Annotated in this window: 62 protein-coding genes and 1 riboswitch (1 of these 63 only partly in view); of the genes, 21 read left to right on the top strand and 41 right to left on the bottom strand. The window is 39.1% G+C overall.

The features are described from left to right. Positions 1–125 precede the first annotated feature (125 nt). The 5 genes from V7201_RS15670 to V7201_RS15690 all read right to left on the bottom strand — a co-directional run bounded on the left by V7201_RS15670 (position 126) and on the right by V7201_RS15690 (position 5,187). Entirely contained in the window at positions 126–476 is a 351-nt protein-coding gene (locus V7201_RS15670; RefSeq protein WP_335377689.1) for a VOC family protein, read from the bottom strand. A 13-nt stretch (positions 477–489) separates the two neighbouring features. After that, positions 490–1,533, bottom strand: a complete 1,044-nt coding sequence (locus tag V7201_RS15675) for an S-adenosylmethionine:tRNA ribosyltransferase-isomerase (protein ID WP_335377690.1) — start codon at positions 1,531–1,533, stop codon at positions 490–492. Continuing rightward, a complete protein-coding gene (locus V7201_RS15680; RefSeq protein ID WP_335377691.1) occupies positions 1,530–2,258 on the bottom strand; it encodes an SDR family NAD(P)-dependent oxidoreductase in 729 nt (242 codons plus the stop codon). The genes V7201_RS15675 and V7201_RS15680 overlap by 4 nt, the downstream gene beginning before the upstream one ends. Before the next feature lie 178 nt (positions 2,259–2,436). Next, the gene (locus V7201_RS15685) at positions 2,437–4,119 is read right to left on the bottom strand and encodes a glycoside hydrolase family 13 protein (protein WP_335377692.1); all 1,683 of its coding nucleotides are present in this window, start codon (positions 4,117–4,119) and stop codon (positions 2,437–2,439) included. 57 nt (positions 4,120–4,176) lie between these two features. Beyond that, a complete protein-coding gene (locus V7201_RS15690) occupies positions 4,177–5,187 on the bottom strand; it encodes a LacI family DNA-binding transcriptional regulator (RefSeq protein WP_335377693.1) in 1,011 nt (336 codons plus the stop codon). A 339-nt stretch (positions 5,188–5,526) separates the two neighbouring features. Here V7201_RS15690 and V7201_RS15695 point away from each other — a divergent pair, with 339 nt between their 5' ends. Beyond that, a complete protein-coding gene (locus V7201_RS15695; protein ID WP_335377694.1) occupies positions 5,527–6,063 on the top strand; it encodes a histidine phosphatase family protein in 537 nt (178 codons plus the stop codon). Between the two features lie 28 nt (positions 6,064–6,091). On the opposite strand, the gene V7201_RS15700 is transcribed toward V7201_RS15695, so the two are convergent. Then, positions 6,092–6,649 (bottom strand): GNAT family N-acetyltransferase, encoded by a 558-nt coding sequence (locus tag V7201_RS15700; protein WP_335377695.1) that lies wholly within the window; start codon positions 6,647–6,649, stop codon positions 6,092–6,094. Between the two features lie 158 nt (positions 6,650–6,807). Here V7201_RS15700 and V7201_RS15705 point away from each other — a divergent pair, with 158 nt between their 5' ends. Beyond that, positions 6,808–6,927 (top strand): DUF4023 domain-containing protein, encoded by a 120-nt coding sequence (locus V7201_RS15705; protein WP_335377696.1) that lies wholly within the window; start codon positions 6,808–6,810, stop codon positions 6,925–6,927. A 464-nt stretch (positions 6,928–7,391) separates the two neighbouring features. Here the strand turns inward: V7201_RS15705 and V7201_RS15710 are convergent, their stop codons facing one another. After that, positions 7,392–9,131, bottom strand: a complete 1,740-nt coding sequence (locus V7201_RS15710) for a DEAD/DEAH box helicase (protein WP_335377697.1) — start codon at positions 9,129–9,131, stop codon at positions 7,392–7,394. Between the two features lie 297 nt (positions 9,132–9,428). On the opposite strand from V7201_RS15710, the gene V7201_RS15715 reads away from it, so the two are divergent. Continuing rightward, the gene (locus tag V7201_RS15715) at positions 9,429–9,803 is read left to right on the top strand and encodes a nucleotide excision repair endonuclease (RefSeq protein WP_335377698.1); all 375 of its coding nucleotides are present in this window, start codon (positions 9,429–9,431) and stop codon (positions 9,801–9,803) included. Positions 9,804–9,915: 112 nt separating this feature from the next. Here the strand turns inward: V7201_RS15715 and V7201_RS15720 are convergent, their stop codons facing one another. From V7201_RS15720 to V7201_RS15735, 4 genes are all read right to left on the bottom strand, one after another. Further along, complete coding sequence (locus V7201_RS15720; RefSeq protein ID WP_335377699.1) at positions 9,916–10,515, bottom strand: response regulator transcription factor; 600 nt, start codon at positions 10,513–10,515, stop codon at positions 9,916–9,918. Next, positions 10,512–11,651, bottom strand: coding sequence for a sensor histidine kinase (locus V7201_RS15725; protein WP_335377700.1), 1,140 nt, complete (start codon positions 11,649–11,651; stop codon positions 10,512–10,514). Before V7201_RS15725 ends, V7201_RS15720 begins: the two co-directional genes overlap by 4 nt. A gap of 218 nt (positions 11,652–11,869) precedes the next feature. Then, complete coding sequence (locus V7201_RS15730) at positions 11,870–12,904, bottom strand: fatty acid desaturase (protein WP_335377701.1); 1,035 nt, start codon at positions 12,902–12,904, stop codon at positions 11,870–11,872. 215 nt (positions 12,905–13,119) lie between these two features. Then, positions 13,120–13,413, bottom strand: a complete 294-nt coding sequence (locus V7201_RS15735) for a hypothetical protein (protein ID WP_335377702.1) — start codon at positions 13,411–13,413, stop codon at positions 13,120–13,122. Positions 13,414–13,556: 143 nt separating this feature from the next. Here V7201_RS15735 and V7201_RS15740 point away from each other — a divergent pair, with 143 nt between their 5' ends. From V7201_RS15740 to V7201_RS15760, 5 genes are all read left to right on the top strand, one after another. Further along, on the top strand, positions 13,557–14,390 hold the full coding sequence (locus tag V7201_RS15740; protein WP_335377703.1) for an SDR family oxidoreductase: 834 nt from the start codon (positions 13,557–13,559) through the stop codon (positions 14,388–14,390). A gap of 258 nt (positions 14,391–14,648) precedes the next feature. Continuing rightward, a complete protein-coding gene (locus V7201_RS15745; RefSeq protein ID WP_335377704.1) occupies positions 14,649–15,575 on the top strand; it encodes an ABC transporter permease subunit in 927 nt (308 codons plus the stop codon). Next, positions 15,572–16,555 carry an ABC transporter permease subunit gene (locus V7201_RS15750; protein ID WP_335377705.1) on the top strand — a complete coding sequence of 328 codons (984 nt, stop codon included), beginning with the start codon at positions 15,572–15,574 and terminating at the stop codon, positions 16,553–16,555. The genes V7201_RS15745 and V7201_RS15750 overlap by 4 nt, the downstream gene beginning before the upstream one ends. A gap of 306 nt (positions 16,556–16,861) precedes the next feature. Beyond that, complete coding sequence (locus V7201_RS15755) at positions 16,862–18,241, top strand: selenium-binding protein SBP56-related protein (RefSeq protein WP_335377706.1); 1,380 nt, start codon at positions 16,862–16,864, stop codon at positions 18,239–18,241. 17 nt (positions 18,242–18,258) lie between these two features. Next, on the top strand, positions 18,259–18,891 hold the full coding sequence (locus V7201_RS15760; RefSeq protein WP_335377707.1) for a hypothetical protein: 633 nt from the start codon (positions 18,259–18,261) through the stop codon (positions 18,889–18,891). Between the two features lie 56 nt (positions 18,892–18,947). On the opposite strand, the gene V7201_RS15765 is transcribed toward V7201_RS15760, so the two are convergent. The 4 genes from V7201_RS15765 to queC are packed head-to-tail and all read right to left on the bottom strand — an operon-like array spanning position 18,948 to position 21,357. Then, complete coding sequence (locus V7201_RS15765) at positions 18,948–19,487, bottom strand: VUT family protein (RefSeq protein ID WP_335377708.1); 540 nt, start codon at positions 19,485–19,487, stop codon at positions 18,948–18,950. Positions 19,488–19,506: 19 nt separating this feature from the next. Further along, positions 19,507–20,232, bottom strand: coding sequence for a 7-carboxy-7-deazaguanine synthase QueE (gene queE / locus V7201_RS15770; protein WP_335377709.1), 726 nt, complete (start codon positions 20,230–20,232; stop codon positions 19,507–19,509). Further along, complete coding sequence (gene queD / locus V7201_RS15775; RefSeq protein ID WP_335377710.1) at positions 20,225–20,701, bottom strand: 6-carboxytetrahydropterin synthase QueD; 477 nt, start codon at positions 20,699–20,701, stop codon at positions 20,225–20,227. The genes queE and queD overlap by 8 nt, the downstream gene beginning before the upstream one ends. Before the next feature lie 2 nt (positions 20,702–20,703). Next, positions 20,704–21,357, bottom strand: a complete 654-nt coding sequence (gene queC / locus V7201_RS15780) for a 7-cyano-7-deazaguanine synthase QueC (protein ID WP_335377711.1) — start codon at positions 21,355–21,357, stop codon at positions 20,704–20,706. 55 nt (positions 21,358–21,412) lie between these two features. Further along, a riboswitch (PreQ1 riboswitch) is annotated at positions 21,413–21,455 on the bottom strand. Positions 21,456–21,734: 279 nt separating this feature from the next. On the opposite strand from queC, the gene V7201_RS15785 reads away from it, so the two are divergent. Together V7201_RS15785 and V7201_RS15790 are read left to right on the top strand one after the other, a co-directional pair. Next, the gene (locus V7201_RS15785) at positions 21,735–22,154 is read left to right on the top strand and encodes a hypothetical protein (protein ID WP_335377712.1); all 420 of its coding nucleotides are present in this window, start codon (positions 21,735–21,737) and stop codon (positions 22,152–22,154) included. Between the two features lie 13 nt (positions 22,155–22,167). Beyond that, on the top strand, positions 22,168–22,629 hold the full coding sequence (locus V7201_RS15790) for a hypothetical protein (protein WP_335377713.1): 462 nt from the start codon (positions 22,168–22,170) through the stop codon (positions 22,627–22,629). A gap of 47 nt (positions 22,630–22,676) precedes the next feature. Here the strand turns inward: V7201_RS15790 and V7201_RS15795 are convergent, their stop codons facing one another. After that, on the bottom strand, positions 22,677–23,390 hold the full coding sequence (locus V7201_RS15795; RefSeq protein WP_335377714.1) for a nucleotidyltransferase domain-containing protein: 714 nt from the start codon (positions 23,388–23,390) through the stop codon (positions 22,677–22,679). A gap of 36 nt (positions 23,391–23,426) precedes the next feature. After that, positions 23,427–24,194 (bottom strand): SDR family oxidoreductase, encoded by a 768-nt coding sequence (locus V7201_RS15800; protein ID WP_335377715.1) that lies wholly within the window; start codon positions 24,192–24,194, stop codon positions 23,427–23,429. 254 nt (positions 24,195–24,448) lie between these two features. On the opposite strand from V7201_RS15800, the gene V7201_RS15805 reads away from it, so the two are divergent. After that, entirely contained in the window at positions 24,449–24,958 is a 510-nt protein-coding gene (locus V7201_RS15805; protein WP_335377716.1) for a hypothetical protein, read from the top strand. Between the two features lie 76 nt (positions 24,959–25,034). Here the strand turns inward: V7201_RS15805 and V7201_RS15810 are convergent, their stop codons facing one another. Beyond that, complete coding sequence (locus V7201_RS15810; protein ID WP_335377717.1) at positions 25,035–25,529, bottom strand: PaaI family thioesterase; 495 nt, start codon at positions 25,527–25,529, stop codon at positions 25,035–25,037. Between the two features lie 135 nt (positions 25,530–25,664). Between V7201_RS15810 and V7201_RS15815 the strand changes: the two genes are divergently transcribed. Then, entirely contained in the window at positions 25,665–26,585 is a 921-nt protein-coding gene (locus V7201_RS15815) for an aldo/keto reductase (protein ID WP_335377718.1), read from the top strand. Between the two features lie 48 nt (positions 26,586–26,633). Here V7201_RS15815 and V7201_RS15820 read toward each other — a convergent pair whose 3' ends face one another. Then, entirely contained in the window at positions 26,634–27,236 is a 603-nt protein-coding gene (locus V7201_RS15820; protein WP_335377719.1) for a methyltransferase, read from the bottom strand. A 365-nt stretch (positions 27,237–27,601) separates the two neighbouring features. Here V7201_RS15820 and V7201_RS15825 point away from each other — a divergent pair, with 365 nt between their 5' ends. The 3 genes from V7201_RS15825 to V7201_RS15835 all read left to right on the top strand — a co-directional run bounded on the left by V7201_RS15825 (position 27,602) and on the right by V7201_RS15835 (position 30,139). Next, on the top strand, positions 27,602–28,942 hold the full coding sequence (locus V7201_RS15825; protein WP_335377720.1) for an FAD-dependent monooxygenase: 1,341 nt from the start codon (positions 27,602–27,604) through the stop codon (positions 28,940–28,942). A gap of 233 nt (positions 28,943–29,175) precedes the next feature. Next, positions 29,176–29,538 (top strand): cyclic-phosphate processing receiver domain-containing protein, encoded by a 363-nt coding sequence (locus V7201_RS15830; RefSeq protein ID WP_335377721.1) that lies wholly within the window; start codon positions 29,176–29,178, stop codon positions 29,536–29,538. Between the two features lie 130 nt (positions 29,539–29,668). After that, on the top strand, positions 29,669–30,139 hold the full coding sequence (locus V7201_RS15835; RefSeq protein ID WP_335377722.1) for a hotdog fold thioesterase: 471 nt from the start codon (positions 29,669–29,671) through the stop codon (positions 30,137–30,139). A gap of 17 nt (positions 30,140–30,156) precedes the next feature. On the opposite strand, the gene V7201_RS15840 is transcribed toward V7201_RS15835, so the two are convergent. After that, positions 30,157–30,924 carry an alpha/beta hydrolase gene (locus V7201_RS15840; protein WP_335377723.1) on the bottom strand — a complete coding sequence of 256 codons (768 nt, stop codon included), beginning with the start codon at positions 30,922–30,924 and terminating at the stop codon, positions 30,157–30,159. A 41-nt stretch (positions 30,925–30,965) separates the two neighbouring features. Beyond that, positions 30,966–31,655: an aspartate/glutamate racemase family protein gene (locus V7201_RS15845; protein WP_335377724.1), complete on the bottom strand. Its 690-nt coding sequence runs from the start codon at positions 31,653–31,655 to the stop codon at positions 30,966–30,968. Between the two features lie 308 nt (positions 31,656–31,963). Here V7201_RS15845 and V7201_RS15850 point away from each other — a divergent pair, with 308 nt between their 5' ends. Further along, the gene (locus V7201_RS15850) at positions 31,964–33,358 is read left to right on the top strand and encodes an HD domain-containing phosphohydrolase (RefSeq protein ID WP_335377725.1); all 1,395 of its coding nucleotides are present in this window, start codon (positions 31,964–31,966) and stop codon (positions 33,356–33,358) included. Between the two features lie 128 nt (positions 33,359–33,486). Here V7201_RS15850 and V7201_RS15855 read toward each other — a convergent pair whose 3' ends face one another. Then, positions 33,487–34,260: an alpha/beta hydrolase gene (locus tag V7201_RS15855; RefSeq protein ID WP_335377726.1), complete on the bottom strand. Its 774-nt coding sequence runs from the start codon at positions 34,258–34,260 to the stop codon at positions 33,487–33,489. A 30-nt stretch (positions 34,261–34,290) separates the two neighbouring features. After that, entirely contained in the window at positions 34,291–34,833 is a 543-nt protein-coding gene (gene lepB, locus V7201_RS15860; protein ID WP_335377727.1) for a signal peptidase I, read from the bottom strand. A 173-nt stretch (positions 34,834–35,006) separates the two neighbouring features. Between lepB and V7201_RS15865 the strand changes: the two genes are divergently transcribed. Continuing rightward, entirely contained in the window at positions 35,007–35,405 is a 399-nt protein-coding gene (locus tag V7201_RS15865; protein WP_335377728.1) for a nucleoside 2-deoxyribosyltransferase, read from the top strand. Here V7201_RS15865 and V7201_RS15870 read toward each other — a convergent pair. From V7201_RS15870 to V7201_RS15890, 5 genes are all read right to left on the bottom strand, one after another. After that, entirely contained in the window at positions 35,402–35,674 is a 273-nt protein-coding gene (locus V7201_RS15870) for a hypothetical protein (RefSeq protein ID WP_335377729.1), read from the bottom strand. The two genes, V7201_RS15865 and V7201_RS15870, sit on opposite strands and share 4 nt — an antisense overlap. A 28-nt stretch (positions 35,675–35,702) precedes the next feature. Next, on the bottom strand, positions 35,703–36,071 hold the full coding sequence (locus tag V7201_RS15875; RefSeq protein WP_335377730.1) for a YbaN family protein: 369 nt from the start codon (positions 36,069–36,071) through the stop codon (positions 35,703–35,705). Positions 36,072–36,120: 49 nt separating this feature from the next. Continuing rightward, the gene (locus V7201_RS15880; protein WP_335377731.1) at positions 36,121–36,534 is read right to left on the bottom strand and encodes a flavoprotein; all 414 of its coding nucleotides are present in this window, start codon (positions 36,532–36,534) and stop codon (positions 36,121–36,123) included. Between the two features lie 633 nt (positions 36,535–37,167). Then, positions 37,168–37,851: a Na-translocating system protein MpsC family protein gene (locus tag V7201_RS15885; protein WP_335377732.1), complete on the bottom strand. Its 684-nt coding sequence runs from the start codon at positions 37,849–37,851 to the stop codon at positions 37,168–37,170. Positions 37,852–38,539: 688 nt separating this feature from the next. Further along, complete coding sequence (locus V7201_RS15890) at positions 38,540–39,289, bottom strand: MBL fold metallo-hydrolase (protein WP_335377733.1); 750 nt, start codon at positions 39,287–39,289, stop codon at positions 38,540–38,542. Positions 39,290–39,431: 142 nt separating this feature from the next. On the opposite strand from V7201_RS15890, the gene V7201_RS15895 reads away from it, so the two are divergent. Further along, the gene (locus V7201_RS15895) at positions 39,432–39,590 is read left to right on the top strand and encodes a Spo0E family sporulation regulatory protein-aspartic acid phosphatase (protein ID WP_438825061.1); all 159 of its coding nucleotides are present in this window, start codon (positions 39,432–39,434) and stop codon (positions 39,588–39,590) included. Positions 39,591–40,315: 725 nt separating this feature from the next. Here the strand turns inward: V7201_RS15895 and V7201_RS15900 are convergent. From V7201_RS15900 to V7201_RS15910, 3 genes are all read right to left on the bottom strand, one after another. Next, positions 40,316–40,942, bottom strand: a complete 627-nt coding sequence (locus V7201_RS15900; RefSeq protein WP_335377734.1) for a metal-dependent hydrolase — start codon at positions 40,940–40,942, stop codon at positions 40,316–40,318. A gap of 193 nt (positions 40,943–41,135) precedes the next feature. Further along, the gene (locus V7201_RS15905) at positions 41,136–41,459 is read right to left on the bottom strand and encodes an MGMT family protein (RefSeq protein ID WP_335377735.1); all 324 of its coding nucleotides are present in this window, start codon (positions 41,457–41,459) and stop codon (positions 41,136–41,138) included. A 54-nt stretch (positions 41,460–41,513) separates the two neighbouring features. Then, on the bottom strand, positions 41,514–42,143 hold the full coding sequence (locus V7201_RS15910) for a CBO0543 family protein (protein ID WP_335377736.1): 630 nt from the start codon (positions 42,141–42,143) through the stop codon (positions 41,514–41,516). A 464-nt stretch (positions 42,144–42,607) separates the two neighbouring features. On the opposite strand from V7201_RS15910, the gene V7201_RS15915 reads away from it, so the two are divergent. Continuing rightward, a complete protein-coding gene (locus V7201_RS15915; protein WP_335377737.1) occupies positions 42,608–43,069 on the top strand; it encodes a hypothetical protein in 462 nt (153 codons plus the stop codon). 129 nt (positions 43,070–43,198) lie between these two features. On the opposite strand, the gene ppc is transcribed toward V7201_RS15915, so the two are convergent. The 7 genes from ppc to V7201_RS15950 form a co-directional block, all read right to left on the bottom strand. Further along, positions 43,199–45,961, bottom strand: a complete 2,763-nt coding sequence (gene ppc / locus V7201_RS15920) for a phosphoenolpyruvate carboxylase (protein ID WP_335377738.1) — start codon at positions 45,959–45,961, stop codon at positions 43,199–43,201. Between the two features lie 313 nt (positions 45,962–46,274). Further along, positions 46,275–47,105 carry a GNAT family N-acetyltransferase gene (locus tag V7201_RS15925; RefSeq protein ID WP_335377739.1) on the bottom strand — a complete coding sequence of 277 codons (831 nt, stop codon included), beginning with the start codon at positions 47,103–47,105 and terminating at the stop codon, positions 46,275–46,277. Between the two features lie 62 nt (positions 47,106–47,167). Continuing rightward, complete coding sequence (locus V7201_RS15930) at positions 47,168–48,139, bottom strand: DMT family transporter (RefSeq protein WP_335377740.1); 972 nt, start codon at positions 48,137–48,139, stop codon at positions 47,168–47,170. 21 nt (positions 48,140–48,160) lie between these two features. Further along, entirely contained in the window at positions 48,161–49,135 is a 975-nt protein-coding gene (locus V7201_RS15935; RefSeq protein WP_335377741.1) for a glycerophosphodiester phosphodiesterase family protein, read from the bottom strand. A gap of 98 nt (positions 49,136–49,233) precedes the next feature. Further along, positions 49,234–49,665: an RDD family protein gene (locus tag V7201_RS15940; RefSeq protein WP_335377742.1), complete on the bottom strand. Its 432-nt coding sequence runs from the start codon at positions 49,663–49,665 to the stop codon at positions 49,234–49,236. A gap of 26 nt (positions 49,666–49,691) precedes the next feature. Continuing rightward, entirely contained in the window at positions 49,692–51,074 is a 1,383-nt protein-coding gene (locus V7201_RS15945) for a M48 family metallopeptidase (RefSeq protein ID WP_335377743.1), read from the bottom strand. A 223-nt stretch (positions 51,075–51,297) separates the two neighbouring features. Continuing rightward, entirely contained in the window at positions 51,298–52,380 is a 1,083-nt protein-coding gene (locus V7201_RS15950) for an FUSC family protein (RefSeq protein WP_335377744.1), read from the bottom strand. 191 nt (positions 52,381–52,571) lie between these two features. Between V7201_RS15950 and V7201_RS15955 the strand changes: the two genes are divergently transcribed. Then, entirely contained in the window at positions 52,572–54,254 is a 1,683-nt protein-coding gene (locus tag V7201_RS15955; protein WP_335377745.1) for a glycosyl hydrolase family 28-related protein, read from the top strand. Positions 54,255–54,551: 297 nt separating this feature from the next. Here V7201_RS15955 and V7201_RS15960 read toward each other — a convergent pair whose 3' ends face one another. From V7201_RS15960 to V7201_RS15970, 3 genes are all read right to left on the bottom strand, one after another. Beyond that, positions 54,552–55,301, bottom strand: a complete 750-nt coding sequence (locus V7201_RS15960; protein ID WP_335377886.1) for a Cof-type HAD-IIB family hydrolase — start codon at positions 55,299–55,301, stop codon at positions 54,552–54,554. 44 nt (positions 55,302–55,345) lie between these two features. Then, a complete protein-coding gene (locus V7201_RS15965; RefSeq protein ID WP_335377746.1) occupies positions 55,346–56,170 on the bottom strand; it encodes an STAS domain-containing protein in 825 nt (274 codons plus the stop codon). A 272-nt stretch (positions 56,171–56,442) separates the two neighbouring features. Beyond that, positions 56,443–57,156: a hypothetical protein gene (locus tag V7201_RS15970; protein WP_335377747.1), complete on the bottom strand. Its 714-nt coding sequence runs from the start codon at positions 57,154–57,156 to the stop codon at positions 56,443–56,445. Positions 57,157–57,553: 397 nt separating this feature from the next. Between V7201_RS15970 and V7201_RS15975 the strand changes: the two genes are divergently transcribed. Continuing rightward, positions 57,554–57,671 carry the 5' portion of a hypothetical protein gene (locus V7201_RS15975; RefSeq protein ID WP_335377748.1) on the top strand. It continues 71 nt past the right edge of the window, so 118 of the gene's 189 nt are visible here — the first part of the coding sequence; the start codon lies at positions 57,554–57,556; the stop codon falls past the right edge of the window.

Consider the following 57,671-nt stretch of genomic DNA (forward strand, 5'->3'; position numbering starts at 1 on the left):
CTGCGGGGTCTCACCTGACCAGCTAAGCCCGCAGGAGTCTTCGCGCCTTCCACTACAATCAACAGGTTTTAAAAACAACATTGGGTTTTAACAGAGCCATTTTTTTAGATTCACGGTTTTTCTCGTCAGGTCTGTATGAATTCAATGATTTCATTGTCAGTTCCTTGATAAAACACTGTCTTCCAGCCATTTTCCATGGAATATGGACCTTCACTTGGCAACAGTGAAGACTCTGCTAACTTGCGAATCTGCTCCTCGATATCATCCACTTCAAAACAAAGATGGACGTGCTCCCCTATTAGGCTATTTTGATTATTTGCAATAAGCTCAATCATAAAGCCATTAAGATTTAAAAATATGATTTCCTCTTCTTGAAAAGAAGTTCTCAAATATTCCTTAAATCCAAGTAGATTCTCATAGAAAGTTTTCGCAGCTTCGAGGTTCTTCACTTCCAGTGCGAAATGGTGGATTCTCATATTTTTACTCCTTTCATATAATTAAGTTGATATCCCCGAACTCATGCCATAAATAATTCTTTTCGATTGCAATTGTATAGGCTGAAAATAGTTTTTTCTCCTTCACAAAAGCGGTAAGCATATCTAAGTGGCTTGCCTTAGGCTCATGGAAGCCAGTGATGATCCCATCTACCAGCTGCAGTTCATACTCGGCATTCACATACAGATTTGTCCATCCTGATAAAATTGAAGTCCTTTTAGCCGTTTCTAATGCGCGCACCACTGTAGTACCCACGGCAATAACTTTTCCACCTGAAGACTTTGCCTCCATTATTGCCTTCATATCTTCCTGAGCTATTACAAATTCTTCATAATGGTCTTCAGGTGAATGTTCATAATGATCATCAAGCAAATAGCTAAGACCTGTATGAAGCTGCAAATAAGCTATCTTGATACCTTTACGCTGCAGCTTAAACAAAAGCTCCCAGCTGAAAGCTCTTCCGGCTGAGGGCATTTCTACGGAGCCTGGCTGACTGGCAAACACCGTCTGATAGTAGTCCAGCTTCCAAGGCTTTTCAATATACTCATATCTGACTGGCTCGCCTATTGAATAAAAGGCTTCTATCAGGTCTCTTCCCTGAATCGAAAACTGTACTATTTTCAATGGGGATTTAAAAACTTCGCCAATCACTTTTGCCTCCAGGTTTCCCCCGAAGCAAAATTGGTCACCCGCTTTGACATCTTCAGCAACGATCAGGACTTCCCAGGCAGAATCATTCTTTTTCCTTGCAAGCCTTATTTCCGTATCTTTCTTAAGTAACCTTCCCTTTCTATGCCAATCTGCTTTTAAAATGGCAGGAATTGTTCTGCTGTTATTGAGCACAAGAATGTCGCCGGGATTAAGGTATTGGTCAAGTTCGAAAAACTTGTCATGCTTAACACTGCCTGTAGTCTTGTCAAGGACCATCATGTTTACGTGATCTCTGCGTATTCCTCTTCGCTCCGGGGGATGTGATGCATTGAGTTCAGACGGAAGATAAAAGTCATAGGCTATTGATTCTGCTTTGCTCTGCATCATTGTCCCTCCTTTACGAATTCCTGTGCCTGGAACCGCTGGCCGTTTATATCTTTGGAGGCATCTGAAGCAAGGAATAAAAATACGTCAACTACATCATAAGGATCCGCTAGCTCATAATCGCATTCAGGTACAGCAAGTTCATGCATTTCAGTATTCATTTCACCTGGGTCGACCATATTCATTCTGACATTCGTTTCACTTAATTCATCGGCCCATGTTTCAGTCAGTCCCTCAACAGCAAATTTAGAGATTCCATATGCTCCCCATCCAGCATAGCCAATATTGCCGGCTTCAGATGTCACATTGATCACCGATCCTGCATTTTGCTTTAGCATGGCTGGCAGGACACGCCGCGCTACAAGAAATGGACTGATGCTGTTTACTCTGATTACCTCAGCAAAATCGTCTTCAGGATAGTCGAGCAAAAGCGGCATTGGACTCGGACCAAGAATGGAAGCGTTATTAATCAAAACATCTATGCGGCCATATGAATCTTCTGTCAAGGCAACGAATTTTTCTACATCACGGGGGTTAGAAACATCAGCGACAACCGCCAGCACTTCGGCGCCAAAAGCTTCAGCTTCCTGTTTTACCTCGTCAAGCTCTTTTTTTCTGCGTGCGCATACCGAGAGCTTAGCGCCTTCTTTTGCAAAAGTTAAGGTCAAAGCCTTGCCCAGCCCCTGTGTTACTCCAGTAATCATTACAACTTTATTTTTTATCATCATCAAGTCCTCCTAAGTTTTCTTCTGATTTCATCATAAAATTTTGAAGAAAATCCTACCTCGTAAAGAAGCTTGATATTTTCTACGACTTTAGTCTAAGATTTCGAGTTTTTTTATAAGTTTTTTTTCTTCGATATTAGCCTATAAAAAAAGAAGGCTGCGTCACACAGCCTTCCTCAACTTAATTATGAATCTGATAAACAATTGCTTCGTACGGTTTTAAAGCTATTGTAGTCTGTAAGGAATCCTGTCTTGAATAGTTGGTGATCAGGATTTCATTTTTCTTGCCTTGAAGCTCTGCCGGTACTTCAAAAATTTGGTTTTCTTTAGAAAAATTCAAGGCAACAAGCAATGTTTTTGATTCATATGTTCTTGTGTATGCATACACGTTTTCATCCTCAGGCAACAGAATTTCATAGCTTCCATGCACAATGATTGGATGCTCTTTGCGCAGCTGAATCAGTTTGCGGTAGTAATGGTAGATTGAATGCTCATCCCCAACCGCTAGCTTTGCATTAATTTCTTTATAATTTGGATTAACCTTCAACCACGGAGTACCAGTCGTAAATCCGCCATGGTCTGTTTCATCCCATTGGAAAGGTGTCCGTGCATTGTCACGGCCCTTAACATAGATGGACTCCATTACCTTGGCTGGATCTTCTCCATTTTGGTTCACTTTTTCATTGTACATATTCAATGTTTCAATATCCTGGTATTCTCCAATCGAGTTAAAGCGTACATTTGTCATGCCGATTTCTTCGCCTTGATAAATATATGGCGTTCCCTTCAGCATATGAAGGAAGGTAGCCAGCATCTTGGCAGATTCAATGCGGAATTCTTGATCATTGCCAAAACGGGAGACCATCCTTGGCTGGTCATGATTGTTAAGATAAAGACTGTTCCAGCCTTCTCCTTCAAGACCATTTTGCCATTTAGTAAAGCTTTTCTTAAGGTCAGTCAGCTTCAATGGCCTTAAATCCCACTTGCCTTCTGGCCCAGAATCTAAATCTACATGCTCGAATTGAAAAATCATATTTGTTTCATTTCGTTCCTCGTTTGTATAAAGTTTTGCGAGTTCAACTGAAGCGCCAGGCATTTCGCCAACAGTCATGGCATCATAGTGAGACAAAACTTCACGATTCATTTCCTGAAGATAATCATGAATCTTTGGTCCGTTCATAAAGAATTTGCTTCCTGATGCATAAGGCTTTCCCTCTGGATTAGGCGCATCAGGAAGACCGTCGACCTTAGAAATGAAATTGATGACATCCATCCGGAATCCATCGATCCCCTTATCCAGCCAGAATTTCATCATATCGTATACTTCCTGGCGGAGCTTAGGATTCTCCCAGTTCAAATCAGGCTGTTTTTTGCTGAAAAGATGCAGATAGTATTCTTCAGTTGATTCGTCATATTGCCATGCAGATCCACTGAATACGGATTCCCAATTATTAGGTTCCTTGCCATCCTTTCCAGGTCTCCAAATATAGTAATCACGATATGGATTATCCTTTGATTTACGTGATTCAACGAACCAGTTGTGTTCATCTGAACTATGGTTAACGACAAGGTCCATGATCAGTTTCAGTCCGCGCTCATGCATCTCTTTTAAAAGTAATTCCCAGTCAGCCATCGTTCCGAAATCGTCCATAATCTCGCGGTAATCACTAATATCGTACCCATTGTCATCATTAGGAGAATTATAGACAGGTGAAAGCCAAATGACATCAATGCCAAGTTCCTTTAAATAATCTAATTTTGAAATGATACCAGGAATATCACCAATTCCATCACCATTAGAATCCATGAAGCTGCGGGGATATATTTGATAAATGACTGATTCTTTCCACCATTGTTTTTTCAAAGGAAATCACTCCAGATATATGTTTTTTTGAGTAAACGTTTACGTAACATGTAAAAATTATAAGTGTTTTACAGTATCTCTCTCAACTATCGTGTGCGGCATAATCCTGCTTTCGCCTTTTTGACCAGACTGCATCATTGAAAATAGCATATTGGCAGCCACGCTTCCCATTTCTTCTAATGGCTGTGCAACTGTAGTCAGCGGTGGAATAGACATTTCTGCAATTGGCAGGTTATCATATCCGACAATGGACAAATCCTGCGGAATCTTGATCCCGAGTTTATAAGCAGCTGAGATTGCTCCCATGGCTATAGCATCACTTGCGGCAAAAACAGCAGTTAAATCAGTGAATTGCTTCAATAGAATCGGCAAATTAGTCATTCCGTCATCAAAAGAAAAGCCTTTTGCATAAATGATATTTTCTTCGCTAAAGGGAATCCCCATGCTTAACATTGCCTGTTTATAGCCTTCGATACGCGGCTGACCAGCAATAACATCATCTTTATTGCCGCTGATCATTCCGATTTTTGTATGCCCTTTCTTTATTAGATAATTAGTGGCAGTAAAAGCAGCATGTTTGTCATCCACTTTAACAAACGGAATTGGATAGAGATAAGATTCTGTTGCAATCAGGACGACTGGTATCTTCATGGATTCTAGTTTATCAAAATAATTCTGAGTAATGGTTTCACTGACAAAAAGGATTCCATCCACCCTTTTCTCTGCTAAAAGTTCCAAATACTTCTCTGTCCGCTGACCGTGTGAGGCAGTATTACAGACAATGACACTTGATCCAAAAGCATGGACCGCCTCTTCGACACCTCTGAGGATTTTAGATGAGAACTGACTTGATACTTCAGGGAAAAGGATTGCGACCGTGTTGGATTTATTATTGATTAATCCACGGGCGAAGGCATTTGGTTGGTATCCAAGTTCTTTGATTGCCATAAGCACTTTTTCTTCCGTTGCCTTTGAATAACCTCCCTGACCATTAAGCACTCTGGAGACCGTAGCTATCGAGACATTTACTTTTTTTGCAACATCTTTAATTGTATAGTTAATCGCCATCACACCTTTTTTACGTAAACGTTTACGTTGTTGCTTTAATAGTAATACGAAATCCATACAGTATCAAGTTTTTTATCACTTTGAGCTCCTTCTGACATAGGACTGGGCGATTGGTTTTGAAAGTAGTGCTCTTGGATTCAAGTGACTTAAATCTATAGCCCCCTGCTAGCGCAGCACACTGAGTCTTTTCCTTAACTGTACATTTGTTAGTATTTTCGAGAGGTCAATAGCACTTCAGAAAACAAATTGTTAGATCAAAATAAAAGGAAAGAAACGTCGGAGGAAGAATTATGTATTTAGAGATAAACAGAATATTGATTTCAGGTTAGGGTGTATGAAATGAAAATTGGGTTACTAAGACACTACAAGGTTACACTCGGGTATCCGAATAAGATGGTTTCATCCAGTGAGATGCTTGAGTGGCAAAAGGAATATGATGAATCAGAAATCGAGGAAACGGAAATAGATCTGTGCAATGTCACCTGGAAGAGATGTTATTCAAGTGATTTGCCAAGAGCCACCAGGACAGCCCAGGGAGCTTTTGATGGGAAAATTGTTTATTTGGAGGATTTGCGGGAGATGTCAATTTACCCGATAGCAGGTTCTGATATAAGGCTGCCGCTATGGTTTCATATTTTTCTCATAAGAATTGCCTGGTTTCTCGGTCATAAGTCTCAAAAAGAAGGTAAAAAGCAGGTGGTTCGGCGAATTAATCGGGTGCTGGATCAGGTGCTAGAACATGAAGAGGACGTTTTGATTGTCGGTCATGGGGGCATCATGATGTTTATGAGGAAGGAATTGTTGAAAAGAGGCTTTTCCGGCCCGAAATTCAACAGGCCGGAAAACGCCAAAATCTATATTTTTGAGAAACAATAACTTTGTAGCGCCTGCCTTTTATACTGGGTCAGGCGTCTCCGTTTATAATTGAATACATTTTCACATCATAATGAGTTTCTTTTATGAAAATGAACTTTCTTAAAATTCCTTCGAAAGTCATGCCCGCCTTTTCCATAACCCTTTCTGAACCAGCATTTTCGACTAGACATTTAGCCTGTATCCTGACCAAATCCATTTTATTAAAACCAAAGTGAATGAGTTCTTTTGCTGCTTCCGTGGCGATTCCTTTTCCCCAATAGTCTTTTGATAGCGCATAACCGATTTCTGCAGAATTGTGATTTGGCTGCCAATTTACAAAATCAACAGTGCCAATCAGCCTTCCATCTTCTTTGTATTCAATCCCCCATGGAGAAAGTTTTCCATTCTCGTAAAGATCCAGAATAAATCTAATATAATCTTTGGTGTCACTTAGTGTATGATGAGCCTCCCAAAACACGTATTTTGAAACCTCAGGGTTAGAGGCATATGAGTGGAGATCGGCTGCATCATCCATCGTGATTTTTCTTAGTATCAGTCGCTCGGTTTCAAGTGTAGGAAGGTTGCTTAAAACATCTTCTAGTTGCATTGTATTCACTCCTAGTATTAATCATTGGTTTATTATAACGTAATTCTCCTTCCCCTATATCTCATATATAAAAACTTCACTTTGAATAATTGCTTGAATGATTTCCAATGTTATTGGAAAAAGTAACGACGAGCCATTTTAAAACAGGAGGTACAGCTATGGAAAATACTCATGAGTACGTTCAAAAACTGCATGAAAATCAAAAGAAAAATGAACAGAACAAAAAAAGACAGGGTAAGGATAATCCAAGCGACAAGCTTCCGAATAAACAGCATTAAACAGAAAATAGACCGTGTTAACACGGTCTATTTCTTTGTTGAGAATGCTTTCATTAATAATTATGATTAAAAAATTTTTTGATAGTCATGAGAGTCTCTTGTTATGACCATTCGCAGCGAGATTTTTGAGCTGAGTGGTCGTGAAAGCCTCTGTTACGTCCATTCGGAGCGAGATTTTTTTTGAATGGTCATAATAGCCCATGTTATGACCGTTTGTAGCTAGATTATTGGGTTGAATGGTCATGAGGGACTCTGTTATGACCAATCGTGCACAGATTTGTGAGCTGAGTGGTCATGAGAGCCTCTGTTACGACCATTCGTAGCGAGATTTTTCGGTTGAATGGTTATGAGGGGCCCTGTTATGACCACTCGTCCACAGATTTTTAAGCTGAATGGTCATGATAGCCCTGCTAACAACAACGTTATAAGTTTTTCTAAAGTCTTAATAGACGGTCTTGTAAACTTTATCTACTTCTGCGGTTTTGTGATCCGGATTTTTTGTTTAGCCCTTTATTCCTTCTTTCGCCCTGTAGCGAAGGTTGTTTACCCTCTCTACCTGAGCCAGAGCGTGCTTGTGCTGAAGGTCTTTCCCCACTTTTTCTTTCGAAACGTGGTGTTGAGTCACGATTTTCATTGCGACCGCTTCGTTGGCCTCTTCCAAACTCCTCATTTCGCCTTGAGCTTTCTTTTCTGTCACCGGCTAATCTGCTTGAACCCGAATTTGTGGCCCTTTGTGGTCTTTCCCGCTCCCGGTTTCGATCAGCTCGATTTGGATCTCTTCTTTCATTTGTTTTCCGTGGGCGTTCGTCTCTGTTTCTGCGGGATGGATCTTCCCCCGTTCTGCTCCGGTTTGCTCTTGAATCACCGCGGCTGAATCTGTCTGTCGTGATTTTTTCTCCTCTATGATCTCTCTCAACACTCCGCGAACGGCCAGTTCTATCTTGCGGGCTGCTGTTAGAATGTCTTGCCCGTGTGTTTTTCCCTTTATAATCTTCGTTTCTGCGATCACGATTACTGGAAGTTCGTTTTTCAATCCTATTTCCAGATTTTCTGTTTTCTGGAGCGTCTTCCCCTGCTTCCGCATTCCGCGCATTACCAAAGTTTTTCTTTTCAATTTGAAGCTTCAAATCAGATTCAATCATATCTAACAGTGGCTTATCTTTTGGTGAAAAGAAAGTTACAGCAATGCCTTCACTTCCAGCTCTCCCGGTACGCCCGATTCGATGGATGTAACTTTCCGTATCAAGAGGCATGTCATAGTTAAAGACATGTGTGACACCTTCGACATCGAGACCTCTGGCCGCTACATCCGTTGCTATCAAGTATTGTATTTTCGCTTCACGGAATTTTTTCATGACTTGCTCTCTTTTTGCCTGAGAAAGATCTCCATGAAGTTCATCGCAATTAAAATGGTTCGCTTTTAACGCGTCATTCAGCTTGCTGACTCTTCTCTTTGTCCGGCAAAAAATAACCCCTAAGAAAGGCTGATACATTCGTAATGATTCAATTAAATCGTTTTGTTTCGCTCTGTCGAACGTACTGATTGCAATTTGTTTAATATTTGCCAATGGTGCTTGGGTTTTTTCTATCTGGATGTTCTCTGGCTTGTACATATGATGTTTTGCGAGCTTCCGGATTTCATCAGGCATTGTTGCAGAGAACAACAAAGTTTGCCTTGTTTTTGGTGTTTGTTTGATTATTTCTTCGACTTCATCCAAAAAACCAATGTGAAGCATTTGATCCGCTTCATCTAAAACGAGAAAAGCCGCTTTTGAAAAATCGACAGTTTCCCTGCGAATATGGTCCAGCAGTCTTCCAGGAGTGCCAATAACAATATGGATATTTTTCTTCAGCTTCTTTAATTGAGATTCAACATCCTGTCCGCCATATACAGCAAGGATGTTAACACCTTCGATATGTTCAACTAATTTTTGTATTTCATTCGTGATTTGTAAGGCTAGCTCTCTTGTCGGAGTGACAATAAGAGCCTGAATGTTTGGATTGGCTTTATCCAATTGCTCGAGGATCGGCAGAACGAATGCGAACGTTTTCCCCGTTCCAGTCTGTGATTGGGCAATAATATCCTTACCATCCATTAATAAAGGAATCGCTTTTTCCTGGATTGGTGTCGGTTCTGTAATCCCATGTATTTTTAACGTTTCCGCAATTTTTTCCGAAATGCCTAATGATAAAAAGTTTTTCAAATAAAATCCCTGCTTTCTTTAATCGGTGGAAAGTATATTCTTCATATTCCCAACCATCCTTCTAATTATTGCTTTTAGATTGAAAAAATAGCAAGAGACGATTCCAACGAATTTAATCTATGTATCAAATTACGATAACCTATCACCGCACCACCGCACTGGGGGTCTGACCCCCAGTGCGGTGGTGTGATAAAGCGGAAGGGTCAGGCGCCTTTTTATTGGGTAAGATAATAATATGTGGATTTTCAAATTGGCGTGTGGTACGATTTACTAATTGATGAATAGGAAGTGATTTAATTGATTAAAATCGAATTGCCATCACCTGATGTTGTGATTACTAGAAGCAAGCAGCTAGGTGAAAAGGTTGAAGCAGTTATCAGCAGTGAATATGGTTTTACGGATTACCACCGCATTCCAAGGGATAAAGGCGGAATCATCATGTTTTTCAATGCTGATGATGAGTTGATGTATGTGGGGAAAGCACGAAAACTTAGACCGCGTGTTAAAAAGCATTTTGAAGATACAGTTTCCCCTGTCAAAAACCATCGCCATGAGGTACACAAAATCGCTGTATGTACTGTTGAAGATCCAATGGATAGGGAAATCTATGAAACATATGCTATTAATACCTTAAAAGCGAAATATAACATTGATAAAGTCTTCTTTAAATAAATCTCCTAATAAGGAATTTAGCTGAACGAGATAATACCTGTAAAAATGAAAAGTGCCTGGCCACATGTCTTTTTAGAACATGACGGTTCAGGCACTTTTTTGCGCTGTCCGATTATTTAAACCACCCTTTTTCCTTCGAGTGGGTGATCGCTTCAATCCTGTTTGTAACCTCGAGTTTATCCAGTATGGTTGAGATATAATTGCGGACCGTACCTGCGGTGATGCTTAGCTGGCCGGCGATTTCTTTTGTATTCTTCCCATCGGCGACAAGCTCGAGCACTTCCATTTCCCTTTCGGTCAGCGGATTTTCCTCACTGTAAACATCGTCCATCAATTCAGGAGCATAAACACGTCTTCCGCCCATGACGCTGCGGATGGAGCTTGCCAGCTCTTCGCTTGGACTGTCCTTCAATAAATAGCCGCTTACGCCTGCTTTCAATGCCCGCTGAAAATAACCGGAACGTGCAAATGTGGTTAGTATGATTACCTTGCAGCCTAACCCTTTTAATTCCTCTGCAGCCTCTAGACCGGTCTTACCGGGCATCTCAATGTCCATAATACAAACATCAGGCTGCAGACTCCTGGCGAGAGAGACAGCTTCTTCCCCGTTGCTTGCCTTTCCCACCACTTCCATATCATCTTCAAGACTAAGAAGTGAGCCTAAGGCCCCCAATAGCATGCGCTGATCCTCCGCAATTACAATCCGAATCATATCAGGTCCTCCCTGTCAGGTTGCTTTAATACTTTAGGTATTTTAATAAAGAGCGTTGTACCGTCATCTGAAAAAATATCAAGTGTACCATTCACAAATTCGAGTCGCTCCCTCATTCCCAGCAGACCGCTTCCTTTGTTAAAATCCTCGTCCGTTATCTTGCCATTTCCGTTATCACGGACTTCTGCAATCAGTTCTTTTTCAGTCTGATTTATCATGATTGAGCATACTGTTGCTTTGCTGTGCTTAACCACATTGGTTACCGCTTCCTTTAAGCACATGCTAAGAATATTTTCTGAAAGCAGCGAGACATTGCTCACGTTAAAGTCCTCTTCATTGCCAATGAACTTGATTTCGGCTGCTTTAAGGATCTGCTTCACATGGATCAGTTCTTCGCGAACGCGGATTCCTCTCATCTCAGCTACCATTTTCCTTACCTCATTGAGGGCAGTTCTAGCAGTTTGCTGCACATCCATCAATTCATCTCTGGCTTGTTCAGGATCCTTATAGATTAATTTACGGGCTAAATCAGATTTTAGTCCAATCAAAGAAAGCTTTTGTCCTAAGGTGTCATGCAGGTCCCTGGCGATCCTCTGCCTCTCTTCTATTTTCACCAGGTCAGAAATTCGCTTGTTGGCATCTTCAAGCTTCTCTTCCAGCTGGCCTCTCTCTTTTTTGTTAAAAATACTGAATGGCAGGAGAATGACACTGATCCAGACGATCACGATGATAGGCAGCTGTTTGATAAAAAAATCTTCCTTTAAGACAATTTCTAAGTTTATAACGATGGATGTTCCCACCAAGTGAATGAAATACAGGACAAGGAACGGAATTCGATCTTTTAAATTGCCTATAAAGTAAGCAATGAAAAAGGCGAAATATACATAGCTGAATAAGCTGGCTGAGGCAATTGAAATTCCTATTAAAATACATGTCCATAAATAGACTGTCCAGCCTCTTGATACGAATGCCAGCCAGTAAACTAGAAAGAACATCAATGTCAGGATAATACCAACAACTTTTCCCACAGTAGATGGTAATTGCCAGATGAAATAAAAAGGCAATATTCCGAGAATTGTCCAAATATAAGGAGAGATCCCTGTGCTTTTTAGTGAATTAAAAAACCTTTTAAACATGATAAAAACCTCTGCTTCATAATAATCCCGTTCATTAATGATCTTTTAATCTTATCATATCGACTTCAGATTAGAGCAATTCCACAGATAAAATATGGATAAAAATATCATAATTTCCAAGTTAACATAAAATTACTCCCCACACCCCAGTCTGCATTTGTGGCAAAGCTGTTTTAAGCTTTACAAAATAAACAGTACTGAGATAAGGGGAGTTGCTTTTATAGTTCCGGCTTTGTATGAGCCGTTATTTTGTTTGAAGTTGTTAAAGCCTTCATTTCTTTAAATCCAATGAACTGCTTTTGTTTTTCATCCCATAAGCGGAAGCGCAGGGATGTTAAGCTTGTAGAAAGAGTGATCGTTGGGACATTTTGCAATGGTTTAGTATTATTATGAACTTCTTCAAGCTTATAGTTCGGTACACGCGGGCTTAAGTGATGAACATGGTGGTAACCGATATTACCTGTAATCCACTGAAGTACCTTTGGCAGCTTGTAGAAAGAGCTTCCTTCAACAGCAGCCTTCACATATTCCCATTCTTTGTCTCCTTCAAAATAAGAATCCTCAAAGGTATGCTGTACATAGAACAACCAGATGCCAAACATTCCTGCTATGAAGAAGATCGGTCCTTCTACCATTAAAAATGATTCCCAGCCAATTGCCCAAATCAGCAAGCCTGAGATTCCAAAAATCAAAACGTTAGTAAGATAGGTATTTAATTTTTCTTTAAGTCTTGCTCCCTTTCGGTTAAAACGGTTAGTGATCAATACAATATAAATTGGTCCCAAAACAAACATTACAAAAGGATTGCGGTACATTCTGTAAGCAAGCTTTTGCCATAATGGTGCAGCCAAATATTCATCAACCGTCATAACCCAAATATCGCCGGTGCCGCGCTTATCAAGATTGCTGCTCGTTGCATGGTGGACTGAATGTTCATGTCCCCACTGGCTGTAAGGGAATAATGTCAAAACCCCGGTTAACGTTCCAACAATTTTGTTTGCTGTACGGTTTTTAAAGAATGAATGGTGTGTACAGTCATGGAAAATTATGAAGATCCTGATCATGAAGCCTGCTGCAACAACGGAAATAGCCAGTGTCAGCAAATAAGATATTGAAAGGCTTTGATAGGCCAAAAACCACATTGCCAAAAATGGTACTACCGTATTCAGTATTTGAATGATACTAGCTTTTGTGTTTGAACTTTCATAAGGGGCGACCTGTTTTCTTAGTTCTTTTGCATTGTGAGTTGCCATCTTGTTTAAAATCCCCTTTCGGATTTGTTAATTAACCAAATTATAAACAAGGGAAACACTTTTGTGCAGTATCAGGTGTCATATGTGACACATGATAAATGTCATGTTTCGATGAAAATAATCTTTAAAACCTTAATAAATAGCGGTTTTTTTACTTAGTACCAGGTAATATTATTTGCTGTTTATTTTTAAGGATTCGCATTTTTTTAAAACAATTATTTATTTCTAATGAAATATTCCTTCTGCCATGGTTCAAACGGCTCGTCACAATGAGTCTCTTCTATCTCTGTCTTCATGTCACCTTCCCCACTATTAAATACAGCTATGTCAAAAAGCCTTGGAGGATATGGCATATTTTGAATATGTACATGCAATTTAGCGCGTACTTCGTTGTAATCAAGCATCTCACTAAGAGTTAGCCACCTTGTGACTGTTTCACTGTTAATGATGATCAAGGGGTAAACAGCCTCGATTAAACATAAGAGATTAAATGCTTCATCTTTTCTCATTATTTTTACTCCTGAAGTTTTTTAGAAAAATCCACATCAGAACAGTCTTTCCTTTTAACAGATAAAAATACATGTATGAATAGTGCAATCAACTATTTCACTGTAAAATAAATTAAAAAGGCTAAAGTAGCGAGGAGCACAAAATGAAAAATGCAATAGTAACTGGTTCATCAAGCGGCTTTGGTAAGCTGATAGCCATTGAGTTAGCGAAATCTGGGTTTTATGTTTATGCGACAATGAGGGATCAATTCAAAGCGGAAAGTCTGCTCCAACTGGCAGACAATGGAAATGTCAAGGAGCGAATACAAGTGGTAACGCTCGATGTAACTTCAGAGGCTTCTATTGCGGAATTTGGTGAATATGTGCAGGAGTTACAATCGGTGGATGTATTAGTGAACAATGCTGGTTTCGCTCAGGGCGGTTTTTGTGAGGAACTCTCAATCGAAGCTTACCGCCAGCAGTTCGAGACAAACCTCTTTGGGGCAGTTGCTGTCACCAAAGAAGTCCTCCCTTCTATGCGTGCCCAAGGATCAGGGAAAATCATTAACATGAGCAGTATAAGCGGCACTTTTGGGTTTCCTGGACTGTCCGCGTATGTGTCCTCAAAGTATGCATTGGAAGGATTCAGTGAAAGTTTAAGGCTTGAGCTCAAACCTTTTGGTATCGATGTCGTACTCGTAGAGCCTGGATCCTATAAAACGAATATCTGGTCAAGCGTTGAAACTATTCAATTACAGGATCAATCACCGTATGAAAACTATAAGGCTGCGATCATGAATGAATTAAAGAGTGGAGAACCTAAATATGGAGATCCCCAGGAGGTTGCCAACCTGGTTGTACGAATTGCTTGTGATGTGGACGGTAGAAGTGAATTGAGATACCCTATCGGCAAAGGTGTTGCCAAAACCATATTCTTAAAAAAACTGCTGCCCTGGAAAACGATTGAGAAAATTGTCATGAAAAAACTTTATAAATAGAGCTGGACAGGTGAGACCCCGCAGGAGCGAAGCGACGAGGAGGCTCAGCGCCAGCCCCGCGGAAAGCGAAGCGCCTGGAACGGAAATCAACAGACATATTATACTTCCCATTCAAGATAAAACTGTAGACAAGCTCGCTTTAATCGAGTTTGTCTACAATCTGACTCCATATACCAGAATGGAGTTTTTTTTATCACTAAAAAAGGTTTTTTTTACCATAATGTAGAACTTAAATAAGTCTGAAAGGAGATCATCCATATGAAAAAAGGGATCCTGATGTTATTTGCAGTGGTACGCAAAGCAGCGTATTACCTGCTCTTATTTGCAACATTTATAGTGGGAATAGGATTTTTTCTATCTTTCGTCTCACTATTCGATTTAGGGAAAAGGCAAGGCGAACATTTAGGCTTGTCCTTAACGCAATTTTATAAGCAATTTAAAGAAGTCCTTAGCCAATTAAATGATTTCAAGTTACAAAGCATATCAGATTATATGACAAATTCACAAGTGCTGGATGGTTATTTTTATTCCTATACGATTCTTGGTATTTCCCTTGTGATTATTATAGTTGTGGGCAGTATTATAGCTTTTACTATTATGTTGTCACCTTTTAAATTAAGGAGAAAGCTGAGGATATTTCTCGATTTATTCGAGGGACTCCCTGACCTTATGTTTATTTTTGCAATTAATATGCTGAATATCTTTCTCTATCAAGATTATAATATGAAAATTTTTAAGATGTACGGAATAGGTTCCAATCAGCCTATAGCTTTTCCTGTCATCGTGATTTCATTTCTGCCTGCAATTCTATTTGGGGTCTTTCTTTTGAAGGCCATGGAGGATGAAGAGGAGGAATTATATATTCAAGTGGGCTTATCCAAGGGGCTGTCGAGAGGGTATCTGTATATTGTTCACATGTTGCGAAATGTGCTTCCTGTTTTCACACTCAGATTCAGGTCGATTCTTTACATGTTGCTCTCTAATCTAGTCTTGGTAGAGTTTATGTATTTTTATGAACAAGCGTTTACTTCAATCTTATTAGACCAGGTGTTTTTGGGTGAACATTTTGTGTTGCTGTTATCCACGATTTTGATGTTGATCACCCCTGTCATTCTTTTTGAATTTTTGGTCAGAATGATCGTTAAATATACTGTTGTCAAAAAACGAGGTGAAATTCGGCTATGAGGCTTAATTCCTACAAAAAAACAAAAATCTCATTAACGATTCTCCTGATTATGCTTATTGCCAGCGTCTTATACGACTATATTGGTCCTGAAGATTATCGGACCATGATCCACCATCTAAAGGATGAGAATGGGAAGACATTAAAGGCTCCTCCCTACCCTCCGAGTAAAGATTTCTTACTGGGTACAGACCGTGATGGACGGGATAACTTGATGTTAATTATTGATGGAATAAAATATACATTTGCTGCGCTTGTTGTCGTCTCTTTTCTTAGAGTGGCAATCGGTACTTTACTGGGAATCTTGGTCGAGAATTGGATGCCTGCTTTAAAACCTTTTATCAAAGCATTTTTCCTGCCATTTCAGTACGTACCAGTCCTTCTGACCGGCGTGTTTTTAATGAATGGATACCTTTTTGGTTACAATGATGTTCCCGTTATCGTAAAAGTTGAGTATCAGTTGATTGTCCTATTCATTCTAGGGTTTCCTACTGTTTTTTTCTTTATAACGGATTTTATTAAGGAAATAAAAACGAAGTCATTTATAACAAGCTCCTATTTATTAGCAGCCAGCAAATGGCATATCATGGCAAAGCAGATACTGCCCCATCTTAAACCTCAACTGGCATTATTGTTTGTACAGCAGGTCCTCCAAACCCTGCAAATTCTGATGGGTCTTGCCATGTTCTCTCTTTTCCTTGGGGGACCACATAAAGAAACAATTTATAATACCCATTATAAAAAGTCGATCACGAACGAACTAGCGGGACTTACTGGACAAAATTTTTGGTGGCTGAAGTATGCATCATACATCGCGTTAAGCTCACTGACAGTTTTGCTGATTATTTTCCTGCTGATTATAATCATAAAAAACGAACTAGTCGCTAATATGGCAGGTGAAAATGAAATGGTTTCAAAATCATCATCAAAAAAGAAAGTAAGGAATCCAGAGCTTCCCAGGATAAAAGAAATAAGCAGTTAAACAACCTAGATATTTTAAAAGAAGGGTCTGATGCCCCTTCTTTTTTTGTTGGCTGTTTTTGCACTGATAGTTAGTTTTCGAATGAAGTTGTCATCGGTTAATTATCTAACATTTCGGGGGATCCTTTCTTTGAGTTTTAAATTGTATATAGCATTACATTAAGGGATTAAAAGACATAATTTACTGGAACTGCTTATCTTAATAAGAAAAACAGGCAGTCCACAAAAAAAAGGCGACTAAAACCATAGGGATTCAAATAAATTATAGTGTTCTCCTTTACTGCCAACAAGAAAGGATGATTCATCTGTGACTAAATTATTTGGTACTGATCCCTCATTTTATCCTTCTCCCCGCTCAGCTATGGATGCACCACCCGAAAACTTAGCTTATGTAGCATTGTTAGATCCAGACGCAATTGGTGTTGTTGATCTTGATCCTGCTTCCCCTTCTTACGGAAACCTGATTTATAAACTTGATTTACCTGGTGTTGGGGATGATGAGCTTCACCATTTTGGCTGGAATGCCTGCAGCTCCGCGCTGTGCCCAACCGCTTTTCATCCACAGTTGGAAAGGAGGTACTTAGTTCTTCCCGGCATCCGTTCCTCACGTATATATATAGCTGATACAAAGCCTGACCCCCGAAAACCAAAAATCATCAAAACGATTGAGCCTGAAGAAATTAAAAAACGAACTGGCTACAGCCGCCTTCACACGGTTCACTGTGGTCCAGAAGGTATTTTCATAAGTGCTCTTGGTGCAGCTGAAGGTGATGGCGGACCTGGCGGCATACTCCTGCTTGATCATTTCAATTTTAATGTATTGGGTGCCTGGGAAATGGACCGAGGTCCTCAGCACTATGCATACGATTTCTGGTGGCATATTGCTCATGATGTGACTGTATCAAGCGGTTGGGCGACTCCGGATTTATTTGAAAATGGATTGAACCTGGACGCACTGCTGCAAAGGAAATATGGTCACAGCATACATTTTTTTGATAGCCGCACCCGAAGCCATATTCAGGAAATTGATTTTGGAGACCAGCATCAAATGGTTCTTGAATTGAGGCCTGCCCATAATCCCCGCAAGACATATGGTTTTGCAAGCGTGGTTGTCGATGTAACGAATCTAGCGAGTTCCATCTGGGTCTGGTATCGCGAAAACGGGAAGTGGGAGGCAAAGAAAATTATAGAAATTCCGGCTGTCCCAACACCAGCTGACCAGCTTCCTCCTGCTTTAAAGGATATTGGAGCTGTTCCACCATTGGTAACGGACATGGTCCTGTCGCTTGATGACAAATTTTTATATGTGAGCTGCTGGGGAACTGGAGAATTAATTCAATATGATGTCAGTGATCCATTTAACCCTAAACATATTGATACGGTTAAAATTGGCGGCATTGCAACACCTGTCCCCCACCCATCTGGTAAACAAATCACAGGAGGACCACAGATGGTCGAATTAAGCCGGGATGGGAAGCGGGCTTATTTTACAAACTCCCTTTATAAAGCGTGGGATGAACAATTTTATCCTGATGGAATCCATGGAGCTATGGTAAAAGTGAACATAAAACCCGAGGGTGGAATGGAAATAGATGCAGACTTTCTAATTGAGTTCGAAGGAATGAGAGCTCACCAAATCAGGCTTGAAGGCGGCGATTGTTCTACCGATACTTTTTGCTATCCGTGAATCGGGAGTGAATACAATTGGAAGGTTTATTTTCATATGAAAGCCAGATGGCCGCAGCCGCTCTCCTTGGTGCATTTCATGGCATTAACCCAGCAATGGGATGGTTATTCGCAGTCTTTTTAGCCATTCATAGAAGTCAAAAACGCGTTTTGTTTTATGCAATCATTCCAATTGCCACAGGCCAAATTTTAGGAGACGGGCTTGTTATTGCCGCTCAGACATTTGCACGTTTCCATTTGCCTGCTGGCACTGTTCACTTATCTATAGCTGCATTCATCGTTATTTATGGTATATACAGGCTGTTTCGGTATTACCGTCATTTCAAGTGGGCTGGCGGATTGAATGTAGGTTATGGTCAGCTAATCCTCTGGTCATTCCTGGCCTCATCCACACATGGATCTGGGCTCTTATTTGCACCATTTATTCTTGAAGCTTCAAGCATCATGGACCTTGTGCCATTATGGATCGTGCACGAAATGGCTATGTTAACTTCCATGACTGTTATTTCCCTGTCAGTCTATCATTTAGGAATAGCCAAATTTAAAAAGTATCTAGTCAATTTCGAATTGGTCTGGGCGATTTTATTAATTGCTGTTGGTGTTTTATTATTCGTAATGGGCGGAGGTATGGGGCAAGAACATATTCATTGATTGTAAGGTAAATAGAAAAAAGGTGCTGAATTCTTCATTCAGCACCTTCTGTCATTTTAATTTGAAACAGCTTTATTGTTGAATATATTGCTTATAGGGTTCAACAGCATCGCGCCAATTGCCTGAATGAGCGTTTTCACAATCACCTGTCCTAAGATGGCTGCAGGCACTGCTTCCCAAGGAAGGAAATTTGCTCCGATGGGGCTTAAGCCAATAACAACAAAGATAACAGAATCAAGCAGTCCCCCAACCAAACCACTGTAAAATACTCTCCAGCTCATTGGCAGCTTAAGCCTCGTGTAAATTTCAGTATCAGTCGTTTCCGCTACGGCAAAGCTCAATGCGGAAGCAAATACAATTAAAAGTGTATCTCCCAGGATGTAAGATACTATAGCTGATAGTACAAGTGCTGCACCGATGAATAGATACGTCTTGGCACGGCCATATTTATTCTGGACAAGGTCACGGAAAATAAATGTGGCACCAATGAGCAATGTTCCCATTGGCACAATGAACATTCCTAAGTGAAGCGGCGCAAATGCCGCGGTTATAACATTTGCGGTAATAATCGAAATTAAATAAAAAAAGATTCTCATCTTCTTCCCTCCTATTAATCTAAACTCCCCTTTTGTTTCCCCAGATGTACGTATGCAATTGAGGCAAGATCCTGACGTTCTTCAGGTCATGGTCCATCATTGCTTTATTGACAAGCCATTCATATTTACCAAGTAAGCTTGAAACTAACTTCTCATCTTCTGATGTAGTAATATCATCATTTCCAACCTGTAAAAAGAATGGAATTTCCGGGTACCTCATGTGGATTGTTTTGGCATACTCATAATCTGCATCATTAAAGACAACGACCTTCAAGCTAACATTTTGGTCTGTCTGAAGTTGAACACGATCAATGATAGTATCCAAAATTTTATAATCTGTAATCATTCCTGAACTTGGCGGTTTTGGGGAAAGTGTAAGTTCATCGATTTGTAAAAACCAATCCTGCCACCTGCTGCCCTGGGTCTCCAGACAAATTTTAATGTTTTTCTCTTTTAGCAAAGCAATCAAACTAGATAAATTGGTTAAGAGAGCTGGGTTTCCGCCTGATATCGTTACATATGAAAAGCCTTCGCCGCCAAGCGACTGCAAATGCGCCAAAATTTCCTCGGCGGTCATCTGCGTGATCAGATCTTTTCCCGACCCATCCCATGTAAAAGAAGAATCGCACCATGCGCACGAGTAGTCACAGCCAGCGGTTCGCACGAACATGGTTTTCTGGCCGATAACCATCCCTTCACCCTGGATGGTGGGGCCAAATATTTCGATAATTGGTATCTTACTCAAGCTCCATCCACTCCCGTCTTGCTTCGGCATAGCTTGTAGGAGTTTCATAGAGGCGAACGAACTCCACCCTGGCTCCATCATATTGATCCTGTCTTTCAATAAGGGCTTCCGCCATTTTTTCATAAATCCAAACCACCATATTTTCGGCAGTTGTATTCATCGGAGGAAGCGTTTCATTTAAGTATTTGTGATCAAGATAGATTTCAATTTTTGACTTCCATATTTCTTTAATATCGCCAAAGTCGATCATCAGGCCGCGCTCATCGACAAAGCCGCTCAGTCCAAAAATAACTTTATAGGTATGACCGTGCAGATTCTTGCACTTCCCTTCATAAGCATGAAGGTGATGAGCAGAATCAAAGGTGAACTCCTTGCTGACAAGCACACGTTTTGAATGATATTTTAATTGTTCTCTCTTGATATCCTGATCAATTTTTTGAAGCTGTTCTACAATACGGAAACCGAACATGATTAAACAGCTCCTTCCAAGAACTCATCGAGCCCCTTTTTTCTCAGCAGACAGGCCGGGCAGACACCACATCCGTCAGCTATGATGCCGTTATAACAAGTTAAGGTCTTGGTACGGACAAAGTCAAAAGCACCCAATTGATCTGCGAGCTTCCACGTTTCCGCTTTATTCAGCCACATTAGAGGCGTGTGTATGACAAAATTCTCGTCCATCGAAAGGTTCAATGTGACGTTCAACGATTTAACGAATATATCCCTGCAATCCGGGTATCCGCTGAAATCTGTTTCACAAACACCAGTCACGATGTGTTTGGCATTTACCTGGCTTGCCAGCACACCTGCAAAGGACATAAACAATAAGTTTCTCCCTGGTACGAAGGTTGACGGCAAGCCTCCGTCTTCCCCGTCCTTCACTTCTATTTCATCTCTTGTCAGTGCATTAGGTGCTAACTGATTTAACAGACTCATATCAAGAATATGATGTCTGATTCCGAGTTCTTTCGTAATTTCTTTCGCGCAATCAATTTCTGTCCGGTGCCTCTGGTTATAATCAAAGGTTACCGCTTCTACTTCTGCAAATTGCCCCATCGCCCAGAACAAACATGTAGTACTGTCCTGGCCGCCGCTGAAAACAACTACGGCTTTTTCATTTTTCATTCTGAAAATCTCCTTTTAAACGGAAAAAACAGTACTACTAAGACAGCAGTACTGTTTATCCTTAGTTTTTTTGAGAGGGTAGCTAGAACCTCTTCCGTAAAGACGGATTTATGTGATTTTGAACTAATTTATTTTATCATACATTTTATAATTGGGAAGCTTTTTTTATTCCGGAATTCCTTATATCTTCTTATTTCAACTTCTTTTTCTAGAAATCCCCTCCTTTCAACACCATATTGGAAAACAACAATTAAAACGGGTGCAGTCTGAAATTTTTCTATACCGGATGTGAAAAATCAGCTGAATTACTATTGAGAAGGGAGAAGTGTTGAAACACTATTGAATCCATTCTGCATACATTGAACGTGAGGTGATTTATGATGCCGGAATGGATTGTTGCATTCTTTCCAGTGAATTTTTTATCAGCATACGTTTTGTACATTTACCTTTACAATCGAAGGGAGCAAATTGGTTTTCATTTGGGGATGAATATCGCCATGGTTGCCGGGGGAGGAATGGCACTTGGTACCGGGCTCATTTTCATCAATCTTTATCCATTGTATTTTCTTGAGGCTACCCTTGTTGCAGTGATAATTGGAAGTCTAACTGGCATCTTCTTTGGCAACCTATTTGACTGCCAAACCTTATTGACCGGGTATATTAACGGACTAATGATGGGGATTATGGCTCCAATGATCGGAGCAGCTGCCTCTGAGGGAATTCTTTTCTTGTTGATGATCGAAATATTTATCATAAGCAGCTTTTGCTTAGTGGCTGCCTTTGCCTACAGGGGTTAGATGGAGGTCTTCAATGCAAATCATCTTAATTTCTACCACTTTTGTTAATGTTGCCTTCGGTGTTTGGCTATATTTTGTACTGAGTAAGTGCAAGTTTTTATTAAACGACAGGTTTGGCTACATCTCGGTTAAGACTTCCAGCAGCACATTAAGTCTTGTTGCCTCTTTGAACCTTTTTTTGCTTTTTCCTGCTGATTTTGAGATAACTGGTCTGCTCAATCTATTGCTGGGAATAGGAATAGGATGGCTGTTTGGTTCACTGTTGAATGCCCAAACATTGATAGCGGGAATTTATAATGGCGGAATGGGGGCGATTATGGGAACAATGGCAGGTGCGGTTGTCATGAATCCGGCTATTTGCGGGTTGCCTTCAACGATTCTTTCTGAACAGGAAATCATCATTTTCTTTGCGTTGTTAAGCATATGTATCCAAGGAATAACGGCATTCATGCTTCTGTTTTCTTTCAGGGCTTGAATTCTCATAAAAATAAAGAATAAAGCAGCCTGCTTGGCTGCTTTTGTTTACTTTATCGAAAACCCTTCAAATAATTTACCTCCAAAAGGTTCTAAAATGGAGTCTGCAAGCTCAACGACCTGACTTTTTTCTCCACTTTTATAATAGTTGTCAAAGGCTTGAACAAAATAGTTTGCAAAGTGTGGATCAAATTTGGTTAATTCCCTGAACATCCATTTTGAATTTCCAATCCAATGTTTATTTGTCCTTAGCACAAATTCATGTAAAAGATCAGCCAAGGCATTTGCAATAAAGAGTTCTTCAGCTCTTTTTGTTGAGCCGATGAAATCATCAAGTGTATCTGTAATAAAATAGCGCTTCATTTCAATCTCTTTTTCTGTCCACAATTCAGGCCCATTTTCGATTATGGATGCTGCTTCCTCTCTGATCGCTGGCAATATCTCGCTGTCCTTGAGAACTATTCCTTCAGAAACCATCCTTGGCAAGCTTGGTCTTGCCCTTTTAACGTCACTTTCGAAAAATATTTTATACGAATGGAGATTATGGACAAAAACCTCGACTGGCCAGCCAAATGTTCTTAATGATTCCCTGTAAGGTGACGTCACCTTACAATCAAAAATCACTATATCTAAATCTGAGGTTGGTGTTGCTTCCCCCCTGACTACACTGCCTGCAAGCAGCGCGGCATCACATAATGGGAAACGATCTTTAATAAATCTCTTTGCAGCCTCGATAGGTGCCGGTATGATTTGCGTATCCATGCTTCTTTCCCCTCTAATCCCATATTAAATAATTCATTATCGTAAAAATCCACCTTCTGAATGAAGGATTTGACCAGTAATCCATTCAGCCTCTTCACTTGCCAGGAATTTTACCAGTTTAGCTGCGTCCTCAGCCTTTCCTACACGCCCAAATGGAAACCTCAGCAACAGTGCTTTTTTTGTCTCTTCATCCATCCATCCTGTGTCGGTAGGGCCTGGATTGACAGCATTTACGGTAATGCCTCTTGAAGCCAATTCCGCCGATAAAGTTACCGTCAATGCATCGATCGCTCCTTTTGTAGTGGCATAAGCCAGTTCTCCTGGCATGGGTCCTCTAAACTGTCCCGAGGTCATATTTATGATTCTTCCGCCAGTACTTTTGTTAAACTTCCTGGCAAATTCAATGCTCAAGAGTGTTGTGGCCCGAATGTTGACTAAATAATGCCGGTCCAATTCTGCTGGTGTCAGATTGGAAAAGTCATTGCTGGTAGAATAGGCCGCATTGTTCACCAAAACATCCGCGGGGCGCCCAACTGCAGTAAGTGATTCAAAAAGCTTTTGTGGTGAGTCATCCTTGGTCAAATCCAATTCCATGCAGAAAGATTTCACACCCATTAGGTCAAGTTCATCTTTTAGTGCCTGGGGTTCTTCATTCAAAATACCCCAGGGCATTTCCTTGTCATATTCAGTCCAATAAGTGAAAAATATATCAAAGCCACAAGCTGCCAGCTCGCGACATATTTCAGCACCAATACCCTTCAATCGGCTAGCTCCAGTAACAATCGCGATTTTATTCTCTCTCAAACTAGTACCTCACCTTCTAAAACATAATGTTATTTTAATTATTATAGAACGACCATATTTTGTCGATACAAAAATGGGGATCGAACCAACGGAATCGAAAACACTACTGATCAATATGAGAAGTAGCCTTGATGAATTCTTCTGAACAGGACAAATGTTAAAGCTGATTACTTTTGTCAAGGCTTGATGTTTCATATAAAGAAGCGAGTGGTATTTTACTAAATAGAATAGACACGACAAGGAGGTTATATTGAATGCCTTTTTCTATGAGATATCAGGCCATTCCCCTCAGTTTGACCATCCTGATCGGGTCAGGCTGCAGCAGTGAAGATGCAGAGCAAAGTGCAAAACAAATTGAAGAAGAAACAAAAAACGCAGCTGCAGTAACTGGTGAAAAAACAAAGGAAGCAGCGGAGAAAATTAAACAGGAAACACCAGTAATCATCCAGAATATGAAGGATACTTATAAAAAAAGCGAGCAAGAAGTTAAAGACAATACTCTTCAAAAAGGTGATACCGCAATCGTCCAAAGTGATGCTTATCTGGCGCTTACTCCAAAAGCTTATGACGAATTGTATAAATTGATAGAGGTTAACGACGTTGATGGCGTTGATAAAATCGTGAGTGAAAATCAGGTGGAAGAAATTAAAGAAGATAGTGAAGTGGAAATCTTGGAAAGAGACATACGCCGTACGAAGGTAAAAATGAAAGAATCTGGTGATGAAGGATATTTGCCTACCTCTTTGTTAGAACCCGTAAAATAATAGGTTATCAGAAAACCCAGAATATAATATTCTGGGTTTGTTTGGGGTTAATCTACAATAAAATATCAACTACGTTCTAGTTATCCTGCTCCTTTGCCGTAAAACTGCTGGGCATTACAACAGCAACAACCTTTCCCCTTGCACATAGCGTATCTCCTGCAAACACCTCTGTTTCTACTTTAAATTTCTTAGGGTGGATTTCCTGTACAGTGCCAATTGCTTTCAAAACAGTACCGTGCGGAGTCGGTTTCAGGAAATCAACGTGTAAAGAAGCAGTTACAAATCTAGGCGGTTCTGCTGAATCCCCAGGCTCATGTCCATTCTTCCTGTGCAGAGCCAGTGCCGCAGAGCCAGTTCCATGGCAGTCTATGAGTGACCCAATCAGCCCTCCGTAAACAAAGCCTGGCAATGCCATATGCTCCGGTTTTGGAGCGTAAATCGTCATCGTTTTGTCTTCAAGCCAGCCGGTCCGAAAGTGATGTCCTTGCTCATTCATTCTGCCGCAGCCATAACACCATGCAAAGTCTTCAGGATAATCATCTTGTATTGCTTTCAACACTTTCTCTTCCATATTCATTCCTCCTCTTCCAGTATCCCAATCTTTAGTAATTCTTCTTGCGATGGCAGAATCCTTTAATATTCGTAAAATTTCAGCAATAAATGAACTCATGTTATGATTGATCTATTACTTTTACGAGGTGATAGGATGAAGTACAGAAGGTTAGGAAAAACGGATTTGGACATATCGGTCGTTGGGATTGGTACGTGGCAATATGGAGGTGAATGGGGTAAAGAATTTACTCAATATGAGGTCGATGCCATCTTAAATAAAGGCAACGAAACCGGAATCAATTTCATTGATACTGCAGAGTGCTATGGAGATCACCTGTCTGAATCACTGATTGGAGACTATCTTAGCCGGAGCAAGCGTGAAGATTGGATAGTGGCTACGAAATTCGGTCACCATTTTCACAATAATTTTGACCGGACAAGACATTGGAGTGCAAGCGATGTACTCTCTCAGCTAGACGCATCATTAAAATCCTTACAAACGGAATACATAGACCTTTATCAGGCCCATTCCTGTACTGATGAAGAATTTAACAACGATGAGCTCTGGACGATGCTTGATAAGCAGGTACAGGCAGGGAAAATACGGCACCTTGGGATCTCCCTCAGGTCGAATGAAGAAAGCTACCAAACAGATCACGCATCTAATGCTAATGTGGGAGCTATTCAAGTTGTTTATAATCGGCTCGATCGAAAGCCTGAGGATAGGATTTTTCCTTCTAGCGAAAGGCAAAATCTTGGAGTGCTTGCACGGGTCCCGCTTGCCAGCGGTTATTTGAGCGGTAAGTACAAGCCAGGTGCCGTTTTTAGAAGTGACGATGTTCGTTCAAAGCATGATCTTGAAGAAACAGCGAGTCTTTTAAAGCAAGTTGAAGAAATAAGCCGGACGGAAGTACCCCATGATATACCGATGGCTACCTGGGCGTTAGCTTGGTGCTTGAAACATTATGCCGTAACAGCCGTAATTCCAGGGTGTAAATCTCCTGAGCAGGTTGAATTGAATGCGAAAGCAGCCGAACTGGCAAATGATGACCATCCGCAAAATACAAGAAAATAACAAACCTAGCCTCAGTAACAAATACTGGGGCTAATTTATTTTATACCTTTATTCAAAAGACAGGCGGTACACCAAAAAACGCTCATTCGGATTCTGGTCAGGCAGATTAAATTCTTTTACCATCGTAAAAGGGCTCTGGGTTTCCAAATAGTAAATATAATCCTCTGATGGGTAGTATAAGATAATATCTACTTCCCTGCTGTTTTCCTCAATAGAAAGCAAGATGTTTTTAACCACACTCATAAAAATTTGTACGGAAAAAGGATTGAAAAAATAAAATCGATTTTCTGATGGCCTGATTTTATATTCCTCAGCCAGACTGCAAACAAATTGAATTTTTTCTGCCCTGTTTCTGTGATATTTCAAATAGCGATCTTTATTTTCAATTGCTTCGTAATAAAAAGCCTCATTCATTTCGATTCCAATTACATTGGTGTTAAAAAGGTAATTAAGAAAGAAATTTAACCTTCCCTTACCGCATCCAAAATCGACAATTGTGTCATTTGCATTGAGATGAAAATCCTTGAAGAAAGATTCCAATGCGGCATAAGGTGTTGGTTCATATTTGTGGTAATGCAGAGACTTATTAAAACCCATCTGATCTCCAGTCGTTCTGACATTCAGTATCTTATCCAAATGTTGTTCCAACATAAAAAAACTCCTATCAATGGTTAGGTAGTATAAGCTCTACTGACCTAATAAAAACTATACCACATAAACATTTTGGTAGTTGCTGCAGCTTAACTCCAATGCTGCTCCGGCGCTTTCTGTCTTTAGCAACATGTAATTTTCAACTGGGATTCAATGCTTTTTCGTCGTTGATTTTCTTATCCTATAATCTTTCTGAAACTCTTTTATTATCTTTGAAAGTCTTTCATTTCTACATCCCATTAGGTAAAATTATCCCTATTATGTTAGTTATATTACTATAAACTCTCTTTTACTGCATGATAGATAAATCAATTAAGGGACATTAAAATGCTAGAGTTACATAGAGTGTGTGCGGGGGTATGGGGATGTCATTAAACAAAATTGAAGGAAAAAAAGCCATTGTCATTGGTGGAGGCATTGCTGGTAAGCTATCAGCAAGGGTATTATCTGAGTTTTTTGAAGAAGTGATTGTATTAGAAAAAGATCAAAAGAACGACAGTAATACCTTACGCAAAGGAGTGCCACAAGGATCTCAGGGACATGTCTTGCTAAAGGGCGGAGAAGAAATCCTTGAAGAATTATTTCCGGGGATTATTGATGAAATGGTTAAGGAAGGATCAACAGTTTCTGATTTTGCACAAGATTTACTATGGTTTCATCATGGATGGAAGAAAAAAAGGTTTCATTCTGGGTTGTCAATTATCCAGCAAAGCCGCCCCTTTCTTGAAGGTCATATTCAAAAAAGGTTGGAGAAGATTCCAAACATTGATTTTCGGTATGGATGTAAAGGAAAAAAGTTTCTTCTAAGTGAAAAGAAAGAAATTAGTGGGTTAACTGTAGAAAAACATGATGGCAAGCAAATTGATCTTCCTGGTGATCTAGTGGTAGATGCATCAGGTGCTGCTTCTTTAACGTCCAAATGGCTGGAACAGACGGGCTTTAATAAGCCAAAGAAAACTGAGGTAAACATTGATTTATTTTACGCGAGCATGATTTTTGGTAAGCTTGGTGCTAGAGTTAATAACTGGCATAGCCTTCTCATCTATCCAGATCCTCCAAAGCAGAGCAGAGGTGGTACTATTTCGCCAATTGAAGGAGATCGCCACTTAGTTACTCTCATAGGCTATGGAGTTGAACCGTTGCCTAGTGACTATTCGGCATTTTTGCAGTACGCTAAAAACCTGGATCAGCCTGATTTATATGAAGCAATAAAAACAGCTGTTCCTGAATCAAGTATTCAAGTTTATCGTTTCCCTGATTTACGCAGGTACCATTATCATAAAATGAAGCAATTCCCTGCTGGTTTGCTTGTTATAGGAGATTCTATTTGCAGAATAGATCCTGTTTTTGCGCAAGGAATGAGCATCACAGCTATGGAAGCAAAAATATTGAGAAAGATGCTCAGGACATACAAGACAAAGGAAAAGTTAACGAAAGAATTTCATCGTAAAATCAACAAGATCATTGATAGCCCATGGTTGATTGCCTTGACAGAAGATTTTAGGTTCCGACATACCTCTGGTAAAAAACCAATCGGACTTTCGATACTTCAAAAGTATGTTAAAAATGTTGTGATGGCATGTTCATATAATGAAAACATATATAGACAATTCATGAATGTCCTTCACTTAAAGGCTCATCCTGTTAGTTTATTTAAACCTTCAATTCTTTACCGTGTTATAACTTTTCTGAATAAAAAAGATTAAGTAACAACATCAGACACCGTTTCCTATATGGCGGTGTCTGTTTAATAACCTCAGAACCCTGTAAAAATTCTTAGAATATTAAGGGATCAAGGAGAATAAAGTAAAAAAATGAACGTTTTCCCAAGTCGATATGTATCCATTTGTCTAAAAGTGTGTTAGGGTTAAGTGAACACATAAATCTAGGGTTTACAGACTTTTCTTAGTCACCCCCTGTTTAGGGAAGGAGAATAAGAATGGAAAAGATAAATGTTTTCTTGGATGATTATCGTAAACCGCCAGAAGGATACGTATTGGCAGAAACAATAGATGAATGTTTGTCCCTATTGAAGAATTTTGAAATCGAACACCTCTCTTTGGATCACGACTTGGTTAGCCCAAGCAGAAATGGTTTATTGCTGGTTAAAATCATGGTTGATGAGAAGCTCTTTGCAAATCGCATTACCATTCATTCAGCCAATTCGGTTGGTGGAAAAGCAATGTACAATTGGTTTAAAGATGCTCAGAATCATTCAAATATGCCCCTTTCCATAAATATTACTTTACGGCCGCTGCCCCTCCATTCCTTTACTTCACGAATGCTTTTAAACTACAAATAATTATAAATATAAGATTAAACCCTCCGTCCTTTTACGCTCCCTTGGATAATTACATTAAGTTTCTATTTGTTTTTTAAAGGATTCAGCCTTCCGGATATCGAATTGATACAAAAAACGTGGAGGGCTTAAAATGAAAAATAAGGTGAATGAAACTGAAATTCATCATGAATACAAGGATGAAATTAAAAAAATGCTTCAGGAAGATTCGTACGCGAAATCACTGGGCATAAAGCTTGTGGACCTTGGTGAAGGCTCAGCGGTGGCAGAATTGGCAGTGAAGGACAATATGCTTAATATGCATGGAACACTTCATGGAGCTGTTACCTTTGCCCTCGCTGATTTTGTGTTTCAGGCTGCCTGTAACTCCTATGGAAGAATTTCTGTGGGACTTACAACAACAGTAAATTATATGGCAGCTGGTAAATTAGGTTCTGTAGTTACCGCCTCGGCAATTGAAGAAAAAAAGAACTACCGAACTGCCTGGTACAAAGTCCATGTGGAGAGCAATGGAGAATTAATCGCTACGATGGAAGCCGTCGCTTACCGCAAGGAGAGTTATTTTGTGCCAATAGAGAATGGAAATAACAAAAAGGACCAATAAACAATTGGTCCTTTATATTATTTGAATAAATATTTAAAAATAGCAGGTACTCGTTCACGCCATGCCAGCTCATTATGGACAGCACCTTCGGCAATGACAAATTTAATATCTTTAACTTTCTCTTTCAGTAAGGAATATACTGATTCACTCGATTCGATATACCGTAGGCTGTCGATTGAACCTGAGGATTCATTTGTTCCGACATCGAGATAAAATTTTTCTATGGATGATAGATTACTATCCTTTATCAGCTGTTCAATTTCCTCCTGTGTGAACCAATAAGCTGAAGAAACTGATGCAACTTTTTTAAATATATTTGGATATTTACACGCCGCGTATGTAGAAATCAAGCCACCCATTGAGCTGCCAGCCATCGAGGATTCATTAGGAATTGTCCTGTACTTTTCGTCAATGAAGGGTTTCAGCTCATTTACTATGTATTCGACATACTGCTTCCCTTCCCCGCCTATCCCATCTAATTCAGGTGCGAAAATGTTCCGCATTTCCGAGCTTGACCATGGAGAATATTCATCAAGCCTTTTATACCCATCATTACAATCAATACCGACAACAATGATTTCTATATCACTTTTATCAAGATAATCAGAAATACCCCATGACATACCGTAGCTTGCATCTTCATCTTTATATAAGTTTTGACCATCATGCATATAAAGCACGGGATAATTCTTTTCTTTATTTTCATCGTATTTCTTTGGCAGGTAAACCCTTACCATTCTTTTCCTATCCAATGTAGATATATTTACTTCGAAATGATCAAACATGAAGTACCTCCTATTTCCTTTATTGATTTGGTAAAAATATTCTAACTTAACGCTTTATTAACAGCACCAAGAGCATGAATCAGTGTAGTATCAAATAATGGTACATCAACATCTTCTTGTTTAATTAACAAACCAATTTCGGTACAGCCTAGGATAATCCCTTCTGCCCCTTCGACGACTAATTTTTGTATGACCTCCTTAAAGTATTCTCTAGATGATTGAACGGTTTTTCCAAGACATAATTCATTGAAAATGATTTGATTGATTGTCAACCTTTCCTCTTCATCAGGAATGAGAATGTCTATATTTTGGTCTTTAATCCTTGTTGTATAAAAATCCTCCTCCATCGTATATTTAGTGCCAAGCAGCCCAACCTTTTTCAAGCCTTGATTTAGGATTTCATCAGCTGTTTCGTCAGCAATATGCAGAATAGGGAGTGACGTTTTCTTTTGAATCACGGCGATTACTTTATGCATGGTATTTGTACAGATTACAATAAAATCAGCTCCTGCATGTTCAAGACTCTCTGCCGCTTCCCCAAGGATTTCACCAGCCTGATCCCACCTGTTCTGTGACTGGCATCTTTCAATTTCATCAAAATTCACGCTATACAATATGCACTTTGCCGAATGAAGCCCGCCAAGCCCTTTTTTTACTTCCTCATTGATAATCCGGTAATATTCAGCGGAAGATTCCCAGCTCATTCCGCCTATCAATCCAATTGTCTTCATACTTGACCCTTCCTTCAAAAAAGATTCATATACAAGATTTCGCTATGATTACTAGATAATCCTCTTGAAAGTAATCTCTTATTGGGAAATCTTCTTTACAGAAATCTGACTCTAGTTAATAATTAACAAAAATACTCTTTTATAGGAGATAGGCTTGTGGAAGAATTTTTAAAATTTAGGAAAAAGCTATTTCATAATTATTTATTTGGCTCATCACTTGCTGTTCTTGGAGTTGGAGGAGTTTTTATTTTCTTTACTCTAACACTATCAATAACAGAATTTTATTATATGATATGGGAATCATTTTATTGAGTTCATTTATATCAATGGCCTTAATTGAATACCGAGCCTTTTCTAAAGATATAAAACCAATTTTACAAGTATTCGAACATGATCAGATAGATCTGGCAAGTCTAAAGCTTGCCTTTGGAAAACTGCATCTTTTTCCAATTATGACCTTCAGACGGATTATGGGACCTCATCTCTTTGGTTTATCAATTCCGGCGGTTTTATTGAGCATTCTCTTTATTCACTACAATCTTTTGCATATACCGTATATTTATATTTTCTTCGCAGTCATTGGTGCAGTCCTTGTTGCAGGAATGCATGCAATCATTGAATTCTTCCTGACGATAAAAGCAATCCAGCCATTGCTGAGCGAAATGGCTGCTATATCTAAGAAACAATATAACAAATCCCTCTCCCAAGAAGGAAAACTGGTCATGTCAATTAAGCGAAAATTCCAGTTGAGTTTTCTCTATATCACTGTTTTTCCTATTCTATTGTTTGGGCTTGCAACTCAGGTGAAGCTGGATATTTTGGCAGAGTCAGCCCAAAATTACTGGAGTTGGGCATTTTTTATCATCCTATTAGGTTTGGTTTTTGCTTATTTCGGAGCAAAGCTATTATTTTTAGATGTCCACCAGCCAATTGTACAGTTGCAAGAATCGATGAAAAGAATACAACAGGGCCACTTAACAATGACACAGGATTTGTATTCAGATGAATTTGCTGGACTAGTCACCGGTTTCAATCATATGGTACAGGCGATCAAGGATCGGGATGAACAGAAGCAATTAATGTTTGAGAGTTTCCTTGAGAGCTTGTCTGCGGTATTGGATGCAAGAGACCCCTATACTGCTGGACATTCTACAAGAGTAACGGCATACGCACTGGCAATAGGAAAACAGTACGGGCTTTCGGAAAATAATCTATCACTTTTGAAGAAATCAGCCATCCTCCATGATATAGGCAAGATAGGCATCCCTGATGGTATACTTCTTAAAGACGGAAAACTTACAGACGATGAATTCGCCAAAATAAAAAAACATCCTGAAATAGGTGCTTATATTATAAAGCAAGTACAAGGGTTCTCAGAGATGGATCTGGTGATTGAAGGTGTGATGTATCATCACGAACGTTACGATGGTTTAGGGTATCCAATGGGACTAGCCTTCGATGCGATTCCGCTGTTTGGGAGGATAATAGCCGTTGCTGATGCATTTGATGCGATGACCTCTGACCGGCCCTATCGAACAGGCATGTCCTTTGATAAAGCTCTGGGAATTATTGAAGAAGGCAAAGGCGTCCAATGGGATCCTGTGTTTTCAAGTTTATTTATAGATTTGATGCGTGAAGGAGTCTTTGAAGAAAAGCCTGTCTCTCATGCCCAATTTCAAGAATATATTGAACATATTAATTAGATTATCATTAACAATAAAGATTACGTGAAAAGAGCAATAGGTTATAACTATTGCTCTTTCATTTTTACCCTAGACATTGTTCTTATCTCTGTGAACACTCTGAACATATGAATCCTTTATATTGTAGATCACTCATCTTTTGTACAGAAGTACTCGAAAATCTCGGGAATTCTCTGTCTAAAATATAAATAATGATGTTCAGCATCTGCGAATAGATTGAATTTAACGCGAATATCTTTTTTTCTTAAAACTTCATATATTACATGGTTTGAATTCACAAATTCCTTGCTTATCAGTTTGTCAGTTTTGGCTTCATTCGTGCCGCAGTCTATGTAAAATTTTTTAAGCTGCGACAAATCTGCCTCTTCTAATAGCTTTTCAATTTCCTCTTGATTGCGGAAAAATGCTGACGATAATACCGCTACATTCTGAAAAATATTTGGATAGACACACGCAGCATATGTGGAGATAAGTCCCCCGAGCGAAATGCCTGCCATGCTGTTCTGGTCTTTTAAGGTCCGGTATTTTTTGTCTATGTAGGGCTTAAGTTCATTCACAATAAAATCTATATACTGCTTGCCTTTTCCTCCAGTCGGGTCGATCCGGCCAACAATTCTCTTGCTATACTGACCATTTTTCCATGGGCAATACTCATTCATTCGTTCTTCGCTATTTTGATCGATTGCCACAACTATCAGGTTAATTTCGTTTTCAGATAAAAATTCTTCAAGCTGAAGTGAATGGCCCCCTATCGCATCGTCATCATTAAAAACATTTTGACCATCATGCATATATAGTACTGGATATCTTGTAGTTTGATTTTTGTAATTTTCAGGAAGATAAACTCTGATCATTCTATCTTCATTAAAGGAAGTCATATTCATCTGGAATTTTTCAAGCATATATTCTGCTCCTTTTCCTGTAATACAGCTTTATTCTATCTCCCGGAAATTTTTGAATGGAAAGTAGACAAATTCACTTTTGCCGATAATGCTGCTCTGCTGGATGTAACCAAGCCCATTTCTGCTGTCCATGCTGTGTAAGCGATTGTCTCCCATGACAAAAAGATTGCCGTCTGGTACTGTAAGTGGCCCAAAGTCACCCGTCAGTCTTAATCCGCTGATATTAGCTATTTTTCGGTTTTTTGTCAAATAAGTTTCTTTAAAGGCTTTCCCGTTAATAAGCAGTTCATCATTTTTCATCTCAATCTTGTCCCCAGGAAATCCAATGACTCTTTTTACGTAGTTTTCTTTCGACCCTTTTATGATCACGATGTCACCCCGGTTAAGATCACTAACGGAATTATATTTCTTTACGAATATTTTTTCATGATTATGCAAGGTTGGTTCCATCGAAGCTCCCTCAACTATGTATGGTGCAAATATAAAGGTTCTTACCAAAAAGGCGATGAGTGCTGCAAATACCAAAGATGTTATCCAAGATTTTAATTCATTTTTTGTATTTGTTTTATCCATTTCAATTCCTCCTTAATTTACCTAATAATTTTGATCAATTAGAAGTCTATGAAAGTCTCAAAGTTCCTTATAAATATATTCGTATCTCTTTAATCACTCTCCTGCTATTTCTATTAAAATGACACGATAAGATAAACACAATGGTAAAATATGTGGATAAGGAGTGAGGAATCATGAAATTTTATATTGCATCTTGTTTTAAAAATAGGGACATAGTCAAAGCAATGGCAGCTCAACTTAAAATAGAGGGTTTTTATCATACATACGATTGGACGATCAATGATCGTGCAGATTCAATGGAATTACTGGCTTCCATTGGTGAAAGTGAGTTGAGCGCGGTGAGAAACTCAGACTTTTTTGTGATGTTGCTGCCTGGTGGAAAAGGTAGCCATATCGAAATGGGAATTGCTCTTGGTCTTGGGAAAAGAATATATTTATATTCACCCAATAATGATATATACGAGTTTGATAAGACAAGTACCTTTTATCATGTTGCAGGGGTCACTAAGTTTGTCGGTGATACTCAATCGTTCATGCAATTTTTAGTGCAACAGGAGACAACCAGCTTTTAACTGATTATATATACAGCAGCCATTAGGATCAGGATTAATAGATTCATCCATACAGAAAGTTTAAGCAAGAAAATTGCCCATGTTTTACCTTTAAGTGTGTAAACAAAAATGATGATAGAAAAAACGAAATTGGCAGCTAACCTTAGATGGGAAGTATTTCCCCAGAATAAACCGTATATGAATGATAGTGAAGCTGCTGCACAAAAAATAATGATATACGCTTTAAAAATCTTTTCTTTCCGTTCGCGTTCATGCTGGAATTCATACAATGCTTTCTACCTCTTTTGCTGATTATATTCAAAGAGTGTCAAACGAGAAAATATATGCACTAACGGTCACTGCAATAATGATTAAAATGGAGTCGAACAAGAAACTACCATCCTTGAGCAATACAGTTCCGCCAATTGATAACCACATCAGACTGAGACTCAGTATTTTATTTTGGCGGGAGATCCCTTTTTTCTCACGGAAATCCTTTATGTAAGCACCAAGCCATTTGTTTTTAATTAATTTTTGATAAAGCCTCTCTGATGATTTTACATAGCAAGCAGCACCGAGCAGCATAAGTGGAGTGGTTGGCAGGAGAGGAACTACAATCCCGATTACTCCCAGTCCTATGGAAAGAGTACCGATCGTGATTAATAAAGCTTTTACTGCAACATTCATGAGTACCTCCCTGCCATTCCAAAAAAATTTCACTTTATGTATTTTATCATTATTGCGGAAGGTGTGCTTTAGCCATCAGGTCAATTGGTATTCCAGCTTCTATATAGCTCCTGACAAGCTTCCAGCCAAAATCATAAGCAAAGGTTTGGAATAATAAATTGCCTGTTTCTAATGTCTTGCCGCCGATGACAAGCTGTGCTGAAATAATCGACATTACTTCGTGCTCGCGTAATGAAATCCTCGATAATTCCTTCAAGTCCCAGTGTGCATTGTTTTCAATGACGAACTTAAAACCCTGTTCCCATCCCCTGATTGATTCTTCATAGCCAAAATCAAAAACTTTTCCCCCTGCAATTTCCCTGGCTTGATATTCCTGAGAAATAATCCCTTTCAGTTCTGCTAGAGAAGAAGTTTTCCATACTTCGAGATAGTGTTCATGAAACTGGTTAAATGATAATTCCACCTTTTACACCCCTTATAAGAGCAATGACAAAATTATCCTATATCCATCAGTCATTTACAATACCTCATTACTGAAAATGAAAAGGCTGCTGCTCTTTAGAGCAACAGCCTACATAACCATAATATTGTGTCTTGTATAATAATTTCCATATCTATAATAAAATTCAATTTCAGCATCTTGGCCATTTATTGAAAAAATATATTTCGTTTTAACTGGTTCACAAGTCTTTTGGTATTCAATACCTTCATTTTTCGCAAATTCCTCTAAAAATGTCTCTAACTCTTTCTTTCTGATCGTATTTGGCTGTTGTAATTCCGAATTGATTAGCTGTTTGTCCTTAATGAAATTATCTATACATTGTATTAAATCATTTTTGCACATGTTCTCTATTATGCAGAATCATTCCTTTATCATTTATTTTCCGGAAAATGGGAATAAAAAAAGTCAGAAAAGGAGTATATTCATATCCTTTTCTGACTTATGTCTGGTACTTTGCCCATTCACTGTTATCAGAAATATTTATATTAAATTTAATTTGTGTTAAAAACTTAGTAAGATTAAGAGTTTTAATCTTTACCCTATAGTGTATCTTAACATCAGCTGACGATTTAAGCAAGTAAATCTTAACTTCCTTTATGATTTAAGAATGAATAAAGAATAACTTTTATCCTGATCAAAATTCCAGTCAACAAATCGATCAATGATTTGGGCAGATAGCAATTTCTCAAAATTAGCTTTATGCTCATCCATTAATCGTTTTTCCAGGTTTCTCTTGGCAATTTTAAGGGTTTCCGGAAATCCTATATGGATTAATTCTTTTTCAATGCTTACGAGGATTCCTTCCCTGATAATAATCAATGTACGTTCATTGAGAAGACGAGAAGAGACCTTTTGAGGCGATTTTTCAGCTTCTATACTTACATTGATGATTTCCTTATGTACTAAATCCTTGTTTGTAAAAGGTTCACATTTAAATTTTTTATCATTTTCAAGGATAAGCAAAAACATCCCGGTTTTACCATCAAGATTCCAGTCGTAATAAAATTCTTTAACCTTTTCTTTTGTATTCGTTTCTATAAAGGCTCTGATTTCATCTTCTAATGTTTCCATCATTAAATCCCTAGTCTTCTGGACATAAACACTTTGCCTGTTACCAATCAAAGATTTCTCCATAGGTGATAAGAAGTTCGTTATATATACGGTGACAAATGGCCTCGAAAAAGTACAAAATACATTCCCGGGTCCACGGCCGAAATTTTCACGCAGCAAACGGCCAATATATCCACTTATTTCTTTTTCAAGAATTGTGATTTCCATAAAATACCTCGCTATACAATATACTCCTCATTATTTTCCCTTCTTTGTACTGGACAAAACCCGTAACAACTCTTATATACGCTTTGACTTATTATCATTTTTTATGTAGATAAATTTTAAGCAATTACCCTAACTCATAAATTCGATCGGAAACGTAAAGATTATATTTGTTGGAAGATATAATCTTTAATTAGATTTAGAATCTGTTAAACAAGGCTATTGATTTCGTTTCAGGCGCTTCGCTTTCCGCTAGCTTGACACTGAGCCCGCAGGACACTGAATAGCTTCCTTTAATCTGCCTAAGCACGAATGAAATGCATTAGCATTTTCGGAGGAGTCTTCGCGCCTTTCACTCCAATAAATAGGTGTATTTAAAATCAACAATCAGCTTTAATAGAGCCTAGACATAAAAAAAACACCTTAATAAAAAAGGTGTTACAAACAGTAGATAAATCCGGAAAACAAGGTTGTCGTCACCCTTGTATTATTTCATAAAAGAAATAAAGACCCTTCAGTGAAATAACAACACGATGAATGGTCTTTATTAAGGGTTTTAAACCATGCAGTGGAAAAAGGAGTCTTCGCGCCTTCCATTCAAATTACGCGGTCTCATAAAAGTATCGAAAAACTGCAACTTTGACGGAAAACTGAATCTCCATTGGTAAAAGAATGTTTTTTTCTAAAGGGACTACCTCACCATGACAACTGCCTGCATTCCTTCTTCAATCAGCTGTTTTAATTGATCATTTACGTCAATGCTTGCAAGTCCTCCATGGTAGCATACTGCATTTTCAACATCGTAAGCCAAATATTTCTCCAGTGAATGGACAGCTTGTTCGATTTCAGGAGTAACATGTGCAATCGGTCCTCTCAGCTTACCATTAAAGCAAAACATCGAATCAGCTGCTATCAATGTTTTGCTAACTTTATGGTAAAGGCTGATATGCCCGGGTGTGTGTCCCGGGGTGTGAATTACTTGTATGCCTCCGCAGAAAGGAAGTTCATCACCATCCTTTAAAGCTTTCGTAATCATTGCTTTTGGCGGATTTAAAGATATTTGTTTCATCGGATACGATAATGCTTCCCACTCTTCCACTGACATCTTGGAAGGATCAGTCTTCAGTAATGGTTTTTCTCCTTCTATATAGTGAATATCAAGCTGATGCGCATATACATCAATTTTTAATTCATTTAAAATCAAGTCAATATTTCCAATGTGATCTATGTCCTGGTGTGTAAGAATGATGGCTGTCAATCTCTCGAACGGTACGCCAACACGAGCAAGTTCTTTTTTTATTTCACCTATTTGCCCAGGCAGGCCGGTATCTATCAATATGGCAGACTGGCCATCCCATAGCAAGGTTGGATTAAATACACCATCATCCCCGAAAGCCTTTAGGCTTAAATTTAGCATTTCCACACCTTCAGCAATTCTCATATGTGATCCCCCCTATATTTTATCTGACATATTAAATTCTCTTTTTCAGTGGAAAAACCTCTTTGAACTGTAAAAAAGTTCATTTAATAGACGATAATCAAAATATATGATACGTCTATAAAACGTGAGAGAGGTCGATTGAATGGAAACTGCGAAAGAAAATCTCTTAATGACAATTGAGTCTTATAGGCAGGAAATGATAAAACTCGGTTTTACAAGTGGTTTAAATAGCGCGGAAATAGTTAAAATCAGTCAAGCGCTTGATAAGTTAATAATAAAATATCAGCAGCTGCTTTACTGAAAAAACAGTTAGGTTGCTTTTATTAACAGGTTTGGATACCTGTCACTTTTTATAAAAAAATTGCTTATATTTGTTATACATGTTGTCCTGCAAAAAAGGACTTTTTGTTATGTAAGAATATTACAAAGGGTCACCTGCGTTTTTTGGCAAAGTACTGTTCTAATACTGAACTGTGTTAGAAAAATAACCGGAAAAATTCCGTTTAAATTGCGAAATACCCATATTCCCTTATGAATAAGCGGAGTTTTTTCGCTTATATGATTCAAACCTTTGGGTTTGGGCTTATTTAGATCAGTTAACCGGAATTCCTCCGCTTACCTTTATTACTTAAGCTTCCTCTTTATACATTAGCCGGAAATTCTCCGCTTATTCACTCTCATCCCTATACGAAATCATTAATGAATCATTACAGAGCCAAAGTAAAACGTGGTTTTGTAAATAAAGAGCACAGCATTTTGCAGTCCAATTAACGAAGTAACAGAAATCACTTTAACCTTACATTTCTATATACAAATTGGACCACATTTATAAGCATATATTTATCATTATTGCGTTATATCAATAAAAATTGACCATCAAATTCACATGCAAATTGATGGTCATTTTAATATACATATTGGATTTTTGTGACAAGTAAACGAACCCGTTACACTTTGATGAGCGACCTATTTTCTTAGAGTTTGTTATAACGGTTTTGTTTCAATTACAGTTAATGGTCCATTTGCTCAGAATTCTTTGGATGATAACGGCAAAAAGAATTTAACTCCTTTTTTATTAAAGGGAAGGATCTTCATATCGGCAATTAAGTGGCTGGCATAGGATAACATGCATGTGGCGAAAACCCCTTCCACCCCAATTGATTCCTGGAACCTAGTCGCTATTGCAGCGAAATATAGAGTTCCAACAATAGAGTGAGTGTAGCTGCGATGTGGTACAAAGGATGCAATGATGATGTAAAAGCCCAGCAATACTAGCCAGCTTTCCTGCAGAGAAAATCCTCCTGCGAGAACTCCCACTCCTGTTACGGTAAGCATCCTCCTTTGTGTTAAAAAGGAAGACAAAACGATCATACCCGTCCCAATGCATATTCCAAGCCATTTTTCTGAACTGCCGCCTTCGAAGAAACTATATAGAATCATTAATAAACCGATTAGCTGCGCGACCGACCTGATCATTTTATGGGATAAGGTAATTTTATTACTTAGCTTTCCATCTACGTCCACATCAGGCAGTAAACCTGCTATTCCTCCCACCACTACTAAAAACAGGGTTGCTGGCGGATCGCTTTGCAATGTGTTTGCTGTTATAAATCCAGCTGCGGCTCCTAGAGCTGTATGTATTGTTCCGTTCAAATTCTCCACCTATGCTTTCGTTTTGAAATATCATTATAATTATATTTTACTATAATGATAGCGCCAATCCCATTAGGCCTATTTCTTAAAGTGAAAGCATTTAATCCCTTTCAAAAATTCGCTGTGTTAACTCATCCATTATTATCCTTTATATTTCACGTGGTTTAAGAATCAACATGGACTTTTATGATGATTAAATGAAATCATCATAATCCATTTTCCATTGAAACTCATCAAGTGAAATCGATTTTTTGCTCGTAAATATTATTCCTTCTGCTTCAAGCATCATCTTTTGTGTGAAGAACATTTCATCATCATCAAATCCGATTTCTCCTTTTGAATTAATGACTCTATGCCAAGGAAGATGATATTTTTCGGACATTGAATGGAGGATGCGCACTACCTGCCTGGCTGCCCTGGGACTCCCTGCTGCCCTTGCGATCTGTCCATATGTCATCACGTTGCCTGATGGAATGCTTTGAATAACTTTAATTACCTTTTCAGTAAAACTCGTCATATTTCCACTCCCTTAATTTATTTAGATTATCATAAAAAACCCGGCTAGTAATGTTTATACCGAGCCAGGCAGCTTGCTTTCGTTTTCTAATGATTTGAATTTCTTAATGATTGCCCTGCAAATCAACCCTAATGACCAGTAGATTGGGAATGAGTAAATGTGTTTCCAGGTAAGTTCTTTATAAATATGTAGTAATTCCATTGAAGGCTCTGCTACAAATGCGAGAAACAAGGAAAGGATCCCTGTGGCAATGATAAATTTTTTTAAGGAAGAGCTATACCTTTGGTACACAAGCATAAAAGGGATGATAACTACTCCAACGTCATACGGATATAACTGAGGGTTAATATAAGGTGTTAATCTTACTGGGTAAGTCCACACCATTGCGTTGCTTCCAATAGAGTCCAAAAAAATGGCTGAAACCCCGTAAAATAAACCAAATGCAGTATTTTCGATCACTTTCTTTTTATCGACAACCATCCACCAAATCAGTGCAGGAACTATCGAAAGAATGACCAGAAACCACCATCTTGCAGTTAAGAAATTTTTCTCGTGCCAGTAGCTTCTTAATATTTCATGATAATTCCGTTCTGCTTTCATTAACTCTTCTAGTGAGACGGTAGACAAGACATTTGTTTTGTGCAGGAGAAACTGTCCAATAATCTCCAATGTGGAAGAAAGCATTAAATCACACCCTTTGTATATAGAGTGTGATTTTTTTGTTTGTAATATGTAGTTGCCTTAATTTTGTTTTTTTAGCTCTTTAAAAATTCTCATTAACTGTTGTGGCTCGTTGTCAGTTACATAAGAATAGAGGCCTCTGGTTGTATGCAGATAAAGAAACCCTTTAGCATCTGAGATATTTCTGAAGGAGATGTCTAATATGTCTCTTAAGTGAAAATTCTCGGAGGCTGTCGTTAATCTGTCTTCATATATTCTGATCACTTCTTTGTTTTCTTCATATTTCTGTTCATTGCCTTCTATTTTTCTATGCACCGTTAAATATATTTGTGAGCATAGCAAATGACGCACCCCTTTCCATCCAGAGAGGTTCGAACTTTGTTGATTATTATTTTACACATGTTGATTAAGAATACCTAATATATTTAACAATGATAACAAGTCTAATTATCGAAGGGGGCTGCTTTTTGAAATGCATCGGTGAATTGCTGGATCAGGAAAAGTACGGTCATGAGTGGAACATAGCTGTTTTGGAAAATAAAGAAGCGATCATGAATGTTTTTGGATTGAAAAATGAAAAATGGCTGAATGTCTGGAATATTGATTCCCGTATTTTGACCCTGTTTTATAAATCTTTTGAAGCCCCGTATGATTGGTACATCGTGGTTTACGACTATCAAGCTTTCTGTGCGGATCAGGAAATAAAAGAAGCGATCATCTGGCATGAAATTGGGCATATCAAACACCCCGTATATGAAAATCAACTGAGCATTGAAAGTGAAATCCAATGCGACGGCCTTGCGATCAAAAAAGGGCATAAAGATGGAATGCGCAAGGTCCTTGAACTTACCTTAAATATGGCTAATTCTTTAAATCATGACTTACTCACCAAAATAACAACAGAACGGCACATAAAGCTGCTAGGATAAAGCGATATCATGTAAATATGGTTTTATAGGTGAAGAGATCATAAGAAAATTCCTTTTATCATGCTAAAAAATTAAATCAATTCCCATAAAAAAGCACCAGCCAAATTAAATTGGCTGGTGCTTTTTATATCATCCTGTGTTCCGTAAACCAGCAGCCACGCCGCTTATGGTTAATAAAACCTGTGTGAGCAGCTCATCATCTGGATCTTCAACATTACGAAGTTCCTTGATTAATTCTACCTGAAGGAAATTAAGTGGATCTACATAAGGATTTCGTCTGTGGACAGAATCCTTGATGTTTGGTGTATGGTCAAGAAGTTCTTCATCATCAGTAATCATAAGCAAAATATTCTTTGTTCTTTCGAATTCCTCGACAATGTTGCCAAAAATTCTATCGGCAATTCCCTTGTCTTCTACAAGTGAGGAATACTCCTTAGCAGTCGTTATATCCGCCTTCATCAACGCCATTTGCAGATTATCAACCGTGCTCCTGAAGAATGGCCATTCCTCATACATTTCCTGTAGAAGCTGGATATTTTCTGGGCTTTTTACAGCAAAGCTTTCCAACCCTGTTCCTGCTGCATACCATGCTGGGAATAACTGCCTGCTTTGTGTCCACGCGAATACCCATGGAATCGCACGAAGATTTTCAAATTTGCTGCTATTTTTCCTGCTCATCGGTCGTGAGCCAATATTCAACTCACTTAACTCCTGTAACGGTGTCGCCTGATTAAAGTAGGTGATAAAATCTGGATCCTTAAAAACGAGTGATTGATACTTCTTTAAGGAAACAGCAGAAATCTCTTCAATTGCATCTACCCATCTGTGATCACGCAAATGACCTTGCTCGGATTCATTCAGAACATTGGCAGCTGCTTTCAGCATGGTTGAGGTAGCCTGCTCAAGGCTCCGGTAAGCAATATCTTTGAGAAGGTAGCGGGAAGAAAGCACCTCTCCCTGCTCAGTGATTTTGACCCCCTGGCCCAGCGTCTCTACCGGCTGTGAAAGAAGGCTTCGGTTTAATGGTCCGCCCCCACGTCCCAAAGATCCCCCTCTGCCATGGAAGAATTTCAGGCCGATTTGATGTTTTTTGGCCATCTCATTAATTTCAAGCTGAGCCTTATAAAGCTTCCAGTTAGCGGTCAATGTTCCGCCATCCTTACTTCCATCCGAGTAACCCAGCATGATTTCCTGCTGATCATTCATTTGTCTCAAATGGTCACGGTATACAGGCATATTGAAAAGGGTCTCCATGATTTTTGGACCTGCAGTCAAATCATCGATGGTTTCAAGCAAAGGTGCTACATTCAAGTCAGTTTCAAATGTACCGTCCGCATGCAGCCTGTAAATACCTGCTTCCTTTGCAAGTACTAGTACTTCAAGCAGATCACTTGCCGATTGGGTCATGCTTACAAGGTATACTGTGATCGAGCGTTTTCCAAATTCATTATGTGCTCGTTTGATCATTTCGAAAACCTTAAGCATTTCCTGTGTTTCGCTTGAATAATCCTCGTGCAGCAACAGCAACGGCCGCGGGTCGGCTAAAACTTTCTCTAAAAGATCCAGTTTCTCCTCTTCTGATAAGGATGGATAATCCTTACAGATTCCAACCTTCCACAAGATTTCCGCAATTGCATTTTCGTGTTCACCACTATGGTTGCGGATATCAAGCGTAGCAAGGTGGAAGCCAAAAAGCTGTACCTGGCTTATAAACTTTTGCAAGGTTTTAAGCTCATGGTGTGCAGGATGATGGAGGTAAATGCTTCGCTTAATGATCATAAGATCTTCTAGCATTTCTTCTGAAGAATGATAGCCAATTTCAGATTTCCCCGCTTGTCTGAGTCTTTCAAGAATGACAGCAAATTTCCTGCGATACATTTCACCATCAATTGTCCACTTTTGATCCTCAGTCAGGTATCTCTCTTCATCTTGTAAAACGGATTGCTTTAATTCATCACTTACAGCTGCACGAGTTGTAGACTGGCTGAAGCGTTTCATTAAATCAACAAGAACAGCCTTATATTTTTTTAGTACAAGTCTTCTTTGTCGCTCCAATGTCTCCCATGTGACTTCAGGTGTAACGTTTGGATTGCCGTCCCTGTCGCCGCCAATCCATGAGCCAAATCGCAGAAAGTGCGGAACTTCCCACTCGTGATCAGCATAATGTGCTTTTAGACTTGTTTGAACCTCCTGATGGATTTCAGGCAAAACATCGAAAAGTGTTTGATCAAAATAATATAGACCATTTCTTACTTCATCTATTACAGTAGGCTTTCGATCTCGCAATTCATCTGTCTGCCAAAGGACAGAAACTTCGTTAAACAAGCTTTCCTCAATCTTTTCTCGTTCTCTTTTTGACAGGATTGGATTATCCAGGCTTTTCAAAATGTCAGCGATCCTTTTTTGTATTTCCAATATGGAACGCTTTGTGGCTTCTGTCGGATGTGCGGTAATAATCAATTCCAAAGAGATTGTATTAAGTACATCCTGGATAATATCTGAGGTTATTTGGTTTTCTTTTAGTGAAAGGATTGCTGCTTCGATGGAGCCTGGCTGGGCACTGATTTCTGATTTCATTAAATAGTCACGGCGCCGACGAATGCGGTGATTTTGTTCAGCTGCATTTATTAAGTGGAAATAGACTGAAAAGGCGCGGATAATATTTGTACGCATAGGAATAGACAATTTAGCAATTTCATCTTTTAATGCTGTATAAGTTTCGCTGTCATTGTCAGTCCTTAGCGTTTTACACATAGCTCTAATCTTCTCTACTTTTTCAAATAGTTCAACTCCGCCATGGTAAACTAGTATGTCCCCAAGGATGTTTCCAAGCATTTTTACGTCTTTACGCAATGGCAAACTGCTGTCGTTCACTTCGATTCCTGATGTCATTTTGTCACCTTCCTAAGACTAGTGGGAATTTTTTAAATATTAATATAACATAAAAATGCAAACAATGTGAAATATTATGCATATTTCTTTTTAATTAAGGTGTTTACCTTTATAAAAAATACCCTTTATTAATGAAACTAATCTAACCTTATCAATAAGTGTACGAATAAACGCTTCAATTATCCAAATTATGCTCTTAATAATGTCAATTATTTCGAAGTGGCTTGGAGCCTCCTAATACGATAATCCGGCGATTTATATGACAAAATTAAAGACCTTTCAACAATGGTCCTTAAGTTGTATAATATATTATTTACTGGCCTACAGGAATGACTTTTGCACTGGAAGAACGTTCATAAAATTCAATTGGGCCTGCACCGCTAATGATGATTTGTGTGTAACCTTGCATTTTCATTTCATATAGGCAATGATGCAGCAATGAGTAGCCGACACCCTTTGATCGATTGCCCATGGCCACCCCCATCGGACCAAAACAGCCTTCCACGTTTCCAACATTGAATGCTGCAAAACCGATAATGGCTCCTGCAGGATCCGTGGCTATAAAAATAGATGGTTTCGTTTTATCCAACCCTAACCTAATTGATTCCGTCCATCTTCCGGAAAATTCATGTTCAATTAACTGGATTAACTTTTCAGAATCAGCTGGACTGACTTTTCGTATGTTCTGGTATTTTAATTGGGGACAAGAGTATTCGGTTAAATCCACCATCATGTCTCTAGAAACCGTAGCATTAGAGAGGAGGAAGTGTCTTTGTTCTAAAGTTAAATAATCCTCAACATAGCCTGATTTTATTAATGCTCTCAACACATGCCCTTCATTTAAAAAAATCTGATTGTAACCCTCCATATAGCTGACTGCTTCCTCTAGTACCTGTTCAGTATCTAAGCTGACAGGCATATTAAAATGTTCATAAGAAGTGCCGGAATTTTGAACCACTGCTGGAGTTACTGTACTTTTTATCGAATTTACATTTATGCCAGAATGATGTATGGCCTCTTTTACAGTGAATGAGTCTTGCTCCAGACAGCCAATCAATAAATGTACAGGCAAAATGGATTGGCTGTTTGTCCTTTGGCATTCCGCCTCAGCAAGGATAATGGCCTTAGCCATTTGTTTTGTCAATTTAACCCTTCTGCTCCGCATGTCCAAGCCCCATTTCTATAAAAATGCTTTTATATTGATGTTCACGCGCTTGCTCGATTATTAACCTCTTTGTTTTTTTCTCTGTGAGATTGATAGCTATGCAAGGCCATACCGCCCATTACGATGATGATGCCCAGCCATGATAGTAATGAGGGAAGGGCGATCGATAAGATGGCAATTTCACCTGCCAAAGCGAACAAAACCTCCATCGCCTGGGTTGCTTCGACAGCTGCCAGCCTTTGCATATCTCCCCTCACAAGGTCTGTTGCCTTAAAAAACAGAACAGTAGCGATCACGCCTGAACTTATCGCTACCAGGAGGGATTGTATACTTTGATTTAAAGTGGGCGGTCCTTCGGTAAACAGACCAAATAATGACAGCATAATCCAGAAGGGCAGACTTGCAAGCGTCATTCCCAAAACTCGCTGGTAGGCATCCAGCCCTCCGTTTGTCACATCCATCATTTTACGGTTGCCTAATGGATAAGCAAATGAGGCGAACAATACAGGTACTATGCCCATTAGCATCACTTTCAGACTGATCTGACTTGTATGCTCCAATTGCATTAAGACGATGCCTAAAAGAATGACCAATGACATACTCAAACCTTTAAAAGGTATTTTAGCCCGCGCTTTTATCACTCCATGGTTCGTTTGGATCATTTCGTAAAAAAAAGGGGCAAGCAAGGCGCCAGAGATAATCGTGATTTGCCACGTCCCAGCAATCAGCCAGCCAGGTGAATATGCTGCTGAAAAGGTCAAGGGTGCGTAGAACAAACCAAAGCCAACAAAGCTCCACAGCAACCATGCGCCAGGATTCTTTTTCATTTCCCTGATTAATTGTTTGAAGTTCTTTCTTGCCAGCACTATGGCCATCAGGAATGGAATCATAAAAATATACCGTAATGATGCGCTCCATATCCAGCTTCCGCCTGATAATTCCATCGACTGGTTCAGCACGAAAGTAAATGCAAAAAAGAAAGCTGCTAAAATGCCTAAAAATATTGGTCCCATTCCCTCACCTCTTGATTGATGTTAATGATCGGTTTTAACCTCTGGGGCGATGTTTTGAATCCTGTTTGTCCATATGACCCCTGAAAAGCCTTCAGGCAGACGCACAAGGTCTTCAGTTGTGTCGAATCCTGTAGAGAAGTCCCTATCGTCTCCGCCTACAATGATGGTTCTTATATTATTTTTTTTCATTCGGTCTATGAATTTTTCCGGCCATCCCCAAATCCATGGGCCGATTTTTTCTGGTATATGCAGCTGGGTATTTTTGCATGCTCCTGGAACATATCCAGTCCAGCCGAATGCCAGGTAAGGCAATAAACAGCTTTTCAACGATTCTTTTGACATAACACGCGTGTTAGGCAACATTGCCTTTAATGCTGCGACTGGCTGGTCGCCTCCATATACAGAAATATGTTCTACAGAGTTTTCAGGATAATGCTTCAGGTAATTGGCCAGCTGCCTTCCTTCCTTAGGGTCATTGCTTTTAACATGGATCAGCAGCTCTTTTCCTGAAAATGTTTTTAATACCTCATCGAGAGTAGGCATCATACCAATCCCTTTACCACGAAACGGATAGGTTTTTCCCTCGTCAGCGGTGTAACCATAACCGATATCAAGCCCCTTCAATTCAGCAAGGCTATGCTCCCTTGTTACCCCATTGCCATTAGTACGGCAATCCAATGTCCAGTCATGGAACACGACAAATTCACCATCATTGGTGGGTTGGACATCGAGCTCAACGATATCTGCTCCTGCTTCAAATGCTGCATCCATTGAAAGGATTGTATTTTCCAGAAAATCGTGTTCAGGCTTATGTATGCGTTCAGCTGTACATGTGTCTCCAGTGATTCCTTCCATTTTGAAGGTCTGGGCAACTCCTCTGTGTGCGAGCAAGAGTGGCTCCTGTTTATTAGACGAAAATAGGTTGGTGTTGTTGAGGAAAGCGAACATGGTGATAATGAACAGAAGGATTGTCATTTTTCTTTTTAAAAATTTCATTTGTCGCCTCCAATCTTTTTCAATATATCATACTAATTGTCTGTAAATCACCAAGTTTTCTTATAGAAAAAACGCCTGGCATCGCCAGACGTTTTCCCTTACATTACCTTCTGTTCATAATTAATTTCGTTTGGTTTTTCATATGTTACATATGTTCCAGCAATAAAATCGTGAATCGCTCTTTTGTCTTTGCGGAGTCCCACCATAAACGCGCTGACGATGACACCAATCCCCAATGTTAAAAGATATACAAGGCCAGATACAACTGTGCGCATCAGCATTGTGCCAAAGCCAAGCTTCTCTCCATTGACTTTAGCGATTCTGACGCCGACGATTTTTTTGCCAACTGTGTATCCTGACCATACGACAGGAACAAGCAGAGTATAGAGAAGATTAAGAGTAGATGAAAATCCACTATCCTCGGCACTGCCTGTAACTAAATAACTGATGATGGCAATCGGTATTCCGATAATCAATCCATCTAAAATGGATGCACCTACTCTTACCCAAAATCCTGCAGGTCTGTTCATGATTATTTTCCTCCTGTTATATTCATTTATTTTAATAAATCTGCAATCTCCTGCTCGCCTGATTGCAAGGCGTGCATTCGAGCAGTCATTCCCGAATAATCTTTGGTGCTCGGGTCTGCGCCGAAATCAAGTAATAGTTTAACAGCTTCAATATTCCCGCTGAAAACAGAATAAGTAAGCGCTGTGTAACCACCGCTCGTTTCCTGGTATTGGGGGTCACCGCCTGCTTCATGAAGCATTTTAATCATAGATGGGTTGCCTGCTTCTGCGGCAGTCATGAAAGGAGTCATCCCGTAATCCGTTTCAAAGTTCGGATCGGCTTTCCTTTCAATCAGAAGTTTTACCATAGGCTCATTGCTGTCCTTAACAGCCCAATCTAAAGGTGTATAACCATTATAATCTATAGTGTGGATGTCTTCGCCATTCTCGATTAACTTTTTCGTTTTAGACAGGTCTCCAGCAACAACTGCCTCGATCAGAGGGGATTCCTCGCCCTCGTCCATCCATCCTTCCTCTTCATATAAAGCTTCAGAGTCAAATAAATTAATAGCGTAATAGCCGCCTGCTCCTAAGATGGTAAAGGCCATTATTGAAGCCGCAACGTATGCAAGAGCTGCCTTCGATTTCTTACGACGGATGAAAATTTGATCTGTTTCGCCAAAAAAAACGCTGATTTCATTAATCCGTTTTGGCAGTGGCGGATGTGTCGATAACACTTCAGCTAACCAGACAAAAAATCCTTTCTCATGATTGATTTGGTCAAGATATTCAGCTCTGTTGACTTTCCCGTACATTGTTTTACCAATCGCCAGGATTGTCAAACTGTTTTTAGCAGCAGAATTATTGCCGGTATAGTAGGCCGCATATCGATCACACGTAAACTCACAAGCTCTCAAATACATTTCTGCTATTCCAGGGATCCACATTGATGGGAGTATAAACATCATCTTACCAAGATGATTCCGTTTAATATGGGCAAGTTCATGAGCAAGGACGAAATTAAGTTCCTCTTCTGCACCATGTTCCACGAGGTCAAAGATCTCAGAATAAACGACCACCATATTACGTCCAAAAAAACGTGTTGCAAAAGCGTTCATTACTCCACCTGACTGCAGGACATAGATATCCGGCATTTGTTTGAAGTCCATCTTTACACAAAGCTCTTCAACCGTACTATGAATAAGCGGAAATTGATTCGCACCAATTTTCACACCATTCAACCGGATGTGGCCGATCATCAAGGCATGCAGCAAAAGTGAGACCGTCATAAAAGCCACAATAACGAGAAGTCCAACAACAGATAAAGCAAAAAGAATATAAGATACAATACTAATACATAATACAATCCAAAAATATTTATTCTCATTTTTATGGATCAGTTCATTTTGTGTGTAGGTCTGTGTAGTCATGTTTGGAAGCTCTCCTTAGGCACAATTATAATGATTATAGGAGAAAATAAAGATTTGGTATAGATGTTTTTTATAGGTATGTATTCCTTTTTTATCCACCTGACTAAAGCGCCGTAAAATGACCCTCAATAATTTAAAGAAATTAACAGAGAAATACATATGCAATTTTTGTGGTTGTGACATCTTATTTGTTTGAAAATAAAAATGAGGACCATATTGGCCCTCATTTTTTTAATAAAACCCTTGGATTCTTTAAAATAGCTCTTAAGCTTGCTTTTTCAACATGCTGTTTTTTCTTTTGGTACTGATCAATCAAATCATTTAAGCGTTCAAGCTGGAATGCATAATCAAAGATAACTGAGCCAATAATTACAAGGCGGAGTTTATGTTCTCTTTCATAAAACGTATCCTCCATTATTCCTTCGAGAAATTGACCGCTTTCTTCAAGGAGATCTGCTTTATCGATTTCTTTAATTTTTCCAGCATATTTCAGTAAGATCATTTCATGATAATTGATCAATTCTTCAAGATGGTGATCAAACTCCCTCGTTTCCTCTAGTTCAGGCCTACTCTGGAAAAAATGGTCTTCAATGATATCAAGAAGCTTAAGGCCCTGCTGCAGACAGGCAAGCATCTGTTTAAAAACGACTATTTCCCGGACATCTAATGGTTTGAGCTTCGAAATTTTTTCGCGTTCCTCATCAAGGATTTTGTATAGGTCTTCTAATTTGGATACATCTTTTTTAAGCTGACTCCATTGGTTCTGGAATGTTTTTTCAGTCAATTCATTCGATATGGCAGTTCGCATCAGCAATGACATAGTCCTGAAACTTGAATCCATTTTTTCACTGAAATTTTTATTATAATTCGGTGGAGAGATGATGAGATTCACTAAAAATGCCGATCCCATCCCGACAAGGACAATAATGAATTTATTCCCAGCCGCGACAATCCCTTGGAATTCCTGTGAACTCATCATGACTAACACTGTAATCAATGTTAAGGAAATCGAGCCTTCCATTTTAAGCTTTAAACTTATAATAATGACGATGACCATTACAAGTCCGATGACGATTGGGCTGTTGCCAAACAAGTAAATTGAGCTTACTGCAATAATTGCTCCTAGTGTATTCGCCTGGAATTGTTCCATCACTTGTTTCCATGATCGGTAAATTGAGGGCTGAATCGTAAAAGTTGCTGCAATCGCAGCAAATACAGGAGGTTCCAAGCCCAGCCATTTTGTTATATATAAAGCGAGCACCACAGCAAGCCCTGTTTTTAAAACTCGTGGTCCTAATGTGATCAATCAAATCCCCCACTAATCAAAAGAATTCTTCCATTCTATAATTACCTTGTTCCAAAAAATGAAACACATCTTTATCATACCTGATTTAATTCCTAACATAAAAGGATACGTTAATTCCTTTTGAAAAGGTTATCAGCTATGAGAGCGGGAAATAATAATCATAGCAGCAGCTTTACAAAGGTGGGAATACGATGATCAAATTAGAAAGAAATCACAATCCTAAAATGAATGGGCAACTAATCTCAAAAATTACTGGAAAAGAATCGATTATTGAAGATTTAGTGAATGAAACAAAGGCTCTTTTTCTTGAAGCGAGTAAGGATTATTCTCCTGCGCTTGCCCGTACTTCGACTGTTATATCATCCTTATTCACTAATTTCAGAGCGACCTTAAGAAAAGTTGCTCTGACTAAATCAGCATTCGACGAATTTGACCAATATGATACGATCGTGGATCAAAACGGGAATGTGTATCCAGAATGGATCGAACTTTTAAAAGATGAGTATAATCATCTATTAACTGAAATAAATCGAGAGGTTCATATTGAGGATTATGGAGCAGTTGGTGATGGAATGACGGATTGTACCGAAGCTTTCCGGATGGCTCTTGGCAAGGGGCGTGTAAAGGTATTCATACCTGAAGGCGTCTTTGTCACAAGAGAAATTAAGCTCCCTTCCTGGAGTGCCCTAGTTGGTGCGGGTAAAGGGAAAACGACGATAAAACTGCATGAATCTGCACCTAAAGGCACCAGGCTTGTTACGAATCGAAATCACCGTACAGGTAACCGGAATATTTTTGTAAAAGGCATGACTCTTGATTGGAATGTAGAGCGCCTTGGAAACGTGGAGAAGACCAGTACATGGGGGAATCACTCGAGCTGCCTCTTATATGCGAATGTTAAATTTGGCTGGGTAAAGGATATCGAAGGAATCAATCCGGGCCTTCATTGCTTTGATATATCCTCCCCTCTCTACAATTATTATGGTGACGGCTATCGTGCCCGAGGAGGCAGTGAATATATCTGGCTGGATAATCTTACGGGTTATGGTTTTGGTGATGATGGTATTACCACGCATCATAGTGATAATATCTTTATCTCAAATAGCCATATGTGTGATCCTAGCGGCAGGGCTCATAAAAAAGGATTTTCCAATTCGAATGGGATCGAGATTGATGATGGTTCACGAAATGTTTGGCTAGTGAACAATTCAAGCGCAAGATGTTTTGGCGGCATAGAAATAAAAGCCCACCACACCTCATCTGCTGCGAACAATGTGGTCATCATTGGCCATATTTCTGTAAATGATAACCGTTCCTACAATTTCCGACACATTGGTCATCATAAGGAAAGTGATCCGGAATCCAAAACGGCGATCAACATAAAAGCAGCCAATATCGTTTCAATTAATCCTATTTATACTGATTTATACGCAAATTCCTCCCCTCGCGCGATGGTAATTTCAGCATATAAAAATGTTGCAGTGAATCACTTTTATGTCATCGGAGATCCACAATATGATTATGGGGACGAACCGGTCATCGCCATTCAATATCGCTCGAGAAATGTGGTTTTCAATAATGTCCATGTCAGTGGGTTTATCAAAGCAAACAATGATATTAGGGTTTTTGGCGGTGAACATCACGCAGATAATGTAAAAATCCGTAATGTGTTTGTCAGGCATTCAGCACCTAAAGCGATTCATATTGGAAAAGGAATTGAGAATGCAACAGTTGAGAAAATTGTTGCGGAAGCAGTTAACGGAAAATCCGTGGTTGAAGTGGCTGGGAAAAATGCTCAAATTGCTGAGATTGAAGCAAAAGGATTTAAATTTGCCGTTGTGCAATCCGGGGGAAAGAACAGCACGATTGGTTAAAAATAGAAATAAAAGCGAATCCTTTATGGGTTCGCTTTTATTTCTTTTTTGTATTTGGCTCTGTTAAACANNGGGGCTGGCGCTGAGCCTCCTCGTGGCTTCGCTCCTGAGGGGTCTCACCTGTCCAGCTGCGCCCGCAGGAGTCTACGCGCCTTCCACTACAATCAACAGGGTTTAAAAATCAACATTCAGCTTTAACAGAGCCTTGTTTTTAAGAAACCTATAATGTACCCCTTTTGGAATATTTCTCTTTCACCAATACAAAAAAAGAAGCAGAGCTTACCTGCTTCTGTAGAATTATGATAGAACCCATTTCTTGATTGCCTGCGCGACTCCGTTTTCGGTGTTTTTTCCTGTAATGTCGTCCGCGGCTTTTTGTACTGTTTCCTGTGCATTGCCCATGGCGATGCCTAATCCAGCCTCGGTAATCATGGCAATATCGTTCAAGCTGTCGCCGACTGCCATAACATTTTCCATTGAAATACCAAGCAGGCTGCAAACCTTTTGCAGACCTTTTGCCTTGTTGATTCCTATTGCATTTACTTCAATATTGACCAGGCTTGAATTACTAATTTCAAAAAAGCCTTTAGCCTCCAGCTCTTTCAGCACTTTTTCACGGATGGCATCTTCTTCGATGTGGAAGCCAAACTTTAACCACTCTTGTGAAAGGACATCTTCTGGCATTTCATTGTTCCAGTTATTTTCGGTGCTGATTGCCCAGAACTTCGCGTTGTTCTGTCTGGATAGATCATGCATCCATTGGATATGCTCTGTGGCGACGGGAGTCCGTTCCACAAGTTCTCCATCCGGACCCCAGATTTCACTCCCGTTCACAGTCACTAGATAGGACGATAACTCAAGCGATAAAACATAATCTTTTGCAGTTTTCAGGCTTCGGCCAGTACTTAGTACAACTTTAACTCCTCTGTTCTCAGCATCTTTGATTGCCTGTCGATTTTCATCAGAAACCTCGTGATGTTCGTTTAATAGCGTTCCATCCATATCCAGTGCGATCAGTTTTATTTCTGGTCGTTTTTGTTTCAAAATTGTCCTCCAATCTCCTTTTCTAAATCAAGGAGTGAGTTATAAGACTAATTATTGTTATTTATACTTTCGATTGCTTGTTTGACAGTTGAGAACGTTTTAATACTAGAGAAATCCACGCCTCCTTCTACAGCAGCCTGAGCCAGTTCAGGTCTCATTCCTGTAGCGATGGAGTCCACTCCCAATAGTCGGAGCACATTATGGATATCGAATACATGCTTGGCAATTGTAGCATCGATTGTAACAATACCTGAAAAATCAATGATCAGACATTGTATTTTTTGTTTTGCGACTAAGGGTACAGCACGTTCCATGATAAGGGTTGCCCGGTCATGGTCCATCTTCCCAACAAGTGGCAAGACTGCGATATTTTCCTGGACGGGGACAACAGGAGTCGAAAGGATATTAACTTCGTCCTGTACTTCCTTCATGAGTTTTGAATTTTGTCTTTCAAATGCGAATACAGTTTCATTAATGCTTATATCAAGCATGTTGTTTACTCTCTTATTAATCCAAATTAAGTCCTCGACTTTAAGATCATGTCTTAAACAAATCTCAGCCATTTTATCAATGAATACAAGTCTTGTTGGCGGATAACGGAGGATTATGTCTGAAACTCTTCCCCCTTTTGCTGCTTCTCGTTCCCCATTATTTCGGCTCCATTCAAGTAATGCTTCAGGAGTTGTTTCATCAGAGTTTTTTATGGTTTCACCCAGAAAACCTAAATACTCAGTATAAACTTCAATCGCCTGGTTGATCTCTAACTGTGGTATTTCAACCCCGATCTTGTCGATGATCTTTTCGACCATTTCCTTTGATATTTGTTCGGAATTTTGCTGTAGTTCATTCGCCACCGCTGTAATTGAATTCACCCTGGTCACTTCCCTTTTTTAACTCTAATCGTTTAATTAATGATTTCGAATTATCATGTCAAATCCAGTTTTAACAATAGAATACACTTTTATTTAAAAATTATCTTCTCTCAAGCTAATGATATTTGATAGAGAATACAAAAATAATTACGTTGACCTAGGAAGATATTACTCATTTTAAGCAGCTAAATGCAAATGAATGAGTGATTAATTATCTTTATGTGAAAAAACACCGGCTTGAATGACCGATGTTTTTTCACATAACTACTTTATTAATATTCCTTTGATATTCGGGTGGATACAAAGAACTCTTTCTCTGGTTTCATCCATTTTGTACCCTTATCGGACACTAGATATATTCCCTTATCTAGATCATAATAGACTTCAATATGGAAGGACCCCACTTCTATTGTGCTTTTTCCTCCATAAGGAGTTCTTTCTTTATTCTGGTCAAATGCTCCATTTATCATTGAAATAATGTCACTGATGGTCTTTTTATCGGTTATTTTAAAACAGTCTTTACTTCGCTCGGGCTGTTCGTTAATACATATTGACTCAGGCTCTTTTTCGATCCATGCTGTTGCAATCATTCTCTCTCTCTTATCAAAAATAACTTCGGTCTGATTCTGATTCTTAAAATATCCTGCTCCTATATACAACTCCCATTTCTGCCCTTTTTTATGCCAGGTAGACATGAAGCCAGCCCCATCCTCATTATGATAGTCAGAGGACTGGACAGAGACTTCTTCCCAGCCGTTTTCGGGGAGAACCTTCTTATAGTATGCCAATATTTCTTCCCAATGATCACCTTCTATGACATACTCAGGACTACCATCAGGACTTAATCCTTTATATAGAGGAACATCTTTCGAGCGTTCGGGTATAAAACTCTGGCCTGCATAGCGTTCTTCCCTTTCTTTCTGGAAAATAAAAAAACCTCCTGCTACTAAAAGTAAACCCAAAATAACGAGTAATGTTCTTTTCATTGCCAATCATTCCCCAATATGTTTTATTTTTATAATAATGCAAAAAATGGGAAAATAAAATATGCAGTTAGTCTGACTCTTAGTTTTGGTTGTATTAAATATTATCTATTTCGGGACTCGGTGGATCTTCATATCCGTAGTTGCCAATTAAATTTTAGAACAATAGAAAGACCTTATATTTAAGGTTCCAGTTTTTGAAAAAGATACAATTCGTTTATCAGCGATTGAAATCCCCAGACTAGGTTTATAGATCAACATAAATAGAAAAGACTGTAGACAATCTTGTTTTCAGAGATAGTCTACAGTCTGAGACCATATATGAAAGGTCCTCATTCCCTTTTTATCTAAAAAGGATTATACTGTATTTACTAAAATTAATGTTCAGGAGGCACTCTAAATGACAAACAATACTGAAGAACCAAAGAAAAAGTTAAGCTTGCAGGAAGCAATTAAACAACAGCTTGAAAATAAAAAGAAAAACGCAGCTGGTGGTAAAGGCAGTTCAAACCACATGG

Source organism: Bacillus sp. JJ1122 (genome assembly GCF_036964885.1).
Lineage (GTDB): Bacteria > Bacillota > Bacilli > Bacillales > Cytobacillaceae > Mesobacillus.

Bases quoted from the DNA above. Each gene is read 5' to 3' on its own strand.
- V7201_RS15700 (WP_335377695.1), bottom strand. From the start codon at position 6,649: ATGCAACTAGAAGATGTTTTAAGCAACCTTCCTACACTTGAAACCGAG.
- V7201_RS15690 (WP_335377693.1), bottom strand. From the start codon at position 5,187: ATGGCGATTAACTATACAATTAAAGATGTTGCAAAAAAAGTAAATGTC.
- V7201_RS15805 (WP_335377716.1), top strand. From the start codon at position 24,449: ATGCCTTTTTCTATGAGATATCAGGCCATTCCCCTCAGTTTGACCATC.
- V7201_RS15830 (WP_335377721.1), top strand. From the start codon at position 29,176: ATGGAAAAGATAAATGTTTTCTTGGATGATTATCGTAAACCGCCAGAA.
- V7201_RS15680 (WP_335377691.1), bottom strand. From the start codon at position 2,258: ATGATGATAAAAAATAAAGTTGTAATGATTACTGGAGTAACACAGGGG.
- V7201_RS15955 (WP_335377745.1), top strand. From the start codon at position 52,572: ATGATCAAATTAGAAAGAAATCACAATCCTAAAATGAATGGGCAACTA.
- ppc (WP_335377738.1), bottom strand. From the start codon at position 45,961: ATGACATCAGGAATCGAAGTGAACGACAGCAGTTTGCCATTGCGTAAA.
- V7201_RS15730 (WP_335377701.1), bottom strand. From the start codon at position 12,904: ATGGCAACTCACAATGCAAAAGAACTAAGAAAACAGGTCGCCCCTTAT.
- V7201_RS15875 (WP_335377730.1), bottom strand. From the start codon at position 36,071: ATGAATGTTGCAGTAAAAGCTTTATTAATCACGATCGGTACTCTTTCC.
- V7201_RS15725 (WP_335377700.1), bottom strand. From the start codon at position 11,651: ATGTTTAAAAGGTTTTTTAATTCACTAAAAAGCACAGGGATCTCTCCT.
- queD (WP_335377710.1), bottom strand. From the start codon at position 20,701: ATGTTCGGTTTCCGTATTGTAGAACAGCTTCAAAAAATTGATCAGGAT.
- lepB (WP_335377727.1), bottom strand. From the start codon at position 34,833: ATGGATAAAACAAATACAAAAAATGAATTAAAATCTTGGATAACATCT.
- V7201_RS15820 (WP_335377719.1), bottom strand. From the start codon at position 27,236: ATGTTGGAACAACATTTGGATAAGATACTGAATGTCAGAACGACTGGA.
- V7201_RS15815 (WP_335377718.1), top strand. From the start codon at position 25,665: ATGAAGTACAGAAGGTTAGGAAAAACGGATTTGGACATATCGGTCGTT.
- V7201_RS15885 (WP_335377732.1), bottom strand. From the start codon at position 37,851: ATGGAAATCACAATTCTTGAAAAAGAAATAAGTGGATATATTGGCCGT.
- V7201_RS15930 (WP_335377740.1), bottom strand. From the start codon at position 48,139: ATGGGACCAATATTTTTAGGCATTTTAGCAGCTTTCTTTTTTGCATTT.
- V7201_RS15835 (WP_335377722.1), top strand. From the start codon at position 29,669: ATGAAAAATAAGGTGAATGAAACTGAAATTCATCATGAATACAAGGAT.
- V7201_RS15675 (WP_335377690.1), bottom strand. From the start codon at position 1,533: ATGATGCAGAGCAAAGCAGAATCAATAGCCTATGACTTTTATCTTCCG.
- V7201_RS15745 (WP_335377704.1), top strand. From the start codon at position 14,649: ATGAAAAAAGGGATCCTGATGTTATTTGCAGTGGTACGCAAAGCAGCG.
- V7201_RS15845 (WP_335377724.1), bottom strand. From the start codon at position 31,655: ATGAAGACAATTGGATTGATAGGCGGAATGAGCTGGGAATCTTCCGCT.
- V7201_RS15865 (WP_335377728.1), top strand. From the start codon at position 35,007: ATGAAATTTTATATTGCATCTTGTTTTAAAAATAGGGACATAGTCAAA.
- V7201_RS15740 (WP_335377703.1), top strand. From the start codon at position 13,557: ATGAAAAATGCAATAGTAACTGGTTCATCAAGCGGCTTTGGTAAGCTG.
- V7201_RS15705 (WP_335377696.1), top strand. From the start codon at position 6,808: ATGGAAAATACTCATGAGTACGTTCAAAAACTGCATGAAAATCAAAAG.
- V7201_RS15940 (WP_335377742.1), bottom strand. From the start codon at position 49,665: ATGAACAGACCTGCAGGATTTTGGGTAAGAGTAGGTGCATCCATTTTA.
- V7201_RS15935 (WP_335377741.1), bottom strand. From the start codon at position 49,135: ATGAAATTTTTAAAAAGAAAAATGACAATCCTTCTGTTCATTATCACC.
- V7201_RS15785 (WP_335377712.1), top strand. From the start codon at position 21,735: ATGATGCCGGAATGGATTGTTGCATTCTTTCCAGTGAATTTTTTATCA.
- V7201_RS15790 (WP_335377713.1), top strand. From the start codon at position 22,168: ATGCAAATCATCTTAATTTCTACCACTTTTGTTAATGTTGCCTTCGGT.
- V7201_RS15910 (WP_335377736.1), bottom strand. From the start codon at position 42,143: ATGCTTTCTTCCACATTGGAGATTATTGGACAGTTTCTCCTGCACAAA.
- V7201_RS15695 (WP_335377694.1), top strand. From the start codon at position 5,527: ATGAAAATTGGGTTACTAAGACACTACAAGGTTACACTCGGGTATCCG.
- V7201_RS15750 (WP_335377705.1), top strand. From the start codon at position 15,572: ATGAGGCTTAATTCCTACAAAAAAACAAAAATCTCATTAACGATTCTC.
- queC (WP_335377711.1), bottom strand. From the start codon at position 21,357: ATGAAAAATGAAAAAGCCGTAGTTGTTTTCAGCGGCGGCCAGGACAGT.
- V7201_RS15855 (WP_335377726.1), bottom strand. From the start codon at position 34,260: ATGCTTGAAAAATTCCAGATGAATATGACTTCCTTTAATGAAGATAGA.
- V7201_RS15825 (WP_335377720.1), top strand. From the start codon at position 27,602: ATGTCATTAAACAAAATTGAAGGAAAAAAAGCCATTGTCATTGGTGGA.
- V7201_RS15670 (WP_335377689.1), bottom strand. From the start codon at position 476: ATGAGAATCCACCATTTCGCACTGGAAGTGAAGAACCTCGAAGCTGCG.
- V7201_RS15840 (WP_335377723.1), bottom strand. From the start codon at position 30,924: ATGTTTGATCATTTCGAAGTAAATATATCTACATTGGATAGGAAAAGA.
- V7201_RS15720 (WP_335377699.1), bottom strand. From the start codon at position 10,515: ATGATTCGGATTGTAATTGCGGAGGATCAGCGCATGCTATTGGGGGCC.
- V7201_RS15735 (WP_335377702.1), bottom strand. From the start codon at position 13,413: ATGAGAAAAGATGAAGCATTTAATCTCTTATGTTTAATCGAGGCTGTT.
- V7201_RS15810 (WP_335377717.1), bottom strand. From the start codon at position 25,529: ATGGAAGAGAAAGTGTTGAAAGCAATACAAGATGATTATCCTGAAGAC.
- V7201_RS15945 (WP_335377743.1), bottom strand. From the start codon at position 51,074: ATGACTACACAGACCTACACACAAAATGAACTGATCCATAAAAATGAG.
- V7201_RS15765 (WP_335377708.1), bottom strand. From the start codon at position 19,487: ATGAGAATCTTTTTTTATTTAATTTCGATTATTACCGCAAATGTTATA.
- V7201_RS15970 (WP_335377747.1), bottom strand. From the start codon at position 57,156: ATGAAAAGAACATTACTCGTTATTTTGGGTTTACTTTTAGTAGCAGGA.
- V7201_RS15905 (WP_335377735.1), bottom strand. From the start codon at position 41,459: ATGACGAGTTTTACTGAAAAGGTAATTAAAGTTATTCAAAGCATTCCA.
- V7201_RS15890 (WP_335377733.1), bottom strand. From the start codon at position 39,289: ATGAGAATTGCTGAAGGTGTGGAAATGCTAAATTTAAGCCTAAAGGCT.
- V7201_RS15895 (WP_438825061.1), top strand. From the start codon at position 39,432: ATGGAAACTGCGAAAGAAAATCTCTTAATGACAATTGAGTCTTATAGG.
- V7201_RS15795 (WP_335377714.1), bottom strand. From the start codon at position 23,390: ATGGATACGCAAATCATACCGGCACCTATCGAGGCTGCAAAGAGATTT.